This window comes from Lachnoclostridium sp. An118 (assembly GCF_002160985.1).
Taxonomy (GTDB): domain Bacteria; phylum Bacillota; class Clostridia; order Lachnospirales; family Lachnospiraceae; genus Claveliimonas; species Claveliimonas stercoravium.
In genome coordinates, this window is sequence record NZ_NFLQ01000002.1 from 57672 (window position 1) to 114338 (window position 56667).

The window sequence follows — 56667 nt, forward strand, 5'->3', positions numbered from 1 at the left end:
ACCGGCTGGGGCTCTCCCAGCTCTACCAGCTGAGGGGCCGGGTGGGCAGGTCCAGCCGGATGGCCTACGCCTTCCTCCTCTACCGGAAGGATAAGCTCCTCAAGGAGGTGGCGGAAAAGCGGCTCTCCGCCATCCGGGAGTTCACGGACCTTGGCTCCGGGTTCCGGATCGCCATGCGGGACCTGGAGATCCGGGGGGCCGGGAATCTTCTGGGGGCGGAGCAGCACGGTCACATGGAGGCGGTGGGATACGACCTCTACTGCAAGATGCTGAACGAGGCGGTGAAGCACCTCAAGGGAGAGACGGAGGAAGAGGAGACCTTCACCACTACCATCGACCTTGATGTGGACGCCTATATCCCGGACACCTACATTCCCAACGAGTACCAGAAGCTGGACGTGTACAAGCGGATCGCGGCCATCGAGAACGAGGAGGAGATGGAGGATATGCTGGAGGAGCTGATCGACCGGTTCGGGGACATCCCCCGCAAGGTCCAGCAGCTGCTCCACATCGCGGGGCTCAAGGCCCGGGCTCGCAGGGCCTACGTGACGGCCGTGGAGCAGAAGGGAAGCCAGTATGTGTTCACTATGTACGAGAGGGCAAAGGTCAATCCTTTGAAAATACCGGATATGCTCTCCTCCTACAGGGGAGACCTGGCCTTCCGGGCAGAGGAGCCGCCCAGCTTTGTGTATGAGAAAAAGGGCGGCAGCCGGAAGGCGAAGGAGGAGGACGCCCTGGAAGTGGTGAAAAAAGTGTTAATTTCTCTGGAGGGATTGCTTGAATAGACAAAAAAAGCTATAATGGGGAATAGGCACTTTAAAGGAGGATAAAAGCTATCATGAAAAAGAGAGCAGTCGTTTTGCTGCTGGCCGGCCTTCTGGCGGCGGGATCGCTGACCGGGTGCGGGAGCCTGGAGGACAGCGACGTAGTGGCAACTGTGAATGATACAGACATTACAGCGGGTGTGGCGAATTTCTATGCCAGATACACGCAGGCCCAGTACGAGACCTACTATGCGGGGTACATGGGGGACGACATGTGGTCCGGCGAGGGGGAAGAAGGAGAGACCTACCAGGATACGGTCAAGGACTCCATCCTTGAATCCCTGGAGAACATGTACCTCATGGAAGAGCACATGGACGAGTATGAGGTCTCTCTGAGCGATGAGGAGAAGAATTCCATCAAGGAGGCCGCCAGCCAGTTTGACGAGTCCAACGGCCTGGCGGAGAAGGAGAAGGTTTCCGGGACTACTGATACCGTGGAGCGGATCCTTGAGCTCCTGACAATCCAGAAGAAGGTGCAGGACGCCATAGAGGCGGGGGCCGACACGGAGGTTTCCGATGAAGAGGCAGCCCAGAAGAGCATGCAGTATGTGGTATTTCCCTTTTCCACCACGGATGAGGAGGGGAATTCTGTGGACCTGACGGACGAGGAGAAGGAAGCGCTGCGGGCGACAGCGGAGAGCTTTGCCGCAGGCGCTGCGGGTGCTGCTGACTTTGCGGCCTACGCCACAGAGCAGGGGCAGACCTCCCAGGATGCTACCTTTGACGGGGAGACATCCACGCTTCCTGCCCAGCTTGTGGAGGCGGCGGACGCCCTGGATGAGGGCGGGACCACCGGCCTTGTGGAGGGAGACAACGGTTACTACGTGGCCAGAGTCACCAGCCTTCTGGACCGGGAGGCCACGGATGCCAGGAAGCAGGAGATCATCTCTGAGAGGCAGCAGGACCTTCTGAATGAGACTCTCGACGGATGGCGGGAGGATGCGGACATCGAGGTCCACGAGAGAGTGTGGGACAAGATCGACTTCACCACCCTCACTGTCACCATGAAGCAGGAGGAGGCAGAACCCTACACGGATGAGGTCCAGACCGACGACCAGGTGGAGGACACGGGAGAGTAGGGAACGGCAGGACCTGGCGGATTGTATTGAAAAAAATACAAGAGACTCACTTGACAGATGACTTTCCTGTGCTTACAATTTGTAATTGTTAAGGCAAAGGTGTCACACATGAAAATGTGTGGCACCTTTTTTGCATCTGCATCATAGAAAGGAAGGCGTTATGTATGAAATTGAAGGATACCGGATTTACGGCAAAGGAACTGAAGGCTATGGTGAGGAAGTACATGGTGGAGACATACCCCAGATTTGACTTTGTGGCCGAGAGGGCGGAGGGAATGTACCTGTATGATGAGAAGGGGGAGGCCTATCTCGATTTCTACGGCGGCGTGGCGGTGAACAGCCCGGGCAACAGGAACGAGAGAGTGGTGGCTGCCATCAGGGAGCAGGCGGATGATATCATCCACACCTTCAATTATCCCTACACGATCCCCCAGGCGCTCCTGGCAAAAAAAATATGTGATACCATCGGCATGGACAAGATTTTTTACCAGAACTCCGGGACGGAGGCCAATGAGTGTATGATAAAGATGGCCAGAAAGTATGGAACCGACCATTATGGCCCAAAGAAGTATCAGATCATCACAGCGGAGCATGGATTCCACGGAAGGACATTTGGCTCCATGGCCGCCACAGGCCAGCCGGAGACAGCCATCCAGGAAGGATTCGGGTCCATGGTTCCCGGATTTGTCTATGCCAGGTTCAACGATCTGGAAGATTTTGCCTCCAAGATCACAGAAAATACGATCGCCATCATGATAGAGCCTGTACAGGGCGAGGGCGGCGTGCACCCGGCCACCCAGGAGTTCATGGAGGGGCTGAGGAAGCTCTGTGACGATAACCAGCTGCTGCTCCTCCTGGATGAGGTCCAGACAGGATGGGGAAGGACAGGAGCCCCCATGGCCTACATGGGATACGGTGTGAAGCCGGACGCCGTCTCCATGGCAAAGGCTATGGGGGGCGGGATGCCCATCGGAGCCTGCTGTGCCAGGAGAGAGGTGGCTGAGGCCCTGGGAAGCGGGACCCACGGTTCCACCTACGGTGGCAGTCCCATCGCCTGTGCTTCCGCCCTGGCATCCATCTCTGAGATCCTCGACAAGAACCTGTCTGAGAACGCGAAAGAGGTGGGCGGTTATCTGATGGAACAGCTTGCCACCCTGCCCCACGTCAAAGAGGTGAGAGGCCGCGGCCTGCTGGTGGGAGTTGAGTACGACATCCCTATCGCCATGGAGGTGAAGTGGGGCACATTCAAAAGACATGCGCTGATCACAGCCATCGGCGACAGCATCAACCGTATGATCCCGCCCCTGATCGCCACAAAGAAGGATGTGGACCTGCTTGTGGAGAGGATGCGGGGCGCTGTCTTGGAGGCGGCGACTGCAGTGCAGGCGGCCTAGCCCGCAGGGGACAGATTTTCAGGAGACAAAAAAGAGCTCCGGAGACACAGCTCCGGGAGCTCTTTTTGTCCTGTCCGGTCAAAATGGACGCGGCATATCCCTAAAACAGTTTTCCCACCAGGTCGCTGACCAGCTTTCCGTCCGCTTTCCCTTTCACCTTTGGCATCAGGGTCTTCATGATGCGGCCCTTGTCCTTTGCCGTGGGGGCGTCGATGCCCAGCTCGGCCAGAGTAGCCTGGATGACCTCCTGGATCTGTGCCTCGTCCATCATCTGAGGCGCGTACTGCTCCAGAACAGCCAGACGGTGATTGCACTCCTCGATGATCTCTGTGCGGTCCGGCGGAGTCATCTCCAGCGTCTCCTTAGTCTGTTTGATCTCCTTTAAGACAACCTGTGTCTCCTCCTCCTCGGTGAGGTCGGCCCTCTTGTCTATGGCTTTGTTCTTCAGCGCCGCAAGGAGCATGGATAAAGTCTCCTTTGTCTGCTTGTCCCCGGCCTTCATGGCCTGGACCATGGCGCTTCTCACTTCATCGATCTTGCTCATGTGTTCATTCCTCCTCTTGCTATCTTCCTATTATTATAGCGGAGAGGAGAGAAAATGAAAAGGATGTTATAAACTTTTTGTGAAATATAAAAATAAAATAATGCAGGATACCGCCAAATCTGGTAAAATAGCATTCAGATGCGTGCAGAGGGCGCGCGCCGGGGGAGGAGCATGTTCGGATATATCACTATTTGCAAACCGGAACTGAAGATCAAAGATTTTGAGAAGTACAAGGCCTGCTACTGCGGCCTGTGCCAGGAGCTGAAGGAGAGGTACGGCCTGGCGGGCCAGATGACCCTCACCTATGATATGACCTTTCTCATCCTGCTGCTCACCTCCCTCTACGAGCTCCGGACAGAGGAGGAGAGGCACCGGTGCAGGGTCCATCCGGCAAAGCGGCAGAGGATGCTGAGGAATTCACTGACCTCCTACGCGGCGGATATGAACCTGCTCCTTGCCTGGTATCATCTGAAGGATGACTGGGCGGACGAGAGGAAGGTGTCCAGCCTGGCGGCGGGGGGACTGCTGAAGAAGAAGGCGGAGAGGATCGCGGAAAGGTACCGGCGTCAGGCCAGAGTGTTCGAGGCGGCCCTGGGAGAGCTGTCCCGCCTTGAAAAAGAGGAGAGCACAGACATAGACAGGACGGCCGGATGCTTCGGCCGGCTCATGGAGGAGCTTTTCATATACAAAAAAGACGTCTGGGAGCCCACTCTGCGCCGGATCGGTTTTTTTATGGGCAAGTTCATCTACATCATGGATGCCTACGATGACCTGGAGGAGGACCTGAAAAAATGCTGCTACAATCCCTTGCGTGAGATGTATAAGAGAGAGGATTACGAGCAGAGAGTGGGAGATATCCTGTGTATGATGATGGGCGAGTGCAGTGCGGAGTTTGAAAAGCTGCCCTGTCTCGCGGATATAGACATTTTGAAAAATATTCTGTATGATGGAGTGTGGAACCGCTACCGGCTCATACAGAAGAAAAAACAGGAGGACAAAAAGGAAAATGAGTAAAAATCCTTATGACGTGCTGGGCGTCTCCCAGAACGCGTCGGATGATGAAGTGAAGAAAGCATACAGAGAGCTGAGCCGGAAGTATCATCCGGATGCCAATGTAGACAATCCGCTGGCAGACCTGGCTGAGGAAAAATTCAAGGAAATCCAGGAGGCCTACGATGAGATCATGCGGCAGCGCTCTCAGGGCGGCAGCTCCTACGGCGGCTCCCAGGGCGGCAGCAGGTCCTCCGCGGGCGGCGGATACGGGGGCTACGGCTACCAGGGCTACAGGCAGGCTTACGGGCAGCAGTCCGGGGACAGCCAGCAGGATGTGGAGATGCAGGCGGCCATCAACTTTATCAACAGCAGGCGCTATCAGGACGCCCTGAATGTGCTGAATCGGATGCAGAACCGCACCTCCATGTGGTACTACGCCAGCGCTTTCGCGAACGCGGGCCTGGGAAACAATGTGCTTGCCAGGGACCAGGCAGCCACGGCTGTGAACATGGAACCGAACAATGTACAGTACAGGCAGCTGCTCAATCAGATTGAATTTAACAGCCGCCGGTATCAGAACAACCCTTACGGGGGAGGCTATTACGGTTCAGGCGGAAGCTGCGGCACGGGAAATATGTGCTGTGACCTGTGTATCGCGGACCAGCTCTGTGAATGTATGGGAGGAGATCTTTGCGCATGCATGTAAAGTCAAGGCTGATGGCGTTCGGCGGACTCGCCCTCGCCCTCTGTATTCTTTTTATGGCGCTGGGAAGCATCTTTGAGACAGGGACCCTGTTCTTCCTGGCGGCGTCCTCCTTCTTTGTGGGGATCGTCATCCGGGAGTCGGGAATGAAGATGGGGCTGGCCTTCTATCTGGCGGCCGTCCTTCTGGGCTTTATCCTGGCCCCCAATAAATTTTATGTGATCACCTTTGGGGCGATGGGGCTCTACATCCTGGTCATCGAGGGGGTGTGGCGCCTTTTGGCGAAGAACCCTGGCAGGTTGCGCGGAAGAGGGCTGTTCTGGGGAGCCAAGTACCTGGTCTTCAATGTCATGTACATCCCTGCGGTGCTGCTCTTTCAGGAGCTCCTCTTTTCCAGGTCGCTGTCGCCGGCGGTCCTTGTGGGTGTCCTCGCGGCGGGGCAGGCTGGACTGTGGATCTACGACAACGCCTACGAATATACCCAGGCCCACATCTGGAGCAGGATGCGGGGCAGGCTGCTCCGGCTGGGAGAGTGAATGTGTATAAATTCCTCTGTCTTTACAGATACTACCATTATCTACAGCAAGAAGGATAAATGGATAGAATGTAAGATGGAGGAAATTTTTATATGAAGGCAACCGGGATTGTAAGAAGGATCGACGACCTGGGGAGGGTGGTGATCCCAAAGGAAATACGCAGGACGCTCCGGATAAGGGAGGGGGACCCGCTGGAGATATTCACGGACCGGGAGGGGGAGATCATCCTGAAGAAGTATTCTCCCATTGGCGAGCTGTCCGCCTTTGCCAGGCAGTATGCGGACAGCCTGTCCCAGACGGCAGGGTGCCTGGTGTGTATCTGCGATATGGACCAGATCGTGGCCGCGGCGGGCAGCGGTAAAAAGGATTTCCAGGAGAAATATATCGCCCGGCCCCTGGAGAAGGCACTGGAGGAGAGAAAGGACATCCTGGCCTCAGAGGGAGAGAAAAGGTTCATCCGGGTCACCGGGGAGGAGGATGACGGCTGTACCCAGCAGGTCATCTGCCCTATCCTGTGCGAGGGAGATGTGATAGGAGGGGTCATGATCCTGGGGAAGGATGAGAAGCGGAAGCTGGGGGAGACAGAGCTGAAGCTCGCCTCCTGCGCGGCCGGGTTTCTCGGCAGACAGATGGAGCAGTAGAAAAATCCGTATGGGACTCATAATCGGTCCGGGCATTTCATATCCATTAGATAGGAAATAACTGGACAAGGAGAAAGAGAATATGGATAAAAAAGCCGGAAAAGAAACAAAGATACTCTGGGTCCTCAAGGCGCTGCTGCTGTCCTATGTGGTGACGGGGGCTCTCCTCCTTCTGCTGGCGCTCCTTCTGTACAGGCTGCAGCTTGACGAGCAGGCGGTGTCAGCGGGGATCGTGGCTGTCTACATTGCCGCAACCCTGATCGGCGGTCTTGCGGCGGGAAAGATGGCAAGGTCGAGAAGGTTTCTCTGGGGGCTTGCGACGGGGATATTGTATTTTGTGCTCCTCATCCTCATCACCCTGGGCGTGTACCGGACCCTGGATGGCAGCGGCATCCACATGGCCACTACCTTTGTCCTGTGCGCGGGGGGCGGCATGGTCGGCGGCATGATCTCCTGACCGCACAAAAGACGAAAAAATGCTTCCAAAACAGAGAGCCTTGTGCTATAATATCAGAAGTCAAAGATGCGAAGGAGGGTGTACAAGATGAAACATGTAAAGACATTAAATACACAGACATTGACAAATACAATGAAAAAAGGCGGCTGCGGAGAATGTCAGACATCCTGCCAGTCAGCTTGCAAGACTTCCTGCACAGTTGGAAACCAGACCTGCGAGCAGAAGAAATAGTCGGTTAGAAGTAAAAAGTATCTATGAAGGGGGCAGCGGCTTTCGGCCGCTGTTTCTTGTGGTATAGGAAAAATAAAGACAGAAAGGGGTATCTGAAGTGATACATCAGTACCAGAATAATGGATACAGCATTGTCCTGGATGTGAACAGCGGCGCCGTCCACGTGGTGGATGAGCTCTGCTACGCTGCCATCGCCCAGCTGGCGGCTGGGGAGGAGCCGGATCTGGCCGCCCTGGAAAAGCCGGAGACGCTGGAGAAACTCCAGGCCGCACTCGGAGACAGATATGAGTCCGGTCAGATCCGGGAGGCCTGGGAGGACATTAAGGAGCTGACCCGGGAGGGAAGGCTCTTTACCAGAGACGTTTTTGAGCCCATGATCGACCAGGTGAAGCAGAGGAAGACCGTGGTCAAGGCACTGTGCCTCCACATTGCCCACGACTGCAACCTGGCGTGCAAATACTGCTTTGCGGAGGAGGGGGAGTACCACGGACGGCGGGCCCTCATGAGCTATGAGGTGGGAAAGAAGGCCCTGGATTTCCTCATCGCCTCCTCCGGAAACAGGAGGAACCTGGAGGTGGATTTCTTCGGCGGTGAGCCGCTCATGAACTGGCAGGTGGTCAAAGACCTGGTGGCCTACGGCCGGCAGCAGGAGAAGCTGCACGACAAGCACTTCCGCTTTACCGTGACCACCAACGGAGTGCTCTTAAATGACGAGATACAGGAATTCATCAACCAGGAGATGGACAATGTGGTCCTCAGCCTGGACGGGCGCAGAGAGGTGAACGACGCCATGCGTCCCTTCCGGAATGGCAAAGGCAGCTATGACCTCATTGTCCCCAAGTTCCAGAAGCTGGCGGACAGCAGGAACCAGGAGCGGTACTATGTCCGGGGAACCTTCACAAGGAACAATCTGGATTTCTCCAACGATGTGCTGCACTTTGCGGACCTTGGCTTCAAGCAGATGTCCATTGAGCCGGTAGTGGGAGACGAGTCCGACCCCTATGCCATCCGGGAGGAGGATATCCCGAAGATATGCGAGGAGTACGACCGCCTGGCAAAGCTCATGATCGAGAGGGAAAGAGAGGGGGAGGGCTTTAATTTCTTCCACTTTATGATCGACCTGGAGGGAGGACCCTGCGTGTCCAAGCGGCTGTCTGGCTGCGGCTCCGGAACGGAGTACCTGGCCGTGACGCCCTGGGGGGACCTCTATCCCTGTCATCAGTTTGTCGGCCGGGAGGAGTTCCTCATGGGGAACGTGGACGAGGGCATCACGCACCCGGAGATCGCGGACGAGTTCCGGGGATGCAGCGTGTACTCAAAGGAGAAGTGCAGGAGCTGCTTTGCCAAATTCTACTGCAGCGGCGGATGCATGGCCAACGCCTACAATTTCCACGGCACCATCCACGAGGCCTACGACATCGGATGTGAGATGCAGCGCAAGAGAGTGGAGTGCGCCATCATGATGAAGGCGGCCCTGGCGGATGCGTCCGACGAGGCATAAGACGTAATAATAAAGAAAAGAGGATACAGATCATGAACAAGAAAAAAGGCATACTGAGCCTGATACTGACAGCCGTACTGATCATACTTCTCGCCTATACCTGTATCGCAGGCTTTGGCCCTACAGGCACAGGAGCTTCCAGAAATATCAAGCTGGGCCTGGACCTGGCCGGCGGTGTCAGTATCACTTACCAGGTAAAGGATGAAAATCCCACGGATGAGCAGATGAGCGACACCATCTACAAGCTCCAGCGCCGTGTGGAGCAGTACAGCACGGAGGCCACTGTGTACCAGGAGGGGGACGACCGCATCAGCATCGAGATCCCCGGCGTGACAGACGCCAACGCCATCCTGGAGGAGCTGGGACAGCCGGGAAACCTGGAGTTCCAGACATCTGACGGTGAGACGGTCCTGACAGGCTCTGACGTGGCCACCGCCTCTGCCAGATCCGGACAGGATGACATGGGAAACACAGAGTACACGGTGGAGCTGGACCTGACGGACGAGGGAGCCCAGAAGTTCGCAGAGGCCACAGAGGCCAACGTGGGAAACCAGATTTCCATCATCTATGACGGCGAGACCATCAGCAGCCCGGTGGTCAACGAGGCCATCACCGGCGGACAGGCTTATATCACCGGAAACTTTACATACGAGGAAGCGGAAAACCTGGCCTCCACCATCCGCATCGGCGGCCTGCAGCTGCAGCTGGAGGAGCTGCGCTCCAATGTGGTGGGAGCGCAGCTTGGGGAGCAGGCAGTCACCACCAGCGTCCGGGCGGGAGCTGTGGGACTGGCCCTGGTGTTCGTGTTCATGTGCTTTGTGTATCTGCTCCCGGGTCTTGCATCCAGTCTGGCCCTGCTGATCTACACGGGCATCGTTCTGGTGATACTGAATGCCTTTAACGTCACCCTGACTCTGCCGGGTATCGCAGGTATCATCCTGGGTATCGGAATGGCGGTGGATGCAAATGTCATCATCTTCGCCCGCGTGAAGGAGGAGATGACAAAGGGCAAGAGCGTGCGGAACTCTCTGAAGGCAGGCTTCCACAAGGCTATGTCCGCCATTGTGGACGGCAATGTGACCACTCTGATCGCGGCGGCTGTGCTCTGGTTCAGAGGGAGCGGGAGCGTCAAGGGCTTTGCCCAGACACTGGCCATCGGTATCCTCGTGTCCATGTTCACAGCCCTTGTCATCACCCGCATGATCGTGTACGCCTTCTACGCAGTGGGCATCCGCAGCGAGAAGCTGTACTACCGGCCGAGAAAGGCGAGAGAACCCATCAACTTTGTGGGAAGGAAGTCGATCTTCTTTGCCATCTCCCTGCTCCTTATCGTGGCAGGCTTTGGCGTTGCCGGCTACAATGCGGCGAGAGGGAACGGAGCTATGAACTACAGCCTGGAATTCCAGGGCGGAACCTCTACCAATGTGACCTTCAATGAGGACTACACCATCGATGAGATTGACGCCCAGATCATCCCCGTGGTGGAGGAAGCCACAGGAGACCACAATGTACAGGCTCAGAAGGTGGAGGGAAGCAGCCAGATCATCTTCAAGACCTCCACCCTGGACCTTGACACCCGCGAGGCCCTCAACCAGGCCATGGTGGACAACTTCCAGGTGGACGACTCGCTGATCACATTTGAGAACATCAGCTCCACGGTCAGCAGTGAGATGAGGTCCGACGCCATCGTGGCTGTAGTCATCGCCACGGTGCTCATGCTCCTCTACATCTGGTTCCGGTTCAAGGACATCCGCTTTGCCACAAGCGCGGTCCTGGCTCTGCTCCACGATGTGCTGATCGTGGCCCTGTTCTACGCCGTGGCGAGGATTTCCGTGGGAAATACATTTATCGCGTGTATCCTGACCATCTTCGGTTACTCCATCAACGCCACTATCGTTATCTTTGACCGTATCCGTGAGGAGCTGAAGCTGGCGCCGAAGAACGAGGACCTGGTATACATCGTAAACAAGAGTATCACACAGACCCTGACGAGAAGTATCTACACGTCCCTGACGACCTTTATCACCATTGCGGTGCTCTTCGTCATGGGTGTGAGCTCCATCCGGGAATTCGCCCTGCCGCTGATGGTGGGGGTTGTGTGCGGCGCTTACTCTTCCGTATGTATCACGGGTTCCCTCTGGTATGTCATGAGGACAAAGCTCGGAGGAAAGAAGAAAGAGGCGGAGAGATCCGGAAAGAAGAAAAAATAGGTAAGAGAAGATACAGTAAGGGGTGTGCGGGCGACTGCACGCCCCTTTTTGAACCCTTCTCCCCGGAGGCTGTCTGACGGCCGCAGGGGGAGGCGGAAAGCGAGCGAAGGAGAGAAGAAGTATGAAGGAACGCTGGGTTTTGCTGAGGAAAGGAGCGGACTTTGCGGGGATAGGGGAGAGGTTCCACATCAGTCCCCGGCTTGCCTGTCTGATCCGCAACAGGGATATCACAGGGGATAAAAATATCGAGAGCTACCTCTACGGCACTATCGCTGACCTGGAGGACGGCATGCTGATGCGGGATATGGACCGGGCCGTGGAGATCCTGATGGAGAAGGTGCGGGAGGGGGCCGGCATCCGGGTCATCGGGGACTATGACATTGACGGTGTCTGCGCTACCTATATCCTGCTGGAGGGGCTGAAGGGTCTGGGGGCTGTGGTGGACACGGATATCCCGGATCGGATCGCAGACGGGTACGGCCTGAACAGACATCTCATCGACCGGGCCTTTGAGGCGGGGACAGACACCATCGTGACCTGCGACAATGGCATTGCGGCCGCGGAGGAGATTGCTTTTGCAAGAGAGCTGGGGATGACCGTGGTGGTGACAGACCACCATGAGGTCCCTTTTGACGAGGTGGATGGGGGGAAGCGGTATCGCCTTCCTCCGGCGGATGCGGTGGTGGACCCGAAGCGGGCGGACTGCCCCTACCCTTTCAAGGGACTGTGCGGCGCTGCTGTAGCTTACAAGCTGATGGAGGCCCTCTACGAGTCCATGGGCAGGGACTCCTCGGACATCGACTATCTCATGGAGGAGGTGGCATTTGCCACGGTGGGGGATGTGATGGACCTGACAGGGGAGAACCGGATCTTTGTCCGGCAGGGGCTGGAGATGCTCCAGTCCACGACAAATCCGGGGCTGCGCGCGCTCATGGAGTGCACGGGCATTGACCGGAAGTCCGTAGGAACCTATCACATCGGCTTTGTCCTGGGCCCCTGCCTCAATGCCAGCGGCAGGCTGGATACAGCCAAGAGGGCCCTCTCGCTGCTGGCGGCAGAGTCAAAGAAGGAGGCGGACCTGCTGGCCGGGGACCTGAAGGCCCTGAACGACAGCCGCAAGGAGATGACGGAGGAGGCGGTGCGGGAGGCTGTGGAGCAGGTGGAGAACACAGCCTCCGGCCGCCAGCGGGTGTTGGTCCTCTATCTTCCGGGCTGCCACGAGAGCCTGGCCGGCATTGTGGCGGGCAGGGTGCGGGAGCGGTACTGCCGGCCGGCCTTTGTCATCACGGACAGCGGTGAGGAGGGGCTGGCCAAGGGCTCCGGCCGGTCCATCGAGGCCTACCACATGTACGAGGAGCTGAACAAGTGCCGGGACCTGTTCGTGAGGTTCGGAGGCCACAGGCTGGCCGCAGGTCTCACCCTGGAGAAGAAGAACATCGAGAAGTTCCGTCAGGATATCAATGCGGTCTGCACGCTGACTGAGACGGACATGACGGAGAAGGTGTCCATTGACATGCAGATGCCCTTCTCCTGCGTGACGGAGGAGCTGCTGGAGGAGCTAAAGCTTTTGGAGCCCTTTGGAAAGGGAAATACGAAGCCTGTGTTCGCAGAGAAAAATGTCTCCGTTGTCTCCTGCCGCCTCATCGGAAAAAACAGAAACATGCTGAGATTCCGGCTCCGGGACGGGGGCGGCACGGACATGGATGCCGTGTATTTCGGGGACGCCGGGGAATTCCTCGAGGAGGTGGAGGCAAAGTACGGCCGGGCCGTGAGAGAAGGCTTTTTTGAGGGGGGATACCGCCGGATCCGCCTTTCTGTGACCTATTACCCGGGAGTGAACGAGTATATGGGGCGAAAAACCATGCAGATTGTCATGACTCACTATCAAATTGTTTGAAAAAGCAGAAAATAGATGATATACTAAAGAATGACATTTTATCGACAGTTGGTCTGAAGGAGGCAGTTTAGATGAAGCCAATAGAAGAATACGTGGTCAGTATACCGGATTTTCCCGAGCAGGGGGTCGTTTTCAGAGATGTGACCAGCGTACTCCAGGATGCGGAGGGTCTGCATTTAGCCATTGACCTGATGCAGGAGAAGCTGGGGGGGATAGAGTTTGACGTGGTGGCAGGGCCTGAGTCCAGGGGATTTATTTTCGGGGTGCCCATTGCCTACAATCTGCGGAAGCCTTTTGTGCCGGTGCGAAAGAAGGGCAAGCTTCCCCGGGAGACCGTATCCATCGAGTACGAGCTGGAGTACGGGACTGCCTCCCTTGAGATGCACAAGGACTCTATAAAGCCCGGGCAGAAGGTAGTCATCATCGACGACCTGATCGCCACCGGAGGGACCACGGAGGCTATCATCAAGCTGATCGAGGGGATGGGCGGCGAAGTCGTAAGGATCATTTTCCTCATGGAGCTTGCCGGCCTCAAGGGCCGGGAGAGGCTGAAGGACTATGACCTGGACGCTGTGATCACCTACCCCGGAAACTGACAGGCTGCAGGAACAGGCAGACAGAGCGGGGAATAACCTGGAAAAGGAGGAGGGAACTGATATGGCAGTTATGACCTATGAATCGGACAATAAAAACCGTATTGCGCCCGAATCTATCATGGAAAATCAGATGCTTGGGCTTGAGATCGTGGACGGGCACGCGGTGAAATCCCCGGAGGATTACCAGGACCCGGAGCAGCTCTACCAGATGCTTATCGCCCGCATCCGCAAATATCATCCTTCCACGGATGTCTCCATGATAGAGAAGGCGTTTGATCTGGCAAAGGAAGCTCATAACGGACAGTGCAGGAAATCCGGTGAGCCCTATATCATACATCCCCTCTGGGTGGCCATTATCCTGGCGGACCTGGAGATGGATAAGGAGACCATTGTGGCGGGGATGCTCCACGACGTGGTGGAGGATACTGCCGTGACGGACGAGCAGATCCGGCAGGAGTTCGGCGAGGAGGTGGCCCTCCTGGTGGATGGCGTCACCAAGCTGGGACAGCTGTCCTACTCCTCGGATAAGCTGGAGGTGCAGGCAGAAAATCTGCGCAAGATGTTCCTGGCCATGGCAAAGGACATCCGTGTCATCATCATCAAGCTCGCGGACCGGCTGCACAATATGCGGACCCTCCAGTTCATGCGCCCGGAGAAGCAGAAGGAGAAGGCAAGGGAGACCATGGACATCTATGCGCCCATTGCCCAGCGGCTCGGTATCTCCAAGATAAAGACGGAGCTGGATGACCTGGCGCTCAAGTACTCCCAGCCGGATGTATTCTATGACCTGGTGGACCAGATAAACGCCAGGAAGACGGAGAGGGAGGAGTTTGTCCAGCAGATCGTGGAGGAGGTCTCCCGGCACATCAAAAATGCGGGCATCCGTGCCGAGGTGAACGGACGGGTGAAGCATTTCTTCAGTATATATAAGAAGATGGTGAACCAGGATAAGACCGTGGACCAGATCTACGACCTCTTTGCGGTGCGCATCATTGTGGATTCTGTGAAGGACTGCTATGCGGCCCTGGGAGTGATCCACGAGATGTACACACCCATCCCCGGCAGGTTCAAGGACTACATCGCTATGCCGAAGGCCAACATGTACCAGTCCCTCCACACCACCCTCATGAGCTCCGTAGGGCAGCCCTTTGAGATACAGATCCGTACCCAGGAGATGCACAAGACGGCTGAGTACGGTATCGCCGCCCACTGGAAGTACAAGGAGTCCAATGACGGGAAGAAGAATGTGAAGGCCCAGGAGGAGGAGAAGCTGAACTGGCTGCGCCAGATCCTGGAGTGGCAGAGAGACATGTCGGACAACAGGGAATTCCTCAGCATGCTCAAGGGCGACCTGGATCTCTTTGCGGAGGATGTCTACTGTTTTACGCCGGGCGGAGATGTGAAGAGCCTGCCAAACGGCTCTACGCCGGTGGACTTTGCCTACGCCATCCACAGTGCGGTGGGAAATAAGATGGTGGGGGCCAGGGTCAATGGCAAGCTGGTGAATATCGACTATAAGATACAGAACGGTGACAGGATAGAGATACTCACCTCCCAGAATTCCAGGGGCCCCAGCAGGGACTGGCTGAACATTGTCAAGAGCACCCAGGCCAAGAACAAGATCAACCAGTGGTTTAAGAAGGAGTTCAAGGAGGACAATATCGTCCGGGGCAAGGAGCTTATTGCCAGCTACTGCAAGACGAAGTCTATCAACCTGGCCAATATCGTGAAGCCCAAGTACCAGGAAGTTGTCCAGAAGAAGTACGGCTTCCGGGACTGGGATTCCGTTCTGGCAGCCATCGGCCACGGGGGCCTGAAGGAGGGCCAGGTGGTGAACCGGCTCATGGAGGAGTACAGCAAGGAGCACAAGCAGGAGCTCACTGACGAGGTGGTGCTGGAGAAGGTGGCCGAGGCCTCCAGGAACAAGGTGCACATTGCCAAGTCAAAGAGCGGCATCGTGGTGAAGGGCATTGACGACATGGCAGTCCGCTTCTCCAGGTGCTGTAATCCAGTGCCGGGAGATGAGATCGTTGGTTTTGTCACCAGGGGAAGAGGGCTCTCCATCCACAGGACGGACTGCGTCAATATGCTCCATCTGACGGATGCGGAGCGGGCCCGCCTCATCGACGTGGAGTGGGAGAGCGAGGTGGCCGAGGAAGAGGGCGGCCAGTATCTTGCGGAGATCAAGATGTACGCCTATGACCGGCAGGGACTCCTCATGGAGATTTCCAAGATATTTACCGAGGCAAAGCTGGATGTGAAGTCCCTGAACGTGCGCACCAGCAAGAAGGGGACTGCCACCATCGAGGCGGGCTTCATCGTCCACGGCAGGGAGGAGCTGGCTGATGTGTCCAAAAAACTGCGGCAGCTGGACGGTATCATCGATATCGAGCGCGCCGCAGGCTAGAAAAACGCTGTAATGGTTGAGAGGTAAAGACGCGATATGAAAATAGAAAAATTTGTCACAGGCATCATCAGCACAAACTGCTATCTTGCCATCAATGAGGAGACAAAACAGACCGTTGTCATCGACCCGGCGGCCTGCCCATCCTATCTGATGGGGCATATAAAAAGTGAAGGGCTTCAGGTGGAGGCCATCCTCCTGACTCACGGACATTTTGACCATATCATGGGGATAGATGGGTTCCGGGAGGAATTCCCCGTCCCGGTGTATGTGCATGAGGGGGACAAGGAGACCCTTCTGGACCCGGCCCTGAACTTGTCGATCAGCTACACGAGCGGCTACACCTTTGACGGGGCGGATTTCATTCGTGATGGACAGAGGCTGGAGCTGGCGGGATTTTCCTTCCGGGTCATCCACACGCCCGGGCACACGCCCGGCGGAGTCTGCTACTATGTGGAGAGTGAGGGCGTGCTGTTCAGCGGCGACACCCTTTTCCAGAACTCAGTGGGACGCACGGATTTCCCGAACAGCAGCACCTCAGACCTCATTCGCTCCCTTCGGGAGAAGGTCATGCAGCTCCCGGACGATGTGAAGGTGTATCCAGGACATATGGGGGAGACGACCATCGGGCACGAGAGGAAAAATAATCCGTTCATTTAACACAATTTTGCGCAATTCCGGACGTAATACTTTTAAAAAGTATTACGTCCGGAATTGCGTCAACCCCTGCGGTATTGTGCGTCGTGTTTGGAACAATAGCTACAATAGGAAGGATGGACATACAACATCATGATTTTTTTGAGCTGTAGCAGCGATATGTATACATACAACACCTATCACCTTGCAAAAGCATTTTTCCCGGAGGAGGAAATGCAACAAAATGTGTCAGAGGAGATGGAGGATGTCTTCCGGTTGACCTTCCCTGACGGTCGGGTGTTTGCGGTAAAAGCGGGAGATATCCCGGAGGGAACGGACCGGAGCAGAAAGAAATATGCAGTGGATGCGGCCCTCTATAAGGCCTGCCGGGAGTATACGGGAAGGGACCTTGCCTGGGGTATCCTGACTGGGGTGCGCCCCACAAAGATCGCTATGCAGAAGCTGGAGCAGGGGATGGATGAGGACTCCTTTGTGCGGTGGTTCCAGGAGGATTCTTTTGTGAGCCGGGGGAAGGCTGTCCTGGCCTGGCAGGTTGCCGGGAGGGAGAAAAAGATCCTGGAACAGCTGGATTACCGGGATGGCTACAGCCTCTATGTGGGCATTCCCTTCTGCCCCTCTGTGTGCAGCTACTGTTCCTTCAGCTCCGGACCTATTGACTATTGGAGGGACTCTGTGGAGGACTATCTTAAAGCCCTGATGAAAGAGCTCTCCTGGATCGGGGAGAGGGCTGCGGAGAGGGGGAAAAGGCTGAACACCATTTACATCGGCGGAGGCACCCCCACCACCCTTGAAGAGGGCCAGCTGGAGAGGCTTCTCTCCCACATAGACCGCTGCTTTTCCCGGGAGTCTCTTCTTGAGTACACTGTGGAGGCGGGGCGGCCGGACAGCATTACGGAGGGCAAGCTGAAGGCCCTCAAGGGGCACGGGATCACACGCATCTCCATCAATCCCCAGACCATGCAGCAGAGGACCCTGGATCTCATCGGAAGGGGCCACACCGCGGAGGAGATAGAGGACAGCTTCCATATGGCAAGGAGCCTGGGCTTTGACAACATCAACATGGACCTCATTGCCGGGCTTCCCAAAGAGACCGCCGCCGACATGGCGGACACTCTGGAGAAGATAGGGGCCCTGGGGCCGGACAGCCTCACAGTCCACTCCCTCGCCATCAAGCGGGCAGCAAAAATGGGGCAGGAGAAGAGCTCCACAGGCAGCATCGCGGCTCTGGCCGGTGACCCGGCGGTGATGGCCAGGGAGCTCTCGGCCATGATAGAGGAGGCGTACAGGGCGGCGGAGAGTATGGGGCTTTCCCCATATTACCTGTACCGGCAGAAGAACATTGCCGGCAATTTTGAAAATGTTGGCTTTGCAAAGGTTGACAAAGCAGGAATTTACAATATACTTATTATGGAAGAAAAGCAGTCCATCATTGCTGCCGGGGCAGGATCCTCCACAAAGATCCTGCTGGATGAGCCCATCCTTGTTCCGGGCAGCAGACATGGAAGAAAGACAACGCTTGTGCGGGTGGAGAATGTGAAGAACATCCGGGAGTACATCGCCCGCATTGATGAAATGATAAATCGAAAAGGAGAATGGTTATGGCGCTGAAGAAAAAGCCGGTCACGGGCATGAAGGACATCCTGCCCCGTGAAATGGAAATCAGGGACTATGTGATCCAGATGATCAAAGACACCTACAAGACCTATGGATTTATGTCCATGGAGACCCCCTGTGTGGAGCATATCGAGAACCTCTGCAGCAAGCAGGGAGGGGACAACGAAAAGCTGATCTTCAAGATCCTGAAAAGAGGAGAGAAGCTGAAGATAAAGGAAGCCCAGGAGGAGATGGATGTGGTGGACGGAGGTCTGCGCTACGACCTGACAGTCCCTCTTGCCCGGTACTATTCCAATCACTCCAACGAGCTCCCGTCCCCCTTCAAGGCTCTGCAGATCGGAAATGTATGGCGGGCTGACCGCCCCCAGAAGGGACGCTTCCGCCAGTTCGTGCAGTGCGATATCGATATCCTCGGGGAGGCCGGCAACCTGGCTGAGATCGAGCTCATCCTTGCAACCACGGCCATGCTTGGAAAGATGGGCTTTGAAAATTTCACAGTCTGCATCAATGACCGGAATATCCTAAAGGCCATGGCAGCTTACAGTGGCTTCGCCGAGAAGGATTACGACGAGGTCTTCATCATCCTGGACAAGATGGACAAAATAGGTCCCGAGGCAGTGGGACAGGAGCTGATGGAGCTGGGCTATACAAAGGAAAATGTGGACACCTACCTGGGGCTCTTTGACGAGACGCCCGGGGATGTCAGCGGTATCCGTTTCCTGAAGGAGAAGCTGGGCGGCTACCTGAGCGATGAGACGGCAGAGAGCATGGAGATGATCATGTCCAGCGTGGAGTCTGCACGGGAGGCGGAGTTTAAGATCCGCTTCACGCCTACTATGGTGCGTGGACAGTCCTACTACACAGGCACCATCTTCGAGGTGGTCATGGACGACTTCGGCGGTTCCGTGGCAGGCGGAGGCCGTTACGACAGGATGATCGGGAAATTTACAGGGCAGGATACACCGGCCTGCGGATTTTCCATCGGATTTGAGCGCATCGTCATGCTACTCCTTGAGAACGGCTACCAGGTTCCTTCAAAAGGAGAGAAAAAGGCATATCTCATGGAGAAGAACATGCCGAAAGAAGGCGTGCTCAAGGTGCTGTCCAAGGCAAAAGAGGACAGGAAGGCCGGAAAGCAGGTGCTGGTGGCCAACATGAAGAAAAATAAAAAGTTCCAGAAGGAGCAGCTCATGGAAGAGGGCTACGGTACTATCGTGGACTGCTATGCGGACTCAGTGGAGAAGCTGTAGACGAAGAAATGTGCAGGAATAAATAAAAAGGAGAAGAGAGAAAATGGCAGAGTCAATGCAGGGCTTAAAGAGGACCCACCGCTGCGGTGAGCTGTCTGCCGCCAATATTGGCGAGACAGTCACTGTCATGGGCTGGGTGCAGAAGAACAGGAACAAGGGAGGTCTCGACTTTGTGGATGTGAGAGACCGCTCTGGTATCATACAGGCCGTGTTCGAGGAGGGCAAGACAGACAGCGCTCTTCTTGAGAAGGCGACAAGGCTCCGGGCGGAGTATGTGGTGGCCGTCGTGGGAAAGGTGGAGAGGCGCCAGGGAGCTGTCAACACCAATATTTCCACCGGTGAGATCGAGATCATCCCGGAGGAGCTGCGGGTGCTGTCCGAGGCAGAGACCCCTCCGTTCCAGGTGGAGGAGAACTCGAAGACAAAGGAGGAGGTGCGCCTGAAATACCGCTATCTGGACCTGCGCAGGCCGGATATGCAGCGAAACCTTCTCATGAGGAGCCGGGTGGCCACGCTGACCCGCCAGTTCCTCGCGGATGAAGGTTTCCTTGAGATCGAGACACCGGTGCTGGTGGGGAGTACACCGGAGGGGGCCAGGGACTATCTTGTGCCCAGCCGTATCCACCACGGGCATTTCTATGCGCTGCCCCAGTCTCCCCAGCTCTTCAAACAGCTCCTCATGTGCTCCGGCTGTGACCGCTATTTCCAGCTGGCAAAATGCTTCCGGGACGAGGACCTGCGGGCTGACCGTCAGCCGGAGTTCACACAGATCGACATGGAGCTCTCCTTCGTGGATGTGGATGACGTCATCGATGTAAATGAGCGCCTTCTGGAAAAGCTGTTCCGGGAGATCCTCGGCGTGGAGGTTTCCCTTCCGATCCCCAGGATGACCTGGCAGGAGGCTATGGACCGCTATGGCTCGGACAAGCCGGATATCCGCTTCGGCATGGAGCTGCATGACGTGACAGAGACGGTAAAGGACAGCGAGTTTGCCGTGTTTAAGGGAGCGATCGAGAGCGGCGGCACGGTCCGGGGTATCAACGCCAAGGGACAGGGTGGCCTGCCGAGAAAGAAGATCGACAAGCTGGTATCTTTTGCAAAGGATTTCGGCGCCAAGGGACTTGCCTACATCGCCATCCAGGAGGATGGGACTGTGAAATCCTCCTTCGCCAAATTCATGACAGAGGAGGAGATGCAGGCACTCATCGGGGCTATGGAAGGAGAAAGCGGAGACCTGCTCCTCTTTGCGGCTGATAAAAACAAGGTTGTCTGGGATGTGCTGGGCAATCTGAGGCTGGAGCTGGCCCGCCAGATGGAGCTGCTGGACAAGAATGAGTACAAGTTCATCTGGATCACAGAGTTCCCCCTCCTTGAGTGGAGCGAGGAGGAGAACCGCTTCACAGCAATGCACCACCCATTTACCATGCCTATGGAGGAGGACCTCCAGTATATTGACAGCGACCCCGGCAGAGTGCGGGCAAAGGCCTACGACATTGTGCTGAATGGAAATGAGATCGGCGGCGGAAGCGTCCGTATCTTTAACCCGGAGATACAGAGCAAGATGTTTGAGGTGCTTGGCTTCACACCGGAGAGGGCACAGGAGCAGTTCGGCTTCCTCCTGACCGCCTTCAAGTACGGCGTCCCGCCCCATGCAGGGCTGGCTTACGGTCTGGACCGCCTTGTCATGCTCATGGCAAAGCAGGACAGCATCCGTGATGTGATCGCCTTCCCGAAGGTGAAGGATGCTTCGGACCTCATGACAGAGGCCCCCACGCCGGTGGACCAGAAGCAGCTGGATGAGCTTGGTCTGGCTGTTGTGGAAGAGGAAGAGGGCCAGTAGACTGACAGCTGGATGATAGAAGCTATGGAATAAAAGGGACATCTCCTGACGGGGGATGTCTCTTTTGTACATATGAAGCTCCCCGCTCGTAGCCCGGCTCCGGCCTGCGAGGACAATTTATCAGAAAAGCATCTGGATATAAAAGCGTTTATATGTTATGATCCGTTTACAGTGGCAGAGAAGAGGGGACTTGAACCAACACAGCGCCAAAAGAAAAGCGCTGAAGCCAGTGCAAATACCAGCTTCAACGCTTCCTGAAAAGAGAGCGACAGACGGGGCTCGAACCCGCGACCCCGACCTTGGCAAGGTCGTACTCTACCAACTGAGCCACTGTCGCATTTGTTTTTGCGTTCCTCAGAACAAAAAATAATATACTATATGAGAGAAGAAATGTCAATACTTTTTTTGAAAATCAGACAACCGAAAATCAGCTTCGGCTGCATGCTGTTTTTCTGCGCGAGCATGGGAGGAGAGGAGTGCTTATGATCTATATTACGGGAGATACTCATGGTGACTGGATGAGCAGATTGAATACAAATGCTTTCCCGGAACAAAAGAGTATGACGAAACAGGACTATGTGATCATCTGCGGGGATTTCGGGATTTGGAATGACACAAAGCAGGAAAAACATAATCTGGACCTTCGGCGGCGCAGGCAGCCATGACATCCGAGACGGCATTTTAGAAAAGGATGACCCCAGGGTCAAGAAATGGAGATATGATCATGAAAAGATGTTCAGGATAAACCATATGTCCTGGTGGAAGGAAGGATTGCCATCTGAAGACGAAATGGAAGAAGGGCGCAGGAATTTAGCAAGTACAGAAAATAAGGTGGACTTTATCGTGACTCATTGCGGTGCTGCCAGCAGTATATTATTGTATTCTCTGGGTGGATATAAACCGGATATCCTTAAAAAGTGGTTTATGGGGCACTACCACGATAACTATGCCGTTAATGATAAAGAAATCATCATATATGAACAGATTGTCAGGATCGCGTAAAAGTGAGTGTTTAAAAAGCAGTCATCAGCCATTCTCCGCAAGATCGGTCGATGGCTTTTTGCGAAAACCAAAAAAAGAAAAGCGTTGGAACCGGCATAAATATCAGGCTTCAACGCTTTTGGATGAGAGCGACAGACGGGGCTCGAACCCGCGACCCCGACCTTGGCAAGGTCGTACTCTACCAACTGAGCCACTGTCGCATTTCTCTGAGTTGTTTTCTCAGAACAAAAAATAATATACTATACATTTGAAGGAATGTCAACAACATTTTAAAAAAAATTTTTTTCTGGAGACAACGGACAGATTATGATATACTTTACCCCATGATACAGAAGAAAGGAGAGAAGGCATGGAGACACAAAAGACGATCAGGGCGGCGCTCCTTGGGTGCGGGACAGTAGGGGGCGGCGTGTACAAACTCCTTAACAGAAGAAAAGAGGAACTTGCGGACAAGACGGGCGCCTCTCTCGAGATAAGCGCTGTGCTTGTCCACAATATCAATAAAAGGCGGGAGGGTGTGGACCCTTCACTGCTGACGGATGACTTTGAGAGGATCGCGGGCGACCCGTCTATTGACATCGTGATAGAGGTCATGGGAGGCATAGAGCCGGCCAGGACTATGATCCTGCGCTCCCTTCGGGCAGGGAAAAACGTGGTGACAGCCAACAAGGATCTGATAGCCGTGCATGGGACGGAGCTGCTGGACGCGGCGAGGGAAAACGGCGTGGATCTTCTGTTCGAGGCGGCTGTGGCCGGGGGGATTCCCGTAATCAGACCGCTAAAGCAGTGTCTGGCCGCCAATGAGCTCTCCGATGTGGTGGGTATCGTCAACGGGACGACCAACTATATCCTGACCAGGATGTTTGAAGAGAACATGGACTTTGGTGAAGCGCTTGAAGGGGCAAAGGAGCTGGGCTATGCCGAGGCAGACCCAACGGCGGACATTGAGGGGCTGGATGCGGGGCGCAAGATGGCGATCCTCGCCTCCACGGCCTTCCACTCCCCGGTGGTCTTTGACGATGTGTACACGGAGGGCATCACAAAAATCTCTTCCAGCGATATAAAATATGCCAAGGAATTTGACTGCGTCATCAAGCTCCTGGGAATCGCGAGGGAGAGGCAGGAACAGATCGAGGTCTATGTGTGTCCCATGCTGATCCCGGCGGAGCATCCCCTTGCCACGGTCAGAGGGTCCTTTAATGCGGTCTTTGTACACGGGGACGCAGTGGACGATGTCATGTTTTACGGGCGCGGAGCCGGAGAGCTGCCCACTGCCAGCGCTGTGGCCGGTGACGTCATCGATGTGATGCGGAACATGGAGTACGGATGCACAGGGAGGATTGGCTGCGGCTGCTACAGAGCTGTGCCTGTGAAGCAGTTCAGGGATGTGAAGAATAAGTTTTTTATCCGCATGCAGGTGACCAATCGCCCCGGAGTCCTGGCGGCCATTGCGGGAGAGCTGGGCAGTCATAAGGTGAGCATCTCCAAGGTGGTGCAGAAGGTGATCACAAAGGAAAGCGCGGAGCTCGTCATCGTCACGGAGGATGTGAAGGAATACCATATGAGCGAGGCTCTGGAGGATTTGAAGAAGCTGGAGCCGGTGCGTGAGATCAGCAGCGTGATACGGAGCTGCTGAAAGCCGCGTTGGTCCTGCCGGAGGGCCTTTCCGGCACAAACTTTCCTTCCCGGCATTGCCCTGGAGCAGAAAGTGTGTTACAATGACCCGGTAAACAATCAAACAGACGAAGCAGAGTAGGAAGATGTGCGTTAAGTGCCGGATGGACGGGGAGTTGCCAGCCGGACGAAAAGCAAGAGTGCTTGCGGTGCATATTCCGCATCCCGCTGCTACACATAGACAGAAAATACCTGCTTATGGGTAGCTTTAAGGACTACTTCGAAAGGAGGTATTTTTTTATGAAAAGAATGAGACAGTTATTTGCGGACTCTCTTCGGGAGCTGCAGGATGTGAGGAAGCTCTCGGTGATGGCCATGATGCTTGCCCTTGCGGTCGTACTGGGCTTTTATGCCACTGTGCAGGTGGGAGATTTCCTTAAGGTGGGATTTGCCTTTATCCCCAATGAGCTGACAGGCATGCTCTTTGGGCCGGCGGCGGGGGGACTCCTGGCGGCCCTGGCGGATATAGCAAAATACCTGGTCAAGCCGGTGGGGGCATTTTTTCCGGGATTTACAGTGAGCGCCCTCCTGGGCGGCGTGATCTACGGGACGGTGCTCTACAAGCGCCCTCTCAGCCTAAAGAGAGTCATCGCGGCAAATGCGCTGGTGACGGTGTTTGTCAATCTGCTCCTCAACACGTACTGGCTCACCGTGCTCTACGGAAGTGCCTTCGGGGCCCTTCTCCCGGCCAGGATCATGAAGGAGGCAGTCCTCCTTCCCATAGATATCCTGCTCTACTATACCATTGCCAGAGTGCTGGGGCGGGCGAGAGTGTTCCACGGACTGCAGGGAGCGGCCAGATAGAGAAAGGATGATCACATGCAGGAAAAACTCCCCCTTGGTTTTCTGTTCAAACAGATCAACAATGTATATGAGAAAGAGGTCAACAACAGCCTCCGCGCTCTGGGCATCACAGCGTCCCAGTGCGCGGTGCTGGACTATCTGTTCCACAGCCGGAAAGAAGAGATCAACCAGAAGGATGTGGAGCGGGCCCTCAGCCTCAAAAATCCGACAGTGACCGGGCTTTTAAAACGCCTGGACGAGAAGGGGTACATCCTGATCGTTCCCAGCGCAAAGGACAGGCGCTGCAAGAAGATATACCTGACCGAGAAGGCCTACGATATCCGCCGGAGGATGGAGGCTGACCGGAAAAAGGTGGACAAGAGGCTGACCATAGGAATGACAAAAAAAGAGGTGCAGGCATTGAGAAAAATGCTGGACAAGGTGCTCTACAACGTGGCTGATCCCTGAGGGGATGAGCCGCTTTTTTTTGTGGTGGCAAGGCGAGAGGACTGTCGATAAAACTTATCAATACAAATATTGAAACCCGTTCTCATTTGTGGTATATTGATTAAAGCAAATGATGATCAATTTCAAAAAAGGAGGAGCCTATGCCGGTTGAAGTGATCTCATATCTCCTGTCAGAAGGTGACCGGGAGCAAAGACTCAGGTCGCAGCTTGTATTACAGTGTGCCCCCTTCCTGAAGGGGATCAAGGCCGCCGCCATCATCAATCTGTCGTCCCGGGCAGGTGAGATGCTCGGGAGGGTGCTGGCCGGGACGGAGATATCCTACAGGGTGCTGGCCGCAGGAGACAAGAGATGGCTTGTGTTCCTGTACAGGAGAGTGACCTTTGAGCGGCATATACGCCGCCGGGAAAATGTGGATTTCCTGGCGGGATTCGGATACAGGGAGGGCCCCGCCGAGGCGATGCTGGACAGGCTCGCCGAGAGGATAGGCATGTATGCCGGACAGGAGACTGTCTTTCCTCACGAGATCGGCGTTTTCCTGGACTATCCCCTGGCCGATGTGGAGGGGTTCATCCGGAATGCCGGAAGAGATTATCTGCTGTCAGGCTACTGGAAGGTATACCACGACCCGGACAGGGCCAGGGAGCTGTTCCGGGCCTATGACAGGGCCAGGGACTGTGCGGTGAGGGAACTCCTCCAGGGAAAAGGGATGAGCGAGATCGCTGTCCGGGCGGCCTGACGAACTTTAAAAGGATAAGGAGGACACAAAGAATATGAGCATAGCAGTTGTATACTGGAGCGGTACAGGAAACACACAGGCCATGGCGGAGGCGGTTGTCAGAGGCATTGTGAAAGGAGGGGCCGAGGCGGAGCTTCTGCCTGTCGCTCAGGCGGACCCGGCAAAAGTCGCGGCCGGGGATGTGTTTGCCCTGGGATGCCCGTCTATGGGAGCTGAGGAGCTGGAGGAGTCCGAGATGGAACCCTTTGTGCAGGCCCTGGAGGGCCTGGTGTCCGGAAAGAAGGTCCTTCTCTTTGGCTCCTACGGCTGGGGCGATGGAGAGTGGATGCGCACCTGGGAGGAGCGGATGAAGGAAGCCGGAGCCACGCTCATCGGCGGCCAGGGCGTGATCGCCAACGAGGCCCCCGACGGGGAGGCGGTTGAAGCGTGTGAGAAGGCCGGGGAGGCCCTGGCGGAAGCGGCGAAATAGAGGCCCGGCAGACAGCCCGGCAGAAAGGAGAGCGGACATGAGCGTTGTCATCATAGGCGGAAATGAGAGGATGGAATGTCAGTACAGGGAGATATGCAGGAAATATAAATGTAAAGCAAAGGTATTTACCAGGATGGCCGGCAATCTGAAGACTCAGATCGGGCAGCCGGACCTCATCATCCTGTTCACATCCACCGTGGCCCACAAGATGGTCCACTGTGCGCTCAGGGAAGCGCAGCGCCATGACGTGCGTGTGGAGCGGTCTCACAGCGCCAGCGCCAGCGCGCTGGACGGGATCCTGAGGGAGTGCCTGGGCTAGCTGTATGACGGCCGGCGCGGGGCCGGGGAAAGAGAACGAGAGGGAAGCAGTGGGAGAGCTTCCCTTTTTTGTGTGGCGGAAACAGGCCAAAGGCCGGTCCTGTCCGAGCCCCTGGCGATCGCTGTTCGTGGTTGAAGAAGAGCCCCTGAACTGCTATAATACTCATAGTGTACGCAAATGTCAGTCTGTGGTCAGACAGGCCGTACAGACAAAAAATGCGGAGGATAACGGAGGAGAATATGAGTTACGCAGATCAGGTATTTATCCATATGTGCCGGGATATCATAGACAACGGCACCAGCACGGAGGGAGAGAAGGTGCGTCCTGTGTGGGAGGACGGGACTCCGGCATACACCATCAAAAAATTCGGAGTGGTAAACAGGTATGACCTGTCCAGGGAATTCCCGGCCATGACTCTGCGCCGGACAGCCATCAAGAGCTGCACCGACGAGCTTTTGTGGATCTGGCAGAGAAAATCCAATAATATCCACGAGCTCCACTCCCATATCTGGGACAGCTGGGCGGATGAAAACGGTTCTATTGGAAAGGCCTACGGCTATCAGATGCAGGTGAAGCACCAGTATAAGGAGGGGATGATGGACCAGGTGGACCGGGTCATCTACGACCTGAAGCACAACCCCTACAGCAGGCGCATCATGACCAACATGTATGTGCACCAGGATCTACATGAGATGGGGCTCTATCCCTGCGCCTACAGCATGACCTTCAATGTGACGAGGGAAAAGGACAGTGACAGGCTCACCCTGAACGGGATCCTGAACCAGCGCTCCCAGGACGTGCTGACGGCGAACAACTGGAATGTGTGCCAGTACGCGGTCCTGCTCCACATGCTGGCGCAGGTGTGCGACATGAAGGTGGGAGAGCTTGTCCATGTGATCGCGGACGCCCACATCTACGACAGGCATATCCCCATGGTGGAGGAGCTGATCGCCAGGGAGCCCCTCCCGGCGCCGGAGTTCTGGCTCAACCCGGAGGTGAAGGACTTCTATGATTTCACACCGGATGATGTGAAGCTCATCGGCTACAACACCCATGAGCAGATCAAAAATATACCGGTAGCTATATAAAACAGGGGAGAAAATAAGGAGGATGCTATGAATCTGATCGTAAATGCAGATAAGAACTGGGCCATTGGCAAGGACAACAGGCTGCTTGTCAGTATCCCGCAGGATATGAAATTTTTCCGTGAGACGACCACAGGAAAGGTGGTGGTCATGGGGAGAAAGACGCTGGAGAGCTTTCCCGGCGGCCAGCCGCTGAAGAAACGGACCAACATCGTGCTCACCTCTGACCGGAGCTACCAGGCGGGGGAGGCTGTCATCGTCCACTCCATGGAGGAGCTCATGGAGGAACTGGAAAAATATCCCCGGGAGGATATTTTTGTCATCGGAGGGGAGAGCATCTACAGGAGCCTGCTCCCCTGGTGCAGGAAGGCCTATGTGACGCGGACGGACCACGCCTACGACGCGGACACCTGGTTCCCGGACCTGGACGCGGACCCGGAGTGGCGGATGACAAAGACGAGCGACGAGCAGACCTATTTTGACCTGGAATACTATTTCACTGTCTACGAAAGGATTGCCGGAGGAAAATGAGGATCTTGAGCATTACTGCGCAGAAGCCGGACAGCACCGGAAGCGGCGTCTACCTCACGGAGGTGGTGAGGGAGCTCTCCCGGCAGGGGCATGAGCAGGCGGTGCTGGCCGGAGTGTACCGGGAGGATGTGGTACGCCTGCCCGAGGGAGTGGGATTTTTTCCCGTCCTTTTCCGCTCGGAGGAGCTGCCCTTCGCCATTCCCGGGATGTCCGACAGGATGCCCTACGAGAGCACGGTCTACAGTGACATGGACGAGGGGATGACAGAGACCTACATGCGAGTCTTCCGAAGAAAGATCCGGGAGGCGGTGCGGAGCTTTCGACCGGACCTGGTCCTCTGCCACCATCTGTACCTGGTGACGGCCCTTACAAGGGACTGCGTCAGGGATGTCCCTGTCTTTGGGTTCTGTCACAATACGGACCTGCGGCAGATGAAAAAGCACGGCCTCCAAAGGGAGCTTATCCGCAGCCGCGTCGGGGAGCTGGACGGCATCTTTGCCCTCCATCAGGAGCAGAAAAAAGAAATCATTGAGCTGTACCCGGCAGAGGAGAGCCGGGTATATATTGCCGGGACGGGATACAATGACCGGGTTTTCTTCCCCAGGGGGGAAAAACCCGCCGCAGACCCTGTGCGGCTTGTCTTTGCGGGTAAGGTGAGCAGGGAAAAAGGCGTGCCAAGCCTGATCCGCAGCCTGGGGCTGGTGGATGCAAAGGGGAAGAGCCTTCAGCTTGCCGTGGCCGGAGGGAACGGGGATGAGAAGGAGCTGGGCAGGATACGCGCGCTGGCGGAGGACTGTCCCTGGCCGGTCAGCTTTACCGGAAGGCTGCCCCAGGAGAAGCTGGCGGAGGTGTACAATGAAAGCCATGTCTTTGTGCTGCCCTCCTTCTATGAGGGCCTGCCCCTGACTGTCATGGAGGCGCTGGCCTGCGGCTGCCGGGTGATAGTCACGGACCTGCCGGGCATCCGTCCCTTTATGGAGACATACGTGCCCTGCGCACCTGTTTCCTATGTGAGGCCGCCCCGGATGCGGGATACAGACCAGCCCCTCGGGGAGGACCTGCCGGCCTTTGAGAGGGAGCTGGCAGAGAAGATAGGGGAGTGCGCCTGCGCAGGCCCGGTACCCACCCCGGACCTTACACAGATTTCCTGGAAGGCGGTCTGCGGCAGGATACTGGAGGCCGCGGAGGGAGGCTGCGGCGGAGCGGCCGGAGCACGGGGACATAGAGACAGATAAGCCAGAAAATACAGCTCTGCCAGAGCAGAGGAGAGGAGGACGGGCGTGTTTATCGACCTGCACATGCACGAGATGCGCAATTCCGGCGACAGCTTCCTTCCACTGGAAGAGATCGTTGAGATCGCAAAGAAAAAAGGATTGGATGCTATCTGTATCACAGACCATGACAGCATGGATATACGGGATTTTGCGCAGGAGTATTCAAGGAAGACGGGCTTTCCCATTTTTGTGGGGATCGAGTTTTATTCCCTCCAGGGAGACATCATTGCCTACGGTGTCAGGGACTACCCCAGGGAGCGGGTCAGCGCCCAGGAGTTTATCGACCTTGTGAGGGAGCAGGGGGGCGTCTGCTACAGCGCCCACCCCTTCCGCAATAACAGAAGAGGGATGGAAGAGCACCTGGACGAGGTGACCGGACTGTCCGGCATAGAGGTGCTCAACGGCAGCACCCACCGAGACGCCTGCCTGACGGCGGCGGCCTACGCGAGGAGGCTGGACCTGATACCTGTGGGGGCCAGCGACTGCCATGTGCCGGAGAAGGTGGGAGTCTGCGCCACCTATTTCCCCATGGAGATACGGTCCGAGGAGGACCTGGTGAGGGCCTTTAAGACCGGCGGCATGAAGCCGGCCTACTATGAGGATGGGGCTTACCACATCGTGGACATCGATGCGCCGGAGTCAGAGTTTCCGGATGAAGTGTGGATGAAGAAGCGATAAAAATGATATGAAAAAGGATAAAAAAGTCAGTTGACAGTTGACAGGTATATCAACTATAATAAGAGAAATTATCTGAATAAATGCAGTGACAAGGAGGAGTACATAGATACCGGAAGCAAAGAGAGGAGATGGATGGTGGAAATCTCCGTGACGGATGTATGGAAGTAGCCTTCGAGCAGTGGACCGAACCCGGGCAGTGAGCTCTGTACAGCTGCAGTATACAGAGTGTTTCCGTACCTGGCAGTAGGCTCCAACGGTATTCCCCCGTTACGGGAAGCGGTATCGGAGTATCCGGCGCGGCAGAGCGCGGAGATGTTCCCGTACTGGCAGAGTGCAGAGATGAGAGGTCTCTGAATTTAGGTGGTAACACGGATGGATATTCGCCCTAAGCGTTTTGGCTTAGGGCTTCTTTATTCTATACTCCGTGTTTATAACGGTCATCAAGGAGGTATAGTATGAAAAAAATTTCTGGAAACAAACTGCTTGTGAAAGCGCTGAAGGAGGAGGGAGTGGACACCATCTTCGGCTATCCCGGCGCCTGTACGATCGATATCAGTGATGAGCTCTATAAACAGGACTACACCAGGGTGATACTGCCCCGCCAGGAGGTGGCTCTCGTCCACGAGGCGGATGCCTACGCCCGATCCACGGGAAAGGTGGGAGTATGCCTGGTGACCAGCGGCCCCGGCGCCACGAACCTGGTGACGGGACTTGCCACGGCAAACTACGACAGCGTTCCTCTTGTGTGCTTTACAGGACAGGTGGCAAGGCATCTCATAGGAAATGACGCCTTCCAGGAGGTGGATATCGTGGGCATCACAAGGAGCATCACGAAGTACGGCGTCACAGTGCGCAACAGGGAGGACCTGGGAAGGATCATAAAGGAAGCCTTCTACATCGCCAGGACAGGACGTCCCGGCCCGGTACTCGTGGACCTGCCCAAGGACGTGATGGGAGAGCTGGGAAGTGCCGAGTACCCTTCTGAGGTCAATATAAGGGGCTACAAGCCCAATACCCACGTACATATCGGCCAGCTCAAGAGAGCCATCAAGATGCTCTCCAAGGCGGAGAGACCTCTGTTCCTGGCGGGCGGGGGCGTAAACATCGCTCACGCCGGTGAAGCCTTCACAGAGCTGGTGGAGAAGACAAGGGTTCCTGTGGTGACCACAGTCATGGGACGGGGCGCACTTCCCACAGGTCATCCCCTCTTTGTTGGCAACCTGGGCATGCACGGTGCCTATGCGGCCAACATGGCCGTGGACTCCTGCGACCTGCTCTTCTCCATTGGCACAAGGTTCAATGACAGGATCACGGGAAAGCTCCACTCCTTTGCTCCGAAGGCCAAGATCGTCCACATTGACATCGACACCTCCGCCATCTCCAGGAACGTGCAGGTGGATATCCCCATCGTGGCCGATGCAGGGGAGGCTATCGACAAGATGCTGGAGTATGTGGAGCCCTGTGAGACGAAGGAGTGGCAGGAGCAGATACAGGGGTGGAAGGAAGAGCATCCTCTGACTATGAAGAAAAAGCCCGTCATGACACCCAAGGATATCCTGGATACCATCAACGAGATGTTCGAGGAGGCTATTGTGGTGACCGACGTGGGGCAGCATCAGATGTTCACCTCCCAGTTCCTTGAGATGACCCCCAGGAAGCAGCTCCTCATGTCCGGCGGTTTGGGGACCATGGGCTACGGCCTCCCCGGTGCCATCGGAGCCAAGATAGGCAATCCGGACAAGACCGTCATCTCCATATCCGGGGACGGCGGCATGCAGATGAATATCCAGGAGCTGGCAACGGCTGTGCTGGAGGAGCTGCCCATCATAAGCTGTGTCTTCAACAACAGCGTGCTGGGCATGGTGCGCCAGTGGCAGAAGCTCTTCTACGGCAAGCGCTACTCCATGACCTGCCTGCGCTCCGGAGCGGCCTGCCGGGGGAAATGCGGCGAGGTGGAGTGCCCGCCCTACACGCCTGACTTTGTGAAGCTGGCGGAGAGCTACGGGGCAAAAGGCATCCGGGTGACGAAGAAGGAGGAGATACGCCCTGCCTTCGAGGAGGCTGCAAAGAGCAAAAAGACCCCTTATATCATCGAGTTCCTCATTGACCCGGAGGACCTGGTATATCCCATGATCCAGCCCGGCGGAACACTGAAGGAAATGATCATGGACTGCTAGAAAGGAGGAGAGTAGAATGAGCAATGGAATGAAAAAAAGATGGATATCCCTTTACGTGGAGAACCAGGTGGGTGTTCTCTCGAAAATTTCAGGACTTTTCTCCGCAAAGTCCTACAATATGGACAGTCTGACCGTGGGGACCACGGAGGACCCCACCGTGTCCAGGATGACGATTGCCACGGTCAGCGACGACGAGACCTTCGAGCAGATCAAGAAGCAGCTCAACCGGCTGGTGGAGGTCATCAAGGTCATAGATTTTACAGACATTTTTGTCAGGATGAAGGAAATCCTGTATATAAAGGTGAAAAACTGCAGCGCTGAGGACAAGGTGGAGGCCTTCCAGATCGCGGAGACCTTCAAGGCAAAGGTCATCGATTACGGAAAGGACAGCCTTCTTTTGGAGTTCGTGCAGACAGCTACTAAAAATGATGCCGTGATCAAGCTCATGAAGGAGGAGTTCAGGAGCATTGAGGTGGTGCGTGGAGGAAGCGTGGGGATCGAGTCCATCAGTATGATGGAGAGGTAGCCCCTGCCTGGGTTTGCGAGGCGTTCAGAGCGCTCTCTGAAATTGGATGCAAAAAAACAGAGCGCACTCTTGAATTTTGCGGATGACCGTACTATAATGAAAAAAGATCAAGAAGATAAGCATTGACCAATAAAACACAGAACGGGGGAATTATCCATGGAAAAAAAGAATATCGACTGGTCTAATCTCGGATTTGCCTACATGCAGACCGATAAGAGATACGTTTCCAACTATAAGGATGGAGCCTGGGATGAGGGTACACTGACATCCGACGCAAATATCGTGCTCAACGAGTGTGCCTGTGTCCTCCAGTACGCGCAGACATGCTTTGAAGGACTGAAGGCCTACACGACGGAGGACGGACATATCGTTACTTTCCGCCCGGATCTGAACGCACAGAGGATGGCGGCCTCCGCCCAGAGACTGGAGATGCCGGTATTCCCGGAGGACCGCTTTGTTGAGGCTGTCCACAAAGTAGTAGAGGCGAATGCGGCCTACGTTCCGCCCTACGGATCAGGAGCTACTTTATATATCCGGCCCTACATGTTCGGCTCAAACGCCGTCATCGGAGTAAAGCCGGCTGAGGAGTATCAGTTCCGCGTGTTCACCACGCCGGTAGGACCCTACTTCAAGGGCGGTGCAAAGCCGATCACCATCCGCGTGTGTGACTACGACAGGGCGGCTCCCCACGGGACAGGCCATGTGAAAGCCGGCCTGAACTATGCCATGAGCCTGTACGCCATCGTTGACGCCCACGAGAAGGGCTTTGACGAGAACATGTATCTGGACTCAGCCACAAGGACGAAGGTGGAGGAGACAGGAGGGGCAAACTTCCTCTTCGTGACAAAGGATAACACGGTCGTTACGCCCAAGTCCCCGACGATCCTTCCGTCCATCACAAGGCGCTCCCTTCTCTATGTGGCAGAGCACTACCTGGGACTGAAGACTGAGGAGAGAGAGGTCTATATGGACGAGGTCAAGGATTTTGCAGAGTGCGGCCTTTGCGGAACGGCGGCAGTCATCTCCCCGGTCGGAAAGATCGTGGACCACGACAGGGAAATCTGCTTCCCCAGCGGCATGGAGAAGATGGGACCGGTCATCCAGAAGCTGTACGACACGCTGACAGGCATCCAGATGGGTCACATCGAGGCTCCGGAGGGATGGATACACAAGATCTGCTAACAGAGCTGACAGAAAGACACTGTGAGGATACAAAATCCCCGCAGTGTCTTTTTTTGGTGGTGCGCCCGGCAGGCATTGAGCGGCTGTCCCGCTATTTGATATCCCTTTTCCGGAAGCTAGCGGCTCCCAGTACGGCAGGTACGAGAAGGAAGCAGAAGCCCACCAGGGCGGCCCGCATAAGAGTTCCCCTGTCCGGGTCCTGGGTGAGAGCGGTCATGCACATGTCCGGCAGGTAGTCTGACAGAGTGACTGTCCTGTCGAGAAAATGGTGGATGAGCATCTCGCCGAGAGTGACCAGGAGGGAGGTGAATTCCAGGAAGCAGATGTTGGCGGCCAGAGAGCCTCCGCTTTGCCGGATCAGGATGCTGAACATGACAAAGAGGGACACGTAGGAGGCGCCCAGCAGCAGTTCCAGAGCTCCTTTCAGCAGCAGCTGGGAAGCATAGGAGCCGGACACATCCCCGAAGCCCCACAGTGCGGTGGCGGTCAAAGTGGCGGCCAGGACAAACACCAGGGTAAAGAGGATGGAGGCCAGGATGCCTACAAGCAGCTTGGACAGATAGATCTTCAGCCGGCTGTAATTCCGGGAGGCGATGATCTTGACTGTCCCGTTGTTGAACTCCCTCCCGACAAAGAGAGAGATGAGGACAGACATGAGCAGCGTGGTGTTGCCGGCGAAGAAGGTCAGTAGCTGGCCGGAGGCACTGAGCTGGTCGTGGCCTGTGGGAATGCCCTCCACGGACACATTCATGCCCGCGTCGTCGAGGGCGGCCTGCTCCTGGGAGAGCTGGGCTTCCATGGAGTCCCCGGCCAGCTTGTAGGTGAAGTCCAGCAGATAGACAGTGCCGACAGCCAGGAGGATGTTGATGAACAGCAGTATCCAGAAATACTTTGCCTTTCTCAGTTTAAAAATGTCGCTTCTTATTAAATTTAACATGCCTGTTTCCCTCCGATCCTGCTTAAAAAGTAGTCTTCCAGATCAATGTCCTGGCGGCCGGTCCCCGCGCACCTGCGCCACAGATCCTCCTCTGTGAACTCCTCGATCAGCTTCCCGTGGTGGATGATGCCGTAGCGGGTGGCAAATTTGGACAGTTCTCCAAGGATGTGGCTGGATACGAGGACTGTGATGCCTTTTTCCTGGTTCAGCTTCAAGATCAGGTCCCGGACCTCCTTCATGCCCTCCGGGTCCAGGCCGTTGGTGGGCTCATCCAGGATGAGGAGCTCCGGGTCCCCTATGAGCGCGATGGCGATGGCCAGGCGCTGTTTCATGCCGAGCGAGAAGTTCCTGCACTTTTTCTTCCCTGTATGAGTCAGACCGACCAGCTTGAGCAGGTCCTCTGTGTGGGAGAAATCGTGGAGCCCCTGGAGCTTGGAGAAAGCGACGATGTTCTCCCGGGCGGTCATGCCGGGATAGAAGGCCGGCGCCTCGATGACTGTGCCGATCCTGCGGCGCCCCTCCAGGAGACTGCCGTTCCCGAAGAGCTGGATGCTGCCGTCGCTGGGGGCGGCAAGGCCGGTCACCATGCGGATGAGAGTTGTCTTTCCGGCTCCGTTTTTTCCGATAAATCCGTAGATGTCCCCCTTATATATGGTCATGGACAGATTTTCTACAACGGCTCGGTGGCCGTAGCGTTTTGTGAGGTGGTTTGTCTTTAAGATCACTTGTTCCATGTGTGTGCCTCCTTCTTTTAGATTGTATTTGTGTATTATTAATGTAGTACAATAATATAATAAGACAGATGAAATGTCAAGCATGTCTTGCCTTTTTTTTCGTATGCAGTTAAACTTAGTTCTGGATAAAGGCAGTCCTGCCGGGGCGGGCTGCTGTTTCGGGAAAAGGAGGCTGCCATGACGGACCAGTATGGAAGACAGATCGATTATATGAGGATTTCTGTGACGGACCGCTGTAATCTGCGCTGTATCTACTGCATGCCCGAGGAGGGGGTGGAGCAGACCTCCCACGGAGAAATCCTCACCTACGGGGAGATCGCGAGGGTAGCGAAGGCTGCGGCGGGGCTTGGCGTTACCCGGGTCAGACTGACAGGGGGAGAGCCACTTGTGAGGAGAGATCTGGGCAGACTGGTGTCTATGCTGACGGCTCTCGACCAGGTGGAGGAGGTGGCCCTGACCACCAACGGCGTCCTCCTGGGGGAGCAGATCGAGGAGCTGGCGGCAGCAGGCCTGGGCTCTGTGAACATCAGCCTGGATACCCTGGAGCGGGAGCAGTATGCCTGTGTTGCCAGGAGAGACGAACTGGACAGGGTCCTCCTGAGCCTGGAGAAGATGAGAGAGTATCCATGGATACAGGTAAAGCTCAACTGTGTCCCCCTGGCCGGGTACAATGAGGACCAGTGGTGCCGCCTGGCGGAGCTGGCAGGGGAGAGGGATATGGACGTCCGGTTCATCGAGATGATGCCCCTGGGACTTGGGGAAAAATTCCCTCTGTGCAGCCAGGAGACAGTGCTTCAAAGGCTGCGGGAGGCATTTGGGCCTGAAAGGCCGGCCAAGGGGAAAGATGCTCTGGCCGGAAGAGGCCCTGCCTTCTACGTGACCTTTGAGGGCTTCCGGGGCAGGGTGGGATTTATCAGTGCGCTCTCCCACAAGTTCTGCGGCTCCTGTAACCGGGTCCGGCTCAGCGCGGAGGGGTTCCTAAAGCCCTGCCTCCAGTATGAGGGGGGGACGGATCTGCGGCGGCTCCTCCGGCAGGGGGCGTCTGAACAGGAGATTGCCGGCGCGATCCGGCAGGCAGTCTGGGAGAAGCCGGCCTGCCACCAGTTTGAACAGCCCCGGGGGGAGGGAACAGAGAAGAAAAACATGAACAGGATCGGAGGATAAAAGATTGAGCAGACTTTTGGAGATATGTATCAGCAAAGAGAGAGGAACCGCCAAGGTCCCTGTGGGGGAGGCTGTCCTCATGGAGGGCTGGGGACTGGAGGGGGATGCCCACGCGGGAAACTGGCACCGCCAGGTGAGCCTTCTCTCTTTTGAGAAGATAGAGGAGTTCCGCAGGAGAGGAGCAGAGGTAGACCCGGGTGCCTTTGGGGAAAATCTTATTATAGAAGGGATGGAGCTCAGGGCGCTTCCGGTGGGCACCCGCTTCCACATCGGGGAGGCGGTCCTTGAGCTGACCCAGATCGGCAAGGAATGCCACAGCCACTGCGAAATATATAAGAAGATGGGGGACTGCATCATGCCAAGAGAGGGCGTGTTTGCCCAGGTGATAAAGGGGGGGCGCATCCAAAAGGGAGACCAGGTGCAAGCAGAGATGCCTGCGCCGGACCTTCCTTTTACCGCGGCTGTGATCACCCTCAGCGACAAGGGAGCCAAGGGGGAACGGGAGGACAGGAGCGGCCCGCTGGTGGCCGGGATGCTGGCGCAGGCGGGCTATGAGGTCAAAGAGCAGCTGCTCCTGGCCGATGGTGTGGAACCTCTGAAGAGCCAGCTCATCCGTCTGGCGGACCAGCGGCAGGTCCATGTGATCTTTACCACGGGGGGCACCGGCTTTTCGCCCAGGGACCTGACACCGGAAGCCACCATCGCTGCCTGCGACCGGATGGCTGACGGCATCGCGCAGGCCATACGGAACTATTCCATGTCCATCACCCCAAGGGCTATGTTCAGCCGGGCTGTGTCCGGCATCCGCGGCGGGACGTTGATCGTCAATCTCCCTGGCAGCCCCAAGGCGGTGAGAGAGGCGCTGGACTATCTTCTTCCTCATTTGGACCATGGATTGGAGATCCTGAGGGGGACGGCCCGGGAATGTGCCCGCGATTACGAAAAATAGAGAGAAAATTCCCGCTTGTCTTTAGCGGCAGATGAGAGTAAACTGATGCTAGAACGACAGCCCGGGCAGGGCAGGAGGAGAGAGAGATGAAGATTTACGACACAGTAAAAAAGGAAGACGTGGAGATCGCTGATCACAAGGAGCTCATCAAGATCATGCAGGACGGACGCCAGGTGGATCTGTACCTGAAGGAGAAAAAGTCGGATGAGGACGGGTACATGACCTGGGATGTGGAGCACTGGTCCAGCGTTGCCCCCAAGCGCTTTATCCGCTGCTATTCCCTGGAGGGAAGAGTGCTGGGAGAGTCGACGGGCCACAATATCTACGACCTGGAGAACGAATTCCGCCCTGCGGAGGCTGCAAAGATCGAACTGAGCTAAAAGAGCGTGCTGAGAGCGGACATGCAAAGAGAAGATCCCGGAGAAGAGAAAATGGCTCCGAGGTCTTCTTTTTTTACTCTTTTGAAGCTGGAGAGGACGATGTGACCCGGAGCACTTCCTGCATATCCTCCGGCAGGGGGGCAGTGAATTCCACAGGTTCCCCGGTCATGGGATGGGGGAAGGACAGCCGGTGGGAGTGGAGAGCCTGCCGGCTGATGTGCGTCATATCCGGATTGTACAGGTAGTCTCCGATGAGAGGATAGCCCAGATACTGCATGTGGACCCGGATCTGGTGGGTGCGGCCGGTTTCCAGCTTCAGTTTTACAAGGCTGTGGGGACCGTAGTGCCCCAGCGTCTCATAGTGAGTGACCGCCTCCTCCCCCTTTTCAAGATCCACCATCCGCTCGATGATGGAGGTGCCCTTGCGGGCTAAAGGGGCACAGATGGTGCCGGCGGAGGGGGATACGTGTCCGGATACAATGGCCAGATACTCCCGCTCCAGGATCTTTTCTGCTGTCATGGTGGAGAGGATGCCGGCGCTGACCAGGTGCTTCGCCACCACCGTGAGGCCGGAGGTGTCCCGGTCCAGCCGGTTGGAGCAGCGGAAGATGAAGGGCTTTTCCTGCTCTTTGTAGTACCAGGCCAGGGCATTGGCCAGGGTGTTTGTGTAGTTGTTCATGGAGGGATGGACGGGCATGCCGGCGGGCTTGTTGAGGACGATGATGTCCTCGTCCTCATAGACGATATCCAGCGGCAGATGGATGGGCGGGATTTTTTCAGAGACGCCGGCCTCGCGGATGCGCACGGTCAGTGCGTCCCCCTCCTGGACCTGTCGGCGCATATAATAAGGTACACCATTTACAAGGATGCTCTCGGGCATCCTTTTTATGGAGGAAAGATTCTGGCGGGAGTAGCCCTTCCGCCGGAGCACCTGCTCCACCCGAAGGCCGTCCTCTTTATTCCCTATTATATATGAAATGGTCCTGTCCATCCTTTTGTCCTCCTTCTCGGTCCTGACCTCCTGTTTTTCTCTCGGCCCGGTCTGCAGCTCCGGTCCTCTGCGCGCCGCGGGAAGGCGTGGTCAGAATCTGAGTATAGCATATAAAATAAGAATTTTCACAAATTTCCTGTAAAGTATAAAAAAATTGTAAATCCTGTTGACAAATAAAAACCAGAGTGATAGATTAATAACCGTAGAGATTAGCACTCGTACAAAATGAGTGCTAACAATACAAAAGGAGGCAGTAAGGATGCAGGTCAAAGACAGGCTGGGTGAGAGAAAACTGAAAATCCTTCATGCGATCATCCAGAACTATCTGGAGACGGGCGAGCCGGTAGGCTCCAGGACCATTTCCAAATACACGGACCTGAACTTGAGCTCTGCGACGATCCGCAATGAGATGGCGGACCTGGAAGAGCTGGGATATATCCTGCAGCCCCATACATCAGCGGGAAGGATCCCTTCCGACAAGGGATACCGCTTATATGTGGATATGCTGATGGAGGAGAAGGAACAGGAGCTCAATGAGATGCAGGAGCAGATGCTGGATAAGGCAGACAAGATGGAGCAGCTCCTGAAGCAGGCCGCAAGAGTCCTGGCGGTAAACACCAACTATGCGACCATGGTTTCCACTCCCATGAACAGCGCCAACAAGCTGAAGTTCATCCAGCTTTCCCAGGTGGACGATGAGCAGATCATTGCGGTGATCGTGCTTGGAGGAAATGTTATCAAGAACAAGATCATCAATGTAGATGAGCCGCTTGGCAATGAAAATCTCCTGAAGCTGAACATGCTGCTCAACACAACGCTGAACGGTATGTCCATTGAGGAGATCAACCTGGGACTGATAGCAAGGCTGAAGGAGCAGGCGGGCATCCACAGTGCGGTGATCAGCGATGTGCTCGACGCGGTGGCGGACGCTATCCAGGTAGACGAGGATATGCAGATCTACACAAGCGGAGCCACGAATATTTTCAAATATCCGGAGCTCAGTGACAAGAAGAGCGCACAGGAGATCATCAGTGCCTTTGAGGAGAAGCAGCAGCTCACGGAGCTGGTCACGCAGACCCTTTCCCAGGAGGACAACACAGGCATCCAGGTGTATATCGGAGACGAGACGCCGGTGCAGACCATGAAGGACTGCAGTGTCGTCACCGCCACCTATGAATTGGGGGACGGCATGAAGGGAACGATAGGTATCATCGGGCCGAAGCGGATGGATTACGAGCATGTACTGAAATCGCTGAAGCACCTGCAGGGCGAGCTGGATGCGATTTTCCATAATAAAGAATAAGAAAGGTGGATGGACCCTTGGAAGAAAATAAAAACAATCAGGAAGAAGTAAAACAGGAAAAAAGCCAGGAGGAGATGGTAAAGGAGGCCGTGGAAGAGGCTAAGAAGACCGCCTCCGCCCAGGGGGATCCTGGTGACGGCGAGATTCCCGTTGAGGACGGGGAGAAGGAGGAGAAGGCCGGAGCAGACGGCCAGGAGGAGTCTGAGGAGGCTTCCCCGGAGGAAGACAAGGCCGAGGGAAAGAAGCTCTTTGGAAGAAAGAAGAAAGATAAAAAAGATGAGAAGATCGAGGAGCTGACAGATAAGCTCACAAGACAGATGGCTGAGTTTGATAACTTCCGCAAGCGCACAGAGAGGGAGAAATCCCAGATGTACGAGGTTGGAGCGAAAGATATCATAGAGAAGATCCTCCCCGTGGTGGACAGCTTTGAGAGAGGACTGGACGCGGTGAAAGCGGAGGAGAAGGACCACCCCTTCATGCAGGGCATGGATAAGGTCTACAAACAGATGATGACCGCACTGAATGAGATGGGCGTGAAGCCTATCGAGGCGGTGGGGCAGGAATTCAACCCGGATTTCCACAACGCAGTAATGCACGTGGAGGACGAGGAACTGGGCGAAAATATAGTAGCCGAGGAATTCCAGAAGGGCTACATGTACCGTGACAGTGTTGTGAGACACAGCATGGTGAAGGTGGCAAACTAGAAAGCTGACAAGTAAAATTAAAATATAACAGGAGGAATAAGATCATGGGAAAAATCATTGGTATTGACTTAGGTACAACGAACAGTTGTGTTGCCGTAATGGAAGGCGGACAGCCGGTAGTCATCGCTAATACAGAAGGCGCAAGAACAACACCGTCTGTAGTTGCATTCACAAAGACGGGAGAGCGTCTGGTAGGTGAGCCTGCAAAACGCCAGGCAGTCACAAACGCTGAGAAGACAATTTCTTCTATCAAGAGAGAGATGGGAACAGATTACAAGGTAGAGATTGACGGAAAGAAATATTCTCCGCAGGAGATCTCCGCTATGATCCTTCAGAAGCTGAAGGCTGACGCGGAGGGATACCTTGGAGAGAAAGTGACAGAGGCTGTCATCACAGTTCCTGCTTACTTCAACGACGCTCAGCGCCAGGCTACAAAAGATGCCGGCAAGATCGCAGGCCTGGATGTAAAACGTATCATCAACGAGCCTACGGCAGCAGCCCTGGCATACGGCCTTGACAATGAGAAAGAGCAGAAGATCATGGTATATGACCTCGGCGGCGGTACGTTCGATGTATCTATCATCGAGATTGGTGACGGTGTCATCGAGGTCCTCTCCACAGCCGGAAACAACAGGCTGGGCGGTGATGACTTCGACCAGAAGATCACAGACTATATGATCTCTGAGTTCAAGAGAATGGAGGGTGTTGACCTTTCCACAGACAAGATGGCTCTCCAGAGACTGAAAGAGGCGGCTGAGAAAGCGAAGAAAGAGCTCTCCTCCGCTACAACAACAAACATCAACCTTCCGTTCATCACAGCTACAGCTGAGGGACCGAAGCACTTTGATATGAACCTTACAAGAGCAAAATTCGACGAGCTGACACACGACCTGGTAGAGAAGACAGCAGAGCCTGTACAGAGAGCTCTCTCCGATGCAGGTATCACAGCTTCCGAGCTGGGCCAGGTACTGCTGGTAGGCGGTTCCACACGTATCCCGGCTGTACAGGACAAGGTAAAACAGCTCACAGGCAAAGAGCCCAGCAAATCCCTGAACCCTGACGAGTGCGTGGCACTTGGTGCTTCTATCCAGGGCGGAAAGCTTTCCGGAGACGCCGGCGCAGGTGACATCCTTCTTCTGGATGTTACTCCGCTGTCCCTTTCCATCGAGACAATGGGCGGTGTCGCTACAAGGCTGATCGAGAGAAATACAACAATTCCTACAAAGAAGAGCCAGATCTTCTCCACAGCGGCAGACAACCAGACAGCTGTTGACATCAATGTGGTACAGGGTGAGAGACAGTTCGCAAGAGACAACAAGTCCCTCGGCCAGTTCAGACTGGACGGAATCCCGCCGGCACCGCGCGGAATCCCGCAGATTGAAGTTACATTCGATATCGATGCAAACGGTATTGTAAATGTTTCCGCTAAGGACCTTGGAACAGGAAAAGAGCAGCACATCACCATCACAGCAGGTTCCAACATGTCTGATGAAGAGATCGACAAGGCTGTAAAAGAGGCAGCAGCTTTCGAGGCGCAGGACAAGAAGCGCAAAGAAGGTATTGACACAAAGAACGATGCGGACGCCTTTGTATTCCAGACAGAGAAAGCTCTCGAGGAAGTAGGCGACAAGATCGACGCTTCCGAGAAGGCAGCTGTGGAAGCTGACTGCAAGGCTCTGAAAGAGTTACTGGAAAAAGTAAACATGGATGATATATCTGATGCACAGATCGCGGAGATCAAAGCCGGCAAAGAAAAACTGACACAGAGCGCTCAGAAGGTATTTGCAAAGATGTATGAGCAGATGGGAGCTGGCGCAAACGCAGGTGCCGGAGCAGGCCCGAACCCGGGAGCAGGCGCTGGCACAGGAGCCGGAGCAGGTCCGGAGGGCTACGGCAGCGATGATGTGGTAGACGGAGATTACAAAGAAGTCTAAGAGGCAGAGCTGTCAGGCAGGCCTGGACCAGGATAGAGTCTTGTAAGACTTCACAGGAAAATCGTTCTGCGGAATTCGAAAGGTGGAGGGTTCCACTTCTTGCGGATCCCGCAGAACTTTGTGTGCAGGTACTGTGCCCGGGCGGCTTCAGATACGGCACTTTCCCTGAATAAAACGAAAGGTTGATAGAGAATGGCAGAGTCAAAGAGAGATTACTATGAGGTGCTGGGCGTCAGCAGGGATGCGGACGAGGCAACTCTGAAAAAGGCATACAGGAAGGTGGCAAAAAAGTATCATCCTGATGTAAATCCCGGCGATAAAGAGGCAGAAAAGAAATTCAAGGAGGCTTCTGAGGCTTATGCAGTCTTGAGCGACCCGGAAAAGAGGCGTCAGTATGACCAGTTCGGCCACGCCGCATTCGAGGGCGGAGCTGGCGGAGCAGGAGGCTTTGGAGGCTTCGATTTCAGCGGTGCAGATTTCAGTGATATCTTCGGCGACATCTTCGGCGATCTGTTTGGCGGAGGCCGAAGAGGCGGAAGAGGAAGCCAGGGCCCCATGAAAGGCATGAACATCCGCAAGGGCGTACGGATCACATTCGAGGAGGCTGTATTCGGCTGCGAGAAGGAGATAGAGGTTGTCCTGAAGGATCCCTGCCCGAAGTGCAATGGGACCGGAGCAAAGCCCGGTACATCTCCCCAGACCTGTCCCAAGTGCGGCGGAAAGGGGCAGGTGGTCTACACCCAGCAGTCCTTCTTCGGCACAGTGCAGAATGTGCAGACATGTCCTGACTGTCACGGCAGCGGGCAGATCATCAAGGACAAGTGTCCGGACTGTGGCGGCACAGGCTATATTTCCAGCAAAAAGAAGATTGCCGTGTCCATCCCGGCCGGTATAGACAACAGCCAGAGCGTCCGCATCCGGGAGAAGGGCGAGCCCGGCGTAAATGGCGGCCCCAGAGGCGATCTGCTCGTGGAGGTTGCGGTGTCCCGCCATCCTATTTTTATGCGACAGGATATGAACATCTTTTCTACCGTGCCTATCTCCTTTGCACAGGCGGCACTGGGCGGTGATATCCGAATAAAGACAGTGGATGGAGATGTTGTGTACAACGTAAAGGCAGGCACAAAGACAGACACAAAAGTCCGCCTGCGCGGAAAGGGCGTGCCCTCTGTGCGCAATTCCCAGGTGAGAGGCGACCACTATGTGACGCTGGTCATCCAGACACCGGAGCACCTGAGCGCGGAAGCCAAAGAAGCCCTGCGCCAGTTTGATGCCCTCTCCGGCAACACGCTGAACCAGACACCGGAGGAGCTGGAAAATCACAAGAAAAAGAAAAAGGGATTTATGGATAAAGTGAAGGAGGCCTTTGATGATTAGTCATCAGGGCCTCCCTTTTATACAGTCGTTTTGTGCAGTCGTCTTATACGGCAGCTCTATATGGTCGTGTCCCTGCGGATCAGCACCGGCGGGATGACCCTGTGGACCGGTTCCCTCTGGGGTGCCGGTCTTCTCTTTTTCCGCTCTGCCATCTGTTCAGACAGGAGCTCCATGGCCTGGTCTGCAATGACGGAGACCTGCTGTCCCACTGTGCTGATGGGGATGACTGCCTCCCGCGAGATAGGAGAGTTGTCAAAGCCGATGATTTGGTAGGTGTCCGGCAGTTTTCCGTATTTTTGCATGAGGGCGTTGAGGAGCACGTTTGCATGAGTGTCGTTGGGCATGAAGACACCTTTTTTCTGGGCGGGATATTTCTCCTCCATATAGTCTATCAGCTCCAGCACCTTTGCCTTGTTTTCATCGAACGTATTTCCCATGTGAGTCAGGATGAGCTCGTAGGGGACGTGATAATCCCGGCAGGTGTCCTCAAAGCCGTGGACACGGCCGGAGGCGGGGACGGAGTCGGGCATTTTGGCATTTACGTGGATCAGGATGTCGCAGCCGCTTTTTCGCAGGAGCCCGGCAGCCTGGACGCCGCCCATGTAGTTGTCCGTGTTGACGCTGGATATGAACTCGTCCTCCCGCTCGATACCCACCACTGGGACGTGGTAGGAGGCCAGCTCCCGGGAGGAGATAGTGGGGCTTAGGATGATCATGCCCTCTATATTGTAGGCCAGCAGCTCCTCGATGTATCTGCGCTCCACATCAGCTTTGGCATTTCCCGAGAAGACGAGAAACTTGTAGCCGTATGTCTCGTAGGTGGCTAAAATCTGGCTGAGCATCTCCGAGTAGTAGTGCATGTACAGGTTGGGGATGATGATGCCCACAAACTCTGTCTGGCCGCTGGCCAGGATACGCCCCACCTTGTTCTCCTTATAGTCCAGAGCTACCAGGGCGTCCGCGATCTTCTGCTGGTTCTCCAGGGTGAGGGAGTCCGGGTTGTTGAAGTAGCGGGAGATGGTCGTCTTGGAAAAGCCGGTGTAGGCCGCTATGTCTGCAAATGTCACTTTTTTCGCTTTCATATGATTTCCGATCCCCTTTTCTTTGGCTCCCCGGAGGAAGCAGGTTTAAATACTGCTTGTAGTATAACAGAAAAAAGACCGTATAATCAATAAAGTAACCGGTAACAAAACCGGTTTTGTGAAAGGTGCACAAATTGGAGGGATAAAAAATGGCAGAAGCGACGAAACCCCATTTTTCTGTTGACATCCGGCTTTCAGAGGGATATGATTTTATTAAAGGAACCGGTTACTTAACCGGTAACTAAAACGGTTACACACAAATAATCTATAAAGGAGGAGATGTGATGAAGAAATGGAGGCTGTGCCTGACCGGGGTGGTCCTGGCGGCGGCCTGCCTCACCGGCTGTCAGCAGAAAGACCCGCAGCCGGGGGAGGTGGCAGGCTACGATGAGGGGGAGGAATACCTCTCCATATGGGTCCACTCCATCGAGGACACAGAGGAAGGACAGGCCTACAAGGAGTCTGTGGACACCTTCAACGAGGCCTACGACGGGCAGTATTTCGCGGATATCGAGTTCGTGCCCAGGAACGACAGCGGGGGAGGCTACTCGGACAAAGTCAACGCCTCCGTCATGTCGGGGGGACTGCCGGACGTGCTCACTGTGGACGGGCCCAATATCTCGGCCTACGCGGCCAACGGGATCATCCAGCCCCTGGCGGACCTGACCGAGGAGGAGGAGAGCGAGTACCTGCCCTCCATCATCGAGCAGGGGACAGTAAACGATGAGCTGTACGCCCTGGGAGTCATGGAGTCCAGCGTGGGCTTCTACTATAACAAGGACATCATCGAGGAGGCGGGCATCGAGATACCGGATGCGGACCATCCCTGGACCTGGTCCCAGTTCCTCGAGATCCTGGAGGAGTTGAAGCCCCTCATGGAGGAGAAGGACGGGTACTGCCTGGATATGACCTTCCCGGTGGGCGAGACGAGCATCTACTACTACGCGCCCTTCGTGTGGTCCGGCGGCGGTGAGCTTGTCAGCGACGACGGGCTGACAGTGGACGGATATTTCAACTCAGACCAGACTAAGGAGGCCATGGAGTTCTTCCGGACTGTCGTAGAAAATGGCTACATGTCCGAGGCCCCCATCGACCACCTCTTTGAGAGCGGGCGGGCGGCCTTCAAGTTCGACGGGGCCTGGGAGGTCAACACCGTGTACACCAGCTACCCGGATCTCAACCTGGGCGTGGCGCCCTATGTGGTCAGCGACGACTGGGACGGCGGGACCTACACGCCCACGGGCTCCTGGGCCTTCGCTGCCTCCTCCGAGGCGACGGACATCGACGCGGCCACAGAGCTGGTGAAGTGGATGAGCGGCGTGGACAGCGGGATCCGCATCTGGGATATGACGAAGAACTTCCCGTCCACCTACGAGGCATTTGAAAACATCGACGTGTTCCAGACAGATGAAAATTACAGCGCCCTGTACCAGCAGCTCACCAACTACGGGCACCCGAGGCCGAAGACGCCGGTCTACCCCCAGGTGAGCACTTCCTTCCAGGAGGTACTGGAGAGCGTGGCCCTGGGAGGCAAGGACGCCCGGACCGAGCTGGATAAGCAGGTGGAACGGATCGATCAGAAACTGGAACGTTATACAAGGGAGTAAGGAATGAAAAAGAAGAATTCAATTTTGGGAATGGCGTTTTTCGGCCCCGCGCTCGTGCTGCTGACCATCTTTCTCTTTCTGCCGATGGCGCTCACATTCGTGTTCAGCTTTACCGACTACTTCGCGCTGAACCCGGAGCTCACCCACTTTGTGGGACTGGAAAACTACTTTAATATTTTTAAGGACGAGCTCTTTGTACAGTCCTTTTTGAACACAGTCAAATTTGTCGTCATCATCGTGCCCTGCCAGTGCATCGGGGCTCTGGTGCTGGCGCTGGCCATCAACAAGGCGGCCCACTGCAAGAAATACTTCAAGGTGGCGTTCTTCGTGCCCGTGGTCATGTCCCTGGCGGTCGTCTCCACCCTGTGGATGCAGATTTACAGCCCGGAGGGCATCCTGAACACGCTGCTTGCCAACTTCGGCATCGACGCCCAGCCCTTTATCCACAGCGCGGACCAGGCGCTCCCCTCCATCGCCGTCATGAGCGTATGGCAGGGCGTGGGCTACCAGATGATCATCTTCCTGGGCGGCCTGCAGAACATCAACCCGGCCCTCTACGAGGCGGCGGAGATGGACCACGCCAGCGCATGGCAGCAGTTTAAGGACATCACCCTGCCGGAGCTGAAGCCCCTGTGCGTGTTCGTGTTCATCACGGTCACCATCGGCGCGTTCCGCATGCTGGTGCAGCCCATGGTCATGACAGGAGGCGGGCCGGACCACTCCACCTACACCATCGTGTACGACATTTACGAGACCGGCACCGTGAACTGGGAGATGGGCCTGGCGTCCACAATGGCTATCGTATTCACCGTATTTGTGGTCATTCTCACGATTATCCAGAATGTACTGACTAAGGACAAGGAGGAGAAAAAGCATGGTATCAAAAAAGCAAAGGCGAATTAACTGGATCCTGGTAGCTGTGCTGCTGGTCCTTTCCATCTTCTTCCTGTTCCCGGTGATCTGGATGCTGGCCAACTCCTTCAAGCCGGACGCGGCAATCACGGCGGACATGAATTCCATCGCGGCCTTCATCCCGCCGGCGCTGGACGGAAATTTCTTTGACAACTACATAGAGATCATCACAAACACCAGTTTCCTGCGGTATATGGGCAACACCCTCCTCTACGCGGCCATCCTGATCGTGCTTGGCATCATTGTGAACGGCCTTGCGGGGTACGCCCTGGCGAAGATAGATTTCCCCTTCCGGGAGCAGTGGCTTTTGATCATCATGATGCTGCTGATCGTGCCCACAGAGACGGTCATCACCATCCACTTCCTGATCATCGCCAAAGCGGGACTTTTGAACACGATCCTGGGCTACATCCTGCCGTCCATCGTCAACCCCTTCAACATCTTCCTGTTCCGGCAGGTGTTCGTAAGCCTCCCGGACGACGTGTACGAGGCGGCGCAGCTGGACTTCTGCGGACCTGTGAAATACTTCTTCACCATGGTCATCCCCATGTCCAAGACAGTGGTGGCGACAGTCAGCGTATTCACGTTCCTGAATGTGTGGAACGACTACCTGTGGCCGGCGCTCGTATTTACATCCAGCGACATGCTGACAGCCCAGATCGGTCTGAACTCCATCACGTCCAATGAAAACACGACGATGGGACAGACTCTCGCGGTCATCACGCTTGTAACAATCCCTGTCATCATCATCTACTCCCTGTTCTCCAAACAGATCGTGGAGGGTGTGACATCAACAGGTTCAAAGGAAGGATAAGAGAAGATGAGTTTCATAGAATTTAAGAATGTATGTAAAAGATATCCCGGATCAGATAAGGACACAGTGGAAAATTTAAATCTCAATATCGAGGAGAAGGAGTTCATCGCCTTCGTCGGCCCCTCCGGCTGCGGCAAGTCCACCACCCTGCGCATGATCGCGGGTTTTGAGGAGATCACCGGGGGAGAGCTGTTCATAGACGGAAAAAAGATGAACGAGGTGGCGCCCAGGGACAGGGGCATCGCCATGGTGTTCCAGAACTATGCCCTCTACCCCCACATGACGGTGGAGAAGAACATCGGCTACGGCCTGAAGAACATGAAAATGCCCGCGGATGAGATCAGGAAGAAGGTGGACTGGGCCATTGAGATGCTGGGCCTGGAGGAGTACCGCTACCGCAAGCCCAAGAACCTCTCCGGCGGCCAGCGCCAGAGGGTGGCCCTCGGAAGGGCCATCGTGAAGAACCAGAAGCTGTTCCTCATGGACGAGCCCCTCTCCAACCTGGACGCCAAGCTCAGGGTCAGCATGAGGACAGAGATCAGCAAGATCCACCGGGAGCTGGGAGCCACCACCATCTACGTCACCCACGACCAGGTGGAGGCCATGACCATGGCGGACCGGATTGTCATCATGAAGGAGGGCGTGATCCAGCAGGTCGGAAAGCCCATGGAGCTCTACGACCACCCGGTGAACCAGTTCGTGGCGGGATTTATCGGTTCGCCCCAGATGAACTTCTTTGACGTGACCGTGGAGGACGGCACGGCGACATTTGCCGACGGCAACTCCATCACCCTCTCGGACGGCACGCTGAAGAAGCTGAACGGACGCCGGGGAGAGATGATTCTGGGCATCCGGGGAGAGGACATCAAGATGGACGCCCAGAACATGGAGATCAACGGGGAGAACCGGCTCCACGCGGTCATCACGGACACAGAGGTCATGGGAAACGAGAACAACCTGTATTTTACCTTCGGCGGGGCCCAGGCGGTGGCCCGGGTGTCCAAGTACGAGATCAGCCAGATCGGCGACCGGATCGACTTCGTGTTCATGCCCTCCAAGATGCATTTCTTTGACAGGGAGACGGGCGTGAACTACATGGAGATGCAGTAAAAAGGCTGTTAGACAGAAAAAAGAAAAAATAGCATTTATTACGGAGGCAGTATGAAGACACAGAGATTACACTTGAAAGCGCCGGACAACTGGGTAAACGACCCCAACGGCTTTATCTACTACAAGGGATACTACCATCTGTTTTATCAGTATTTTCCCTATGGTCCCCGGTGGGGGACCATGCACTGGGGACACGCGGTGAGCAGGGATCTGGTAACCTGGGAGCACAGGGATCTGGCCCTGTACCCCACCATGAGGGAGGACCGGAACGGCTGCTTCTCCGGGAGCGCGGTGGAGAAGGACGGAAAGCTGTACCTCATCTACACCGGCGTCCGGTACGAGGTGGTGAACCCGGAGGACCCTCACACATGCCTGGACGATCAGTTTGAGTCCGCCCAGCTCATGATCTCCTCGGAGGACGGATTTCACTTTGACAACGAGAACGGGAAAAAGGTGATCATCCCCCCCATCACGGACCCGGCCATCGGCGACCGGACCCACACGAGGGACCCCAAGGTCTGGAAGAGCGGGGACCACTGGTATCTCGTCCTCGGGAGCACGGTGGGAGAAAAGTACGGGGAGGTGCTCTTCTACAGGAGCGATGACCTCCACACCTGGACCTACGTGGACAAGGCATTCAAGGGACCCGAGTACGGCTGGATGTGGGAGTGCCCGGACTACTTTGAGACGAAAGGGGGCAAGGTGCTGATCCTCTCCGCCATGGGCTTCCTTAAGAACGGGGAGAAGGAGAAAAACCAGTCTATCTGCTTTCATGTGGAGTTTGACCAGTCCTCCTGCCGGATAGAGATCCCGGATACGTATCAGTTCCTGGACTGCGGCCTGGACCTGTACGCGCCCCAGACGACACTGGACGCGGAGGGGCGGCGGATCCTCTCCGCCTGGGTGAGGATGCCCAAGGTCACGGACGAGGGATGGATCGGCATGTTCTGTACCCCCAGAGTGGTGGAGGTAAGGGACGGGCACATCTTCTTCCCCATGCACCCGAACGTGCGGGCCGCCTACTCGCAGGAGATCCCGGCCGGCTCCCAGCGGGCGAAGGACGGCTACCTTGTCTCACTGGACCTGGAGGACGGGGAGGAGCTTGATGTGGGCGGATTTGTCATCCGCCGGGAGGGCGACCGGATCTGCACGGACCGGAGCGCCGTGTTCCCCTCCTTCCCGGGGGCCCACCTCCGCTCGGAGACGCCGGCCCTGAAGGGCGGCTGCCACCTGGACGTGGTGGTGGACAAAGACCTGGTGGAGGTCTTTGTGAACGAGGGAGAGTGCGTGATCAGCAACGCCGTGTACGGCCTGGAGGACAAGATAGGGTGCAGCGGTGAGGGGAAGAAGATGAGGATGCACATTTTCAGCGCACAGCGCTGACATCCTTGCAGGAGGAAAAGAGATTGTCTCAACCATTTTTAAGCTGCTGTTTTGGAGAGTACGAAAAGTATGGAAATATGGCGGGAAATGTTATATGATATTCAGAGATATTCAACCGAAACATGCGAGGAGGAGAGGTATAGATGGATAGGAAATACGATGTGGTGGCGCTCGGAGAACTTTTGATCGACTTTACAGAGAATGGCCTGAGCGGCCAGGGCAACCCTCTGCTGGAGGCGAATCCCGGCGGAGCTCCCTGCAATGTGCTGGCCATGCTGAACAGGCTGGGGAAAAAGACAGCCTTTATCGGCAAGGTGGGAAATGACCAGTTCGGAAAGATGCTGAAGGAAGTGGTGGAGGAAAGCGGCACGGATGTGTCCGGCCTTGCCATGGATGAACAGGTACACACGACACTGGCATTTGTGCACACATTTCCGGACGGAGATAGAGAATTCTCTTTTTACCGCAATCCGGGCGCTGATATGATGCTGACCAAGGAGGAGGTTGACCCGGAAATCATCAAAAACGCAAGGATCTTCCACTTCGGAACTCTCTCCTCCACCCATGCAGGCGTGAGGGAGGCCACACGCTACGCTATTGACGTGGCGAAGGAGAACGGCCTTCTCGTCTCCTTTGACCCGAACCTGCGGGAGCCCCTCTGGGAAAGCCTGGACCAGGCGAAAGAGGAGATCCTGTACGGTATGTCCAAGTGCGATATTTTAAAGATCTCGGATAATGAGATGGAGTTTATGACGGGGACTTCCGATTACACAAAAGGGGTGGAGATGCTGCGGGAGCAGTTTGATATTCCCCTGATCTGTGTCACTCTCGGAAAAGAGGGAAGCCGGGCCTACTACAGGGATATGATCGTGGAGGCAGCCCCCTTTGTGAGAGAAGATACCATTGAGACGACCGGGGCAGGCGACACTTTTGAGGCCTGCACCCTGAACTACATCCTGGAGCACGGCCTGGAGGACCTGACAGAGGAGAACTTAAAGGAGATGCTCACCTTTGCCAACGCGGGCGCTTCTATTATCACCACGAGAAAAGGGGCTCTGAAAGTCATGCCGGAAAAAGCGGAGATCGAGAAAGTGATCCGGGAGAGATAAGACCGGTCAGGCAAGGCCCTGAAAACGAGCCGGGATCAAAAAGGTATTTAATTTGAAACAATATTTTGCCCACACAGCAGCCTGTGTGGGCTTTTTCCTGTGTGATCATCGGCCAACAAGGACAATGACAGACCGCGCTCCGATGAGCAGACTGTCCCCTGCCAGCACGGGGAGGGGGGCCTCAAAGAGGATATGCTCCTCGTCTCCGGTGTTGACCGCGATGTGCCAGTGGAGGCCGCCGGGGAGGTGGGGCAGGGTCAGGCTGTGGGCCTCCCAGTGCACGTTGATACCCAGGTAGATGATATCGTCCCGGGCCTGCGCCGCATCGTAGCCTGCAAAGAGGACGCCGGCCACCCCGTTTCCGTTATCCTGGGGAGCCTTCCAGGGCTCCTCCGAGTGATAGCTGATGTCCGGCAGAGTGTAGCGGCAGCTCCTGGCAGATCCCCGCAGCACCGGGTGGTCCATGCGGAAATGGATCATATACTGGAAGAACCGGAAGATATCCTGGTGCTTTTCCAGGAGGGACCAGTCCAGCCAGGAGATCTCGTTGTCCTGGCAGTAGGGGTTGTTGTTGCCGAACTGGGTGTTGCAGAATTCATCTCCCGCAAAGAACATGGGTGTCCCGCGGCTGCACATAAGGACAGCGCAGGCGTTGCGGATCATCCTCATGCGAAGGGAGAGGACCTCCGGGTCGTCTGTCTCGCCCTCAGCCCCGCAGTTCCAGCTCCGGTTGTCACCCGCACCGTCTGTGTTGTCCCAGCCGTTTGCCTCGTTGTGCTTCTCGTTGTAGGAGTACAGGTCGTAGAGGGTGAAGCCGTCGTGGCAGGTGAGGAAGTTGACGGAGGCGTGGGTGCCCCGTATCTTGGGGTCGTAGATGTCCGGGGAGCCGCTGATCCGCTGCAGGGCCGCGGAGGTGTGGGAGATGCCTCCTTTCAGGAAATCTCTCATGTCATCCCGGTATTTTCCGTTCCACTCGCTCCAGCGGTTGAAGGAGGGGAAGTTGCCCACCTGGTAGAGACCGCCTGCATCCCATGCCTCCGCGATCAGCTTTGTGTTTCCCAGGAGCGGGTCAAAGGCCAGACTCTTGAGGAGCGGAGGGTGCTCCATGGGTGAGCCGTCCTCGTTGCGCCCCAGGATGGAGGCAAGGTCAAAACGGAAGCCGTCTATCCTGTAGGAGGTGACCCAGTAGCGCAGGCAGTCCAGGATCAGCTGCTGCACCACCGGGTGGTTGCAGTTCATGGTGTTGCCGCAGCCGCTGAAGTTGTAGTAGCAGCCCTCCGGGGTGAGGAGGTAGTACACGTTGTTGTCAAAGCCTTTAAAGGAGAAAATGGGACCGTTCTCGTTTCCCTCCGCCGTGTGGTTGAAGACCACGTCCAGGATGATCTCAATGCCGTTGTCGTGGAGCTCCTTTACCAGCTCTTTCAGCTCCAGCCCCTCCCGGTTGTACTCCACGTCAGCGGCGTAGCTGGTGTTGGGGGCAAAGAAGCTGACCGTGCTGTAGCCCCAGTAGTTGAGGAGCTCTTTCCCGTTGTAGGTGCGCTTGTCCATGAGCTCGTCGAACTCGAAGACAGGCATCAGCTCCACCGCATTGACGCCCAGGGCCTTCAGGTAGGGGATTTTTTCTTTTACGCCCAGGAAGGTGCCGGGGGCGGACACATCCTTTGCCATCTTTGTGAAGCCGCGCACGTGGAGCTCGTAGATGACCAGGTCCTCTATGGGGGTGCACAGCTGGGGCGCCACGCCCCAGTAGAAGTTGTTTTTTACCACCCTGGCCCGGTAGCCCTTCTCCAGCACCTTCTTCCCCCAGGTGCTCTGGCCGGTGATGGCCTTGGCGTAGGGGTCGATGAGGATGTTTTTCTTGCTGAACAGAAGGCCCTTCTCGGGGGCCCAGGGACCGTCCAGGCGGAAGGCGTACTCGAATTCCTCCACGTCCAGGCCGAAGACGATCATGGAGAAGACATTTCCTATCTTGTAGTTCTCCGGGATAGGGAGGACGGCGTAGGGCTCCTCCGCCTCCCGATGGTAGAGGAGGATCTCGCAGGAGGTGGCGCTTTGGGAGTGGACCGTGAAGCTGACTCCCGACGGGATGGCCCAGGCTCCGAAATACTGGTAGAGGCCCGGGCGGACGCGAAATCCATTGATAGTTGCAAGCGGTTCCATGTGGGCTGGTAAGGTTTCTTTGATCATAGCTGCCTCCTTTGTCTGCTGTGTTGTCTGTTGTGTTGTCGGGTGTGTGGAGTGGACGGGTTACTGCAGGTGCTGGTAAAAAAAGACGGCCAGCTGGGTGCGGTCTCTGAGGGAGAGCTTTTCCAGCAGGCTGCTCAGGTAGTTCCTCACGGTTCCCTCCCCCAGGAACATGCGGGAAGCGATCTCCCTGTTGCTGAGTCCCTCCGCCACCAGACTGATGAGCTGATACTCCCTGTCTGTGAGACCGTACTCCTCACGCGGAAAAGCTTTCTCTTTCTGGAGAAGCCCCGGGATGCGGGACATGATCTCCGTGCCGAACACGGTCTGGCCTGTCTGCACGGCCCGCAGGGCGGGCAGGATACTGCTGTAGTCGGCTTTCGGGAGATATCCTTTGACCCCGCAGCGGAGGGCCTGGATGATGTACTCGTCGTCTGAAAATGTGGTGAGAAGGAGGATGCGGGCTCCCGGATCCTCCGCGAGGACAGCCTTTGAGGCCTCCAGGCCGCTCATGCCCTCCATGCGGATATCCATGAGGAGCACGTCCGGCCGCAGGGCTCTGTAGAGGGAGAGGGCCTCCCGGCCGTCGCTCCCTGTCCCTGTGACCGTGACATGCGGGTCTGCCTCCAGTATGGTCTTCAGCGCTGTGGTCACGAGCGCGTCGTCGTCAATGATCACTATATTCATATAGATTTCCTTTCTGTCATGTCTTTTGCCGCTGCCTTTGGGACAGAGGCGTGGATGGAAAATCCCTGCTCTGTGTTAAACTGGATGACGCCGCCCAGGCAGCGGATCCGCTCCTTCATGTTTGAGAGCCCCATGCCGTCCGTGAGAGACAGAGGGGCGGAGGTGCCGTTGTCCTGGATGCACAGCCGGTAGAAGCCGGGGTGCTCCCGGAAGGAGACGGTGACCCTGGAGGCATCGCTGTGGCGTATCACATTGCTCAGGGCCTCCTTGCAGATCATGATCACACTGTATTTTACCTCCCTCGGGATGGACAGCCCTGCCTCGTAGGAGAGGGAGGCGCTGCAGAACTGAAAATCCCGGATCAGGTCCTCCATCGCCTCCTTCAGGCTGACAGAGTCATCCCGCAGGTCGTGGACGCTGCGCCGGATGCTTGTCATGGCGGTGTGGAGGGTGTCCTCCAACTCCTCCAGCGGTCTGGCCAGAGCCCTGTCCTGGCTAACCGTGCGGATAGCCCCTGTCATGAGGATGGAGCGGGAGAGCATATGTCCCACATTGTCGTGGATCTCCCTGGCGATCCGGTTCCGCTCTTTCAGGGTCGCGGTGTACACCTGGTAGTCCTGGTTTTCCAGCAGGGCTCTGTTTTTTTCTTCCAGGAGAAGATTTCTCTCCATGCCTGTGTCCCTGGCCGCATGGACCTCTTTTTCCAGGCGCAGGCCCTCCTGCGTCCGCCTGGCAAGGAGCAGGGCGGCCAGGCAGAAGCACAAAAGAAAAGCGGCGGGCCTGGGGCTGGCAGCGGGGACGTGGAAGGCTGCGGGCAGGAGGCACAGGGCAAAGAGAAGGGGGCTTTTGCAGGTGCAGACGGTGTACAGCACAGGGGGCAGGAAGATAAGCTGCCAGGGCGTAAGGAGAGCGGAAATAGTCCAGCAGAGAAAGGCGGGGATATATACGGATTTCCGCGGAAAGAGGAGGACGGCGGAAAGGCAGATCAGGGTTACCAGGAAGCCGGTGACGGCCTGGGGCAGGTCCTGAC

54 protein-coding genes, 2 tRNA genes, 1 riboswitch and 1 other annotated feature (2 of these 58 running past the window's edge) are annotated in these 56667 nt (G+C 56.0%); of the genes, 46 read left to right on the forward strand and 10 right to left on the reverse strand.

The window, feature by feature from the left end; translation table 11 throughout:
• The 3 genes from mfd to B5E62_RS01995 form a co-directional block, all read left to right on the forward strand.
• Positions 1-785: the 3' end of a transcription-repair coupling factor gene (gene mfd, locus B5E62_RS01985; RefSeq protein WP_087173087.1), read on the forward strand. Its footprint begins 2554 nt before the window's first position; the window shows 785 of its 3339 coding nt (coding positions 2555-3339); the start codon falls outside the window, past its left edge; its stop codon occupies positions 783-785.
• 53 nt (positions 786-838) lie between these two features.
• A complete protein-coding gene (locus tag B5E62_RS01990; RefSeq protein ID WP_087173088.1) occupies positions 839-1903 on the forward strand; it encodes a peptidyl-prolyl cis-trans isomerase in 1065 nt (354 codons plus the stop codon).
• 164 nt (positions 1904-2067) lie between these two features.
• A complete protein-coding gene (locus tag B5E62_RS01995) occupies positions 2068-3297 on the forward strand; it encodes an aspartate aminotransferase family protein (RefSeq protein WP_087173089.1) in 1230 nt (409 codons plus the stop codon).
• 100 nt (positions 3298-3397) lie between these two features.
• On the opposite strand, the gene B5E62_RS02000 is transcribed toward B5E62_RS01995, so the two are convergent.
• Complete coding sequence (locus B5E62_RS02000; protein ID WP_087173090.1) at positions 3398-3841, reverse strand: GatB/YqeY domain-containing protein; 444 nt, start codon at positions 3839-3841, stop codon at positions 3398-3400.
• 171 nt (positions 3842-4012) lie between these two features.
• On the opposite strand from B5E62_RS02000, the gene B5E62_RS02005 reads away from it, so the two are divergent.
• The 15 genes from B5E62_RS02005 to aspS all read left to right on the forward strand — a co-directional run bounded on the left by B5E62_RS02005 (position 4013) and on the right by aspS (position 21371).
• On the forward strand, positions 4013-4855 hold the full coding sequence (locus B5E62_RS02005; RefSeq protein WP_087173091.1) for a DUF5685 family protein: 843 nt from the start codon (positions 4013-4015) through the stop codon (positions 4853-4855).
• Positions 4848-5540: a DnaJ domain-containing protein gene (locus tag B5E62_RS02010; RefSeq protein ID WP_087173092.1), complete on the forward strand. Its 693-nt coding sequence runs from the start codon at positions 4848-4850 to the stop codon at positions 5538-5540. The genes B5E62_RS02005 and B5E62_RS02010 overlap by 8 nt, the downstream gene beginning before the upstream one ends.
• Positions 5531-6073: a hypothetical protein gene (locus tag B5E62_RS02015; RefSeq protein ID WP_087173093.1), complete on the forward strand. Its 543-nt coding sequence runs from the start codon at positions 5531-5533 to the stop codon at positions 6071-6073. Before B5E62_RS02010 ends, B5E62_RS02015 begins: the two co-directional genes overlap by 10 nt.
• Before the next feature lie 92 nt (positions 6074-6165).
• Positions 6166-6714 (forward strand): stage V sporulation protein T, encoded by a 549-nt coding sequence (gene spoVT / locus B5E62_RS02020; protein WP_087173094.1) that lies wholly within the window; start codon positions 6166-6168, stop codon positions 6712-6714.
• Positions 6715-6796: 82 nt separating this feature from the next.
• Complete coding sequence (locus B5E62_RS02025; protein WP_087173095.1) at positions 6797-7171, forward strand: TIGR04086 family membrane protein; 375 nt, start codon at positions 6797-6799, stop codon at positions 7169-7171.
• A gap of 87 nt (positions 7172-7258) precedes the next feature.
• Positions 7259-7402, forward strand: a complete 144-nt coding sequence (gene scfA, locus B5E62_RS02030; RefSeq protein WP_033126632.1) for a six-cysteine ranthipeptide SCIFF — start codon at positions 7259-7261, stop codon at positions 7400-7402.
• A gap of 97 nt (positions 7403-7499) precedes the next feature.
• Complete coding sequence (gene scfB, locus B5E62_RS02035; protein WP_087173096.1) at positions 7500-8903, forward strand: thioether cross-link-forming SCIFF peptide maturase; 1404 nt, start codon at positions 7500-7502, stop codon at positions 8901-8903.
• Between the two features lie 32 nt (positions 8904-8935).
• Complete coding sequence (gene secD / locus B5E62_RS02040) at positions 8936-11113, forward strand: protein translocase subunit SecD (RefSeq protein ID WP_087173097.1); 2178 nt, start codon at positions 8936-8938, stop codon at positions 11111-11113.
• Between the two features lie 121 nt (positions 11114-11234).
• On the forward strand, positions 11235-13010 hold the full coding sequence (gene recJ, locus B5E62_RS02045; protein ID WP_087173098.1) for a single-stranded-DNA-specific exonuclease RecJ: 1776 nt from the start codon (positions 11235-11237) through the stop codon (positions 13008-13010).
• Between the two features lie 71 nt (positions 13011-13081).
• Positions 13082-13606 carry an adenine phosphoribosyltransferase gene (locus B5E62_RS02050; RefSeq protein ID WP_087173099.1) on the forward strand — a complete coding sequence of 175 codons (525 nt, stop codon included), beginning with the start codon at positions 13082-13084 and terminating at the stop codon, positions 13604-13606.
• A 118-nt stretch (positions 13607-13724) separates the two neighbouring features.
• Entirely contained in the window at positions 13725-16013 is a 2289-nt protein-coding gene (locus tag B5E62_RS02055; protein WP_242957696.1) for a RelA/SpoT family protein, read from the forward strand.
• A gap of 36 nt (positions 16014-16049) precedes the next feature.
• Positions 16050-16670 (forward strand): MBL fold metallo-hydrolase, encoded by a 621-nt coding sequence (locus B5E62_RS02060; RefSeq protein WP_087173101.1) that lies wholly within the window; start codon positions 16050-16052, stop codon positions 16668-16670.
• Positions 16671-16799: 129 nt separating this feature from the next.
• On the forward strand, positions 16800-18275 hold the full coding sequence (gene hemZ, locus B5E62_RS02065) for a coproporphyrinogen dehydrogenase HemZ (RefSeq protein ID WP_087173102.1): 1476 nt from the start codon (positions 16800-16802) through the stop codon (positions 18273-18275).
• Positions 18260-19531: a histidine--tRNA ligase gene (gene hisS, locus B5E62_RS02070; protein WP_087173103.1), complete on the forward strand. Its 1272-nt coding sequence runs from the start codon at positions 18260-18262 to the stop codon at positions 19529-19531. Before hemZ ends, hisS begins: the two co-directional genes overlap by 16 nt.
• Before the next feature lie 43 nt (positions 19532-19574).
• Positions 19575-21371, forward strand: coding sequence for an aspartate--tRNA ligase (aspS, locus tag B5E62_RS02075; RefSeq protein WP_087173104.1), 1797 nt, complete (start codon positions 19575-19577; stop codon positions 21369-21371).
• 264 nt (positions 21372-21635) lie between these two features.
• Here aspS and B5E62_RS02080 read toward each other — a convergent pair.
• Positions 21636-21708 (reverse strand) — tRNA-Gly (locus B5E62_RS02080).
• A 145-nt stretch (positions 21709-21853) separates the two neighbouring features.
• On the opposite strand from B5E62_RS02080, the gene B5E62_RS17190 reads away from it, so the two are divergent.
• Positions 21854-22036, forward strand: coding sequence for a metallophosphoesterase (locus B5E62_RS17190; RefSeq protein WP_242957686.1), 183 nt, complete (start codon positions 21854-21856; stop codon positions 22034-22036).
• Positions 21981-22373 (forward strand): hypothetical protein, encoded by a 393-nt coding sequence (locus tag B5E62_RS02085; protein WP_242957687.1) that lies wholly within the window; start codon positions 21981-21983, stop codon positions 22371-22373. The genes B5E62_RS17190 and B5E62_RS02085 overlap by 56 nt, the downstream gene beginning before the upstream one ends.
• Before the next feature lie 127 nt (positions 22374-22500).
• Here the strand turns inward: B5E62_RS02085 and B5E62_RS02090 are convergent.
• A tRNA-Gly gene (locus B5E62_RS02090) sits at positions 22501-22573 on the reverse strand.
• Positions 22574-22722: 149 nt separating this feature from the next.
• On the opposite strand from B5E62_RS02090, the gene B5E62_RS02095 reads away from it, so the two are divergent.
• From B5E62_RS02095 to B5E62_RS02155, 13 genes are all read left to right on the forward strand, one after another.
• Entirely contained in the window at positions 22723-24009 is a 1287-nt protein-coding gene (locus tag B5E62_RS02095) for a homoserine dehydrogenase (RefSeq protein WP_087173105.1), read from the forward strand.
• A gap of 110 nt (positions 24010-24119) precedes the next feature.
• A riboswitch (THF riboswitch) is annotated at positions 24120-24220 on the forward strand.
• Positions 24221-24287: 67 nt separating this feature from the next.
• Positions 24288-24851, forward strand: coding sequence for a folate family ECF transporter S component (locus tag B5E62_RS02100; RefSeq protein ID WP_087173106.1), 564 nt, complete (start codon positions 24288-24290; stop codon positions 24849-24851).
• Between the two features lie 15 nt (positions 24852-24866).
• Positions 24867-25298, forward strand: coding sequence for a MarR family winged helix-turn-helix transcriptional regulator (locus B5E62_RS02105; protein ID WP_087173107.1), 432 nt, complete (start codon positions 24867-24869; stop codon positions 25296-25298).
• Between the two features lie 140 nt (positions 25299-25438).
• On the forward strand, positions 25439-26035 hold the full coding sequence (locus tag B5E62_RS02110) for a DUF3793 family protein (RefSeq protein ID WP_087173108.1): 597 nt from the start codon (positions 25439-25441) through the stop codon (positions 26033-26035).
• 34 nt (positions 26036-26069) lie between these two features.
• Complete coding sequence (locus B5E62_RS02115) at positions 26070-26504, forward strand: flavodoxin (RefSeq protein ID WP_087173109.1); 435 nt, start codon at positions 26070-26072, stop codon at positions 26502-26504.
• A 37-nt stretch (positions 26505-26541) separates the two neighbouring features.
• Positions 26542-26823 carry a DUF2325 domain-containing protein gene (locus B5E62_RS02120; RefSeq protein ID WP_087173110.1) on the forward strand — a complete coding sequence of 94 codons (282 nt, stop codon included), beginning with the start codon at positions 26542-26544 and terminating at the stop codon, positions 26821-26823.
• 239 nt (positions 26824-27062) lie between these two features.
• Positions 27063-27911 carry a thymidylate synthase gene (gene thyA, locus B5E62_RS02125; RefSeq protein ID WP_087173111.1) on the forward strand — a complete coding sequence of 283 codons (849 nt, stop codon included), beginning with the start codon at positions 27063-27065 and terminating at the stop codon, positions 27909-27911.
• 27 nt (positions 27912-27938) lie between these two features.
• The gene (locus B5E62_RS02130) at positions 27939-28439 is read left to right on the forward strand and encodes a dihydrofolate reductase (RefSeq protein ID WP_087173112.1); all 501 of its coding nucleotides are present in this window, start codon (positions 27939-27941) and stop codon (positions 28437-28439) included.
• Entirely contained in the window at positions 28436-29674 is a 1239-nt protein-coding gene (locus B5E62_RS02135; protein WP_087173113.1) for a glycosyltransferase family 4 protein, read from the forward strand. Before B5E62_RS02130 ends, B5E62_RS02135 begins: the two co-directional genes overlap by 4 nt.
• Positions 29675-29719: 45 nt before the next feature.
• Entirely contained in the window at positions 29720-30391 is a 672-nt protein-coding gene (locus B5E62_RS02140; protein WP_087173114.1) for a PHP-associated domain-containing protein, read from the forward strand.
• Between the two features lie 76 nt (positions 30392-30467).
• Positions 30468-30782 (forward strand) — a binding site (T-box leader).
• 64 nt (positions 30783-30846) lie between these two features.
• A complete protein-coding gene (gene ilvB / locus B5E62_RS02145; RefSeq protein ID WP_087173115.1) occupies positions 30847-32568 on the forward strand; it encodes a biosynthetic-type acetolactate synthase large subunit in 1722 nt (573 codons plus the stop codon).
• Positions 32569-32584: 16 nt separating this feature from the next.
• Positions 32585-33094 carry an acetolactate synthase small subunit gene (gene ilvN, locus B5E62_RS02150; RefSeq protein WP_087173116.1) on the forward strand — a complete coding sequence of 170 codons (510 nt, stop codon included), beginning with the start codon at positions 32585-32587 and terminating at the stop codon, positions 33092-33094.
• 156 nt (positions 33095-33250) lie between these two features.
• Positions 33251-34276, forward strand: coding sequence for a branched-chain amino acid aminotransferase (locus B5E62_RS02155; RefSeq protein WP_087173117.1), 1026 nt, complete (start codon positions 33251-33253; stop codon positions 34274-34276).
• 91 nt (positions 34277-34367) lie between these two features.
• Here the strand turns inward: B5E62_RS02155 and B5E62_RS02160 are convergent, their stop codons facing one another.
• On the reverse strand, positions 34368-35213 hold the full coding sequence (locus B5E62_RS02160) for an ABC transporter permease subunit (protein ID WP_087173118.1): 846 nt from the start codon (positions 35211-35213) through the stop codon (positions 34368-34370).
• Positions 35207-35947, reverse strand: a complete 741-nt coding sequence (locus tag B5E62_RS02165; protein WP_242957688.1) for an ABC transporter ATP-binding protein — start codon at positions 35945-35947, stop codon at positions 35207-35209. Before B5E62_RS02165 ends, B5E62_RS02160 begins: the two co-directional genes overlap by 7 nt.
• A 177-nt stretch (positions 35948-36124) precedes the next feature.
• On the opposite strand from B5E62_RS02165, the gene moaA reads away from it, so the two are divergent.
• From moaA to B5E62_RS02180, 3 genes are all read left to right on the forward strand, one after another.
• Positions 36125-37111, forward strand: a complete 987-nt coding sequence (gene moaA / locus B5E62_RS02170) for a GTP 3',8-cyclase MoaA (RefSeq protein WP_087173119.1) — start codon at positions 36125-36127, stop codon at positions 37109-37111.
• A gap of 4 nt (positions 37112-37115) precedes the next feature.
• Positions 37116-38060 (forward strand): MOSC domain-containing protein, encoded by a 945-nt coding sequence (locus B5E62_RS02175; RefSeq protein WP_087173120.1) that lies wholly within the window; start codon positions 37116-37118, stop codon positions 38058-38060.
• A gap of 86 nt (positions 38061-38146) precedes the next feature.
• Positions 38147-38440: a hypothetical protein gene (locus tag B5E62_RS02180; protein WP_087173121.1), complete on the forward strand. Its 294-nt coding sequence runs from the start codon at positions 38147-38149 to the stop codon at positions 38438-38440.
• 73 nt (positions 38441-38513) lie between these two features.
• On the opposite strand, the gene B5E62_RS02185 is transcribed toward B5E62_RS02180, so the two are convergent.
• The gene (locus B5E62_RS02185; protein WP_087173122.1) at positions 38514-39431 is read right to left on the reverse strand and encodes an RluA family pseudouridine synthase; all 918 of its coding nucleotides are present in this window, start codon (positions 39429-39431) and stop codon (positions 38514-38516) included.
• A gap of 259 nt (positions 39432-39690) precedes the next feature.
• Here B5E62_RS02185 and hrcA point away from each other — a divergent pair, with 259 nt between their 5' ends.
• From hrcA to dnaJ, 4 genes are all read left to right on the forward strand, one after another.
• On the forward strand, positions 39691-40734 hold the full coding sequence (gene hrcA, locus B5E62_RS02190) for a heat-inducible transcriptional repressor HrcA (protein WP_087173123.1): 1044 nt from the start codon (positions 39691-39693) through the stop codon (positions 40732-40734).
• Positions 40735-40808: 74 nt separating this feature from the next.
• Positions 40809-41438 carry a nucleotide exchange factor GrpE gene (gene grpE / locus B5E62_RS02195; protein ID WP_087173255.1) on the forward strand — a complete coding sequence of 210 codons (630 nt, stop codon included), beginning with the start codon at positions 40809-40811 and terminating at the stop codon, positions 41436-41438.
• A 44-nt stretch (positions 41439-41482) separates the two neighbouring features.
• Positions 41483-43372: a molecular chaperone DnaK gene (gene dnaK, locus B5E62_RS02200; protein WP_087173124.1), complete on the forward strand. Its 1890-nt coding sequence runs from the start codon at positions 41483-41485 to the stop codon at positions 43370-43372.
• A 192-nt stretch (positions 43373-43564) separates the two neighbouring features.
• Positions 43565-44749 carry a molecular chaperone DnaJ gene (gene dnaJ / locus B5E62_RS02205; protein ID WP_087173125.1) on the forward strand — a complete coding sequence of 395 codons (1185 nt, stop codon included), beginning with the start codon at positions 43565-43567 and terminating at the stop codon, positions 44747-44749.
• Between the two features lie 56 nt (positions 44750-44805).
• Here dnaJ and B5E62_RS02210 read toward each other — a convergent pair whose 3' ends face one another.
• Positions 44806-45831 (reverse strand): LacI family DNA-binding transcriptional regulator, encoded by a 1026-nt coding sequence (locus tag B5E62_RS02210; RefSeq protein ID WP_087173126.1) that lies wholly within the window; start codon positions 45829-45831, stop codon positions 44806-44808.
• 284 nt (positions 45832-46115) lie between these two features.
• Here B5E62_RS02210 and B5E62_RS02215 point away from each other — a divergent pair, with 284 nt between their 5' ends.
• From B5E62_RS02215 to B5E62_RS02240, 6 genes are all read left to right on the forward strand, one after another.
• Positions 46116-47438 carry an ABC transporter substrate-binding protein gene (locus B5E62_RS02215; protein WP_087173127.1) on the forward strand — a complete coding sequence of 441 codons (1323 nt, stop codon included), beginning with the start codon at positions 46116-46118 and terminating at the stop codon, positions 47436-47438.
• Positions 47439-47441: 3 nt separating this feature from the next.
• Entirely contained in the window at positions 47442-48341 is a 900-nt protein-coding gene (locus B5E62_RS02220; protein WP_087173128.1) for a carbohydrate ABC transporter permease, read from the forward strand.
• The gene (locus B5E62_RS02225) at positions 48313-49164 is read left to right on the forward strand and encodes a carbohydrate ABC transporter permease (protein WP_087173129.1); all 852 of its coding nucleotides are present in this window, start codon (positions 48313-48315) and stop codon (positions 49162-49164) included. Before B5E62_RS02220 ends, B5E62_RS02225 begins: the two co-directional genes overlap by 29 nt.
• A 6-nt stretch (positions 49165-49170) precedes the next feature.
• A complete protein-coding gene (locus B5E62_RS02230; protein WP_087173130.1) occupies positions 49171-50274 on the forward strand; it encodes an ABC transporter ATP-binding protein in 1104 nt (367 codons plus the stop codon).
• A 51-nt stretch (positions 50275-50325) separates the two neighbouring features.
• Entirely contained in the window at positions 50326-51657 is a 1332-nt protein-coding gene (locus B5E62_RS02235) for a glycoside hydrolase family 32 protein (RefSeq protein WP_087173131.1), read from the forward strand.
• A gap of 143 nt (positions 51658-51800) precedes the next feature.
• Entirely contained in the window at positions 51801-52766 is a 966-nt protein-coding gene (locus tag B5E62_RS02240; protein WP_087173132.1) for a PfkB family carbohydrate kinase, read from the forward strand.
• A gap of 105 nt (positions 52767-52871) precedes the next feature.
• Here B5E62_RS02240 and B5E62_RS02245 read toward each other — a convergent pair whose 3' ends face one another.
• The 3 genes in view from B5E62_RS02245 to B5E62_RS02255 are tightly spaced (at most 60 nt apart) and all read right to left on the reverse strand, a layout consistent with a single transcriptional unit that may run on beyond the window.
• Positions 52872-54953, reverse strand: coding sequence for a glycogen debranching protein (locus B5E62_RS02245; protein ID WP_087173133.1), 2082 nt, complete (start codon positions 54951-54953; stop codon positions 52872-52874).
• Between the two features lie 60 nt (positions 54954-55013).
• Positions 55014-55637, reverse strand: a complete 624-nt coding sequence (locus B5E62_RS02250; RefSeq protein WP_087173134.1) for a response regulator transcription factor — start codon at positions 55635-55637, stop codon at positions 55014-55016.
• On the reverse strand, positions 55634-56667 hold the 3' portion of the coding sequence (locus tag B5E62_RS02255; protein WP_162610245.1) for a sensor histidine kinase. It continues 61 nt past the right edge of the window; the window shows 1034 of its 1095 coding nt (coding positions 62-1095); its start codon lies off the right edge, out of view; it ends in the stop codon at positions 55634-55636. Before B5E62_RS02255 ends, B5E62_RS02250 begins: the two co-directional genes overlap by 4 nt.

Coding starts and splice junctions, on each gene's coding strand:
- B5E62_RS02160 (WP_087173118.1), bottom strand. CDS start 35,213: ATGTTAAATTTAATAAGAAGCGACATTTTTAAACTGAGAAAGGCAAAG.
- B5E62_RS02220 (WP_087173128.1), top strand. CDS start 47,442: ATGAAAAAGAAGAATTCAATTTTGGGAATGGCGTTTTTCGGCCCCGCG.
- hisS (WP_087173103.1), top strand. CDS start 18,260: ATGGTTATGGCGCTGAAGAAAAAGCCGGTCACGGGCATGAAGGACATC.
- B5E62_RS02245 (WP_087173133.1), bottom strand. CDS start 54,953: ATGATCAAAGAAACCTTACCAGCCCACATGGAACCGCTTGCAACTATC.
- B5E62_RS02240 (WP_087173132.1), top strand. CDS start 51,801: ATGGATAGGAAATACGATGTGGTGGCGCTCGGAGAACTTTTGATCGAC.
- B5E62_RS02115 (WP_087173109.1), top strand. CDS start 26,070: ATGAGCATAGCAGTTGTATACTGGAGCGGTACAGGAAACACACAGGCC.
- aspS (WP_087173104.1), top strand. CDS start 19,575: ATGGCAGAGTCAATGCAGGGCTTAAAGAGGACCCACCGCTGCGGTGAG.
- moaA (WP_087173119.1), top strand. CDS start 36,125: ATGACGGACCAGTATGGAAGACAGATCGATTATATGAGGATTTCTGTG.
- B5E62_RS02055 (WP_242957696.1), top strand. CDS start 13,725: ATGGAAAATCAGATGCTTGGGCTTGAGATCGTGGACGGGCACGCGGTG.
- B5E62_RS02085 (WP_242957687.1), top strand. CDS start 21,981: ATGACACAAAGCAGGAAAAACATAATCTGGACCTTCGGCGGCGCAGGC.
- B5E62_RS02225 (WP_087173129.1), top strand. CDS start 48,313: ATGGTATCAAAAAAGCAAAGGCGAATTAACTGGATCCTGGTAGCTGTG.
- dnaJ (WP_087173125.1), top strand. CDS start 43,565: ATGGCAGAGTCAAAGAGAGATTACTATGAGGTGCTGGGCGTCAGCAGG.
- grpE (WP_087173255.1), top strand. CDS start 40,809: ATGGTAAAGGAGGCCGTGGAAGAGGCTAAGAAGACCGCCTCCGCCCAG.
- scfA (WP_033126632.1), top strand. CDS start 7,259: ATGAAACATGTAAAGACATTAAATACACAGACATTGACAAATACAATG.
- recJ (WP_087173098.1), top strand. CDS start 11,235: ATGAAGGAACGCTGGGTTTTGCTGAGGAAAGGAGCGGACTTTGCGGGG.
- B5E62_RS02025 (WP_087173095.1), top strand. CDS start 6,797: ATGGATAAAAAAGCCGGAAAAGAAACAAAGATACTCTGGGTCCTCAAG.
- B5E62_RS02155 (WP_087173117.1), top strand. CDS start 33,251: ATGGAAAAAAAGAATATCGACTGGTCTAATCTCGGATTTGCCTACATG.
- B5E62_RS02180 (WP_087173121.1), top strand. CDS start 38,147: ATGAAGATTTACGACACAGTAAAAAAGGAAGACGTGGAGATCGCTGAT.
- B5E62_RS17190 (WP_242957686.1), top strand. CDS start 21,854: ATGATCTATATTACGGGAGATACTCATGGTGACTGGATGAGCAGATTG.
- B5E62_RS02000 (WP_087173090.1), bottom strand. CDS start 3,841: ATGAGCAAGATCGATGAAGTGAGAAGCGCCATGGTCCAGGCCATGAAG.
- B5E62_RS01995 (WP_087173089.1), top strand. CDS start 2,068: ATGAAATTGAAGGATACCGGATTTACGGCAAAGGAACTGAAGGCTATG.
- B5E62_RS02015 (WP_087173093.1), top strand. CDS start 5,531: ATGCATGTAAAGTCAAGGCTGATGGCGTTCGGCGGACTCGCCCTCGCC.
- thyA (WP_087173111.1), top strand. CDS start 27,063: ATGAGTTACGCAGATCAGGTATTTATCCATATGTGCCGGGATATCATA.
- B5E62_RS02130 (WP_087173112.1), top strand. CDS start 27,939: ATGAATCTGATCGTAAATGCAGATAAGAACTGGGCCATTGGCAAGGAC.
- B5E62_RS02005 (WP_087173091.1), top strand. CDS start 4,013: ATGTTCGGATATATCACTATTTGCAAACCGGAACTGAAGATCAAAGAT.
- hrcA (WP_087173123.1), top strand. CDS start 39,691: ATGCAGGTCAAAGACAGGCTGGGTGAGAGAAAACTGAAAATCCTTCAT.
- B5E62_RS02215 (WP_087173127.1), top strand. CDS start 46,116: ATGAAGAAATGGAGGCTGTGCCTGACCGGGGTGGTCCTGGCGGCGGCC.
- B5E62_RS02060 (WP_087173101.1), top strand. CDS start 16,050: ATGAAAATAGAAAAATTTGTCACAGGCATCATCAGCACAAACTGCTAT.
- B5E62_RS02100 (WP_087173106.1), top strand. CDS start 24,288: ATGAAAAGAATGAGACAGTTATTTGCGGACTCTCTTCGGGAGCTGCAG.
- B5E62_RS02185 (WP_087173122.1), bottom strand. CDS start 39,431: ATGGACAGGACCATTTCATATATAATAGGGAATAAAGAGGACGGCCTT.
- B5E62_RS02110 (WP_087173108.1), top strand. CDS start 25,439: ATGCCGGTTGAAGTGATCTCATATCTCCTGTCAGAAGGTGACCGGGAG.
- B5E62_RS02165 (WP_242957688.1), bottom strand. CDS start 35,947: ATGGAACAAGTGATCTTAAAGACAAACCACCTCACAAAACGCTACGGC.
- B5E62_RS02050 (WP_087173099.1), top strand. CDS start 13,082: ATGAAGCCAATAGAAGAATACGTGGTCAGTATACCGGATTTTCCCGAG.
- B5E62_RS02135 (WP_087173113.1), top strand. CDS start 28,436: ATGAGGATCTTGAGCATTACTGCGCAGAAGCCGGACAGCACCGGAAGC.
- B5E62_RS02230 (WP_087173130.1), top strand. CDS start 49,171: ATGAGTTTCATAGAATTTAAGAATGTATGTAAAAGATATCCCGGATCA.
- ilvB (WP_087173115.1), top strand. CDS start 30,847: ATGAAAAAAATTTCTGGAAACAAACTGCTTGTGAAAGCGCTGAAGGAG.
- B5E62_RS02095 (WP_087173105.1), top strand. CDS start 22,723: ATGGAGACACAAAAGACGATCAGGGCGGCGCTCCTTGGGTGCGGGACA.
- B5E62_RS02120 (WP_087173110.1), top strand. CDS start 26,542: ATGAGCGTTGTCATCATAGGCGGAAATGAGAGGATGGAATGTCAGTAC.
- spoVT (WP_087173094.1), top strand. CDS start 6,166: ATGAAGGCAACCGGGATTGTAAGAAGGATCGACGACCTGGGGAGGGTG.
- dnaK (WP_087173124.1), top strand. CDS start 41,483: ATGGGAAAAATCATTGGTATTGACTTAGGTACAACGAACAGTTGTGTT.
- B5E62_RS02010 (WP_087173092.1), top strand. CDS start 4,848: ATGAGTAAAAATCCTTATGACGTGCTGGGCGTCTCCCAGAACGCGTCG.
- B5E62_RS02235 (WP_087173131.1), top strand. CDS start 50,326: ATGAAGACACAGAGATTACACTTGAAAGCGCCGGACAACTGGGTAAAC.
- B5E62_RS02105 (WP_087173107.1), top strand. CDS start 24,867: ATGCAGGAAAAACTCCCCCTTGGTTTTCTGTTCAAACAGATCAACAAT.
- hemZ (WP_087173102.1), top strand. CDS start 16,800: ATGATTTTTTTGAGCTGTAGCAGCGATATGTATACATACAACACCTAT.
- ilvN (WP_087173116.1), top strand. CDS start 32,585: ATGAGCAATGGAATGAAAAAAAGATGGATATCCCTTTACGTGGAGAAC.
- B5E62_RS01990 (WP_087173088.1), top strand. CDS start 839: ATGAAAAAGAGAGCAGTCGTTTTGCTGCTGGCCGGCCTTCTGGCGGCG.
- B5E62_RS02210 (WP_087173126.1), bottom strand. CDS start 45,831: ATGAAAGCGAAAAAAGTGACATTTGCAGACATAGCGGCCTACACCGGC.
- secD (WP_087173097.1), top strand. CDS start 8,936: ATGAACAAGAAAAAAGGCATACTGAGCCTGATACTGACAGCCGTACTG.
- B5E62_RS02250 (WP_087173134.1), bottom strand. CDS start 55,637: ATGAATATAGTGATCATTGACGACGACGCGCTCGTGACCACAGCGCTG.